This window comes from Saccharothrix obliqua (assembly GCF_019375475.1).
GTDB lineage: Bacteria > Actinomycetota > Actinomycetes > Mycobacteriales > Pseudonocardiaceae > Actinosynnema > Actinosynnema obliqua.
Genome location: NZ_JAHXGQ010000001.1, coordinates 564,973 through 622,643, shown reverse-complemented (window position 1 = coordinate 622,643; position 57,671 = coordinate 564,973). Strand labels below are relative to the sequence as shown.

General features: G+C 72.0%; 48 protein-coding genes and 1 tRNA gene (2 of these 49 only partly in view). 27 read left to right on the top strand and 22 right to left on the bottom strand.

Features of this window, described 5'->3' with window-relative positions:
- Positions 1–534, bottom strand: the 5' portion of a protein-coding gene (locus KZQ38_RS03125) for an SMI1/KNR4 family protein (RefSeq protein ID WP_219438149.1). Its footprint begins 33 nt before the window's first position; only the first 534 of its 567 coding nucleotides appear in the window; it begins with the start codon at positions 532–534; its stop codon lies beyond the left edge, outside the window.
- A 106-nt stretch (positions 535–640) separates the two neighbouring features.
- On the opposite strand from KZQ38_RS03125, the gene KZQ38_RS03120 reads away from it, so the two are divergent.
- The 5 genes from KZQ38_RS03120 (at position 641) to KZQ38_RS03100 (ending at position 4,615) form a co-directional block, all read left to right on the top strand.
- Positions 641–988 carry a hypothetical protein gene (locus KZQ38_RS03120; RefSeq protein WP_257900583.1) on the top strand — a complete coding sequence of 116 codons (348 nt, stop codon included), beginning with the start codon at positions 641–643 and terminating at the stop codon, positions 986–988.
- Position 989: 1 nt separating this feature from the next.
- Positions 990–2,159 carry a C40 family peptidase gene (locus KZQ38_RS03115; protein ID WP_219438145.1) on the top strand — a complete coding sequence of 390 codons (1,170 nt, stop codon included), beginning with the start codon at positions 990–992 and terminating at the stop codon, positions 2,157–2,159.
- 4 nt (positions 2,160–2,163) lie between these two features.
- On the top strand, positions 2,164–2,538 hold the full coding sequence (locus KZQ38_RS03110; protein WP_257900582.1) for a YbaB/EbfC family nucleoid-associated protein: 375 nt from the start codon (positions 2,164–2,166) through the stop codon (positions 2,536–2,538).
- The gene (locus KZQ38_RS36890) at positions 2,535–3,335 is read left to right on the top strand and encodes a YbaB/EbfC family nucleoid-associated protein (RefSeq protein ID WP_219438143.1); all 801 of its coding nucleotides are present in this window, start codon (positions 2,535–2,537) and stop codon (positions 3,333–3,335) included. Before KZQ38_RS03110 ends, KZQ38_RS36890 begins: the two co-directional genes overlap by 4 nt.
- 65 nt (positions 3,336–3,400) lie before the next feature.
- Positions 3,401–4,615 (top strand): SatS C-terminal domain-containing protein, encoded by a 1,215-nt coding sequence (locus KZQ38_RS03100; protein WP_219438141.1) that lies wholly within the window; start codon positions 3,401–3,403, stop codon positions 4,613–4,615.
- Between the two features lie 36 nt (positions 4,616–4,651).
- On the opposite strand, the gene KZQ38_RS03095 is transcribed toward KZQ38_RS03100, so the two are convergent.
- Positions 4,652–5,716 carry an adenosine deaminase gene (locus KZQ38_RS03095; protein ID WP_219438139.1) on the bottom strand — a complete coding sequence of 355 codons (1,065 nt, stop codon included), beginning with the start codon at positions 5,714–5,716 and terminating at the stop codon, positions 4,652–4,654.
- 398 nt (positions 5,717–6,114) lie between these two features.
- Here KZQ38_RS03095 and KZQ38_RS03090 point away from each other — a divergent pair, with 398 nt between their 5' ends.
- Together KZQ38_RS03090 and KZQ38_RS03085 are read left to right on the top strand one after the other, a co-directional pair.
- The gene (locus KZQ38_RS03090; protein WP_257900581.1) at positions 6,115–7,368 is read left to right on the top strand and encodes an apolipoprotein A1/A4/E family protein; all 1,254 of its coding nucleotides are present in this window, start codon (positions 6,115–6,117) and stop codon (positions 7,366–7,368) included.
- 234 nt (positions 7,369–7,602) lie between these two features.
- Entirely contained in the window at positions 7,603–8,568 is a 966-nt protein-coding gene (locus KZQ38_RS03085; RefSeq protein WP_219438135.1) for an alpha/beta fold hydrolase, read from the top strand.
- Positions 8,569–8,750: 182 nt separating this feature from the next.
- Here KZQ38_RS03085 and KZQ38_RS03080 read toward each other — a convergent pair whose 3' ends face one another.
- The 7 genes from KZQ38_RS03080 to KZQ38_RS03050 form a co-directional block, all read right to left on the bottom strand.
- The gene (locus KZQ38_RS03080; RefSeq protein WP_219438132.1) at positions 8,751–9,002 is read right to left on the bottom strand and encodes an Rv3235 family protein; all 252 of its coding nucleotides are present in this window, start codon (positions 9,000–9,002) and stop codon (positions 8,751–8,753) included.
- Positions 9,003–9,193: 191 nt separating this feature from the next.
- Positions 9,194–10,468 (bottom strand): thymidine phosphorylase, encoded by a 1,275-nt coding sequence (locus tag KZQ38_RS03075; RefSeq protein WP_219438130.1) that lies wholly within the window; start codon positions 10,466–10,468, stop codon positions 9,194–9,196.
- Positions 10,465–10,848, bottom strand: a complete 384-nt coding sequence (locus tag KZQ38_RS03070; protein ID WP_219438128.1) for a cytidine deaminase — start codon at positions 10,846–10,848, stop codon at positions 10,465–10,467. Before KZQ38_RS03070 ends, KZQ38_RS03075 begins: the two co-directional genes overlap by 4 nt.
- A complete protein-coding gene (locus KZQ38_RS03065; RefSeq protein WP_219439308.1) occupies positions 10,841–12,091 on the bottom strand; it encodes an ABC transporter permease in 1,251 nt (416 codons plus the stop codon). The genes KZQ38_RS03070 and KZQ38_RS03065 overlap by 8 nt, the downstream gene beginning before the upstream one ends.
- Positions 12,092–12,102: 11 nt before the next feature.
- On the bottom strand, positions 12,103–13,173 hold the full coding sequence (locus KZQ38_RS03060; protein ID WP_219438126.1) for an ABC transporter permease: 1,071 nt from the start codon (positions 13,171–13,173) through the stop codon (positions 12,103–12,105).
- The gene (locus KZQ38_RS03055) at positions 13,173–14,738 is read right to left on the bottom strand and encodes an ABC transporter ATP-binding protein (RefSeq protein WP_219438124.1); all 1,566 of its coding nucleotides are present in this window, start codon (positions 14,736–14,738) and stop codon (positions 13,173–13,175) included. The genes KZQ38_RS03060 and KZQ38_RS03055 overlap by 1 nt, the downstream gene beginning before the upstream one ends.
- 94 nt (positions 14,739–14,832) lie before the next feature.
- Positions 14,833–15,969, bottom strand: coding sequence for a BMP family lipoprotein (locus KZQ38_RS03050; RefSeq protein WP_219439306.1), 1,137 nt, complete (start codon positions 15,967–15,969; stop codon positions 14,833–14,835).
- Positions 15,970–16,290: 321 nt separating this feature from the next.
- Here KZQ38_RS03050 and KZQ38_RS03045 point away from each other — a divergent pair, with 321 nt between their 5' ends.
- The 8 genes from KZQ38_RS03045 to KZQ38_RS03010 all read left to right on the top strand — a co-directional run bounded on the left by KZQ38_RS03045 (position 16,291) and on the right by KZQ38_RS03010 (position 35,973).
- Positions 16,291–16,779 (top strand): YbaB/EbfC family nucleoid-associated protein, encoded by a 489-nt coding sequence (locus KZQ38_RS03045; protein ID WP_219438121.1) that lies wholly within the window; start codon positions 16,291–16,293, stop codon positions 16,777–16,779.
- Positions 16,780–16,796: 17 nt separating this feature from the next.
- The gene (locus tag KZQ38_RS03040; RefSeq protein ID WP_219438119.1) at positions 16,797–18,461 is read left to right on the top strand and encodes a WXG100 family type VII secretion target; all 1,665 of its coding nucleotides are present in this window, start codon (positions 16,797–16,799) and stop codon (positions 18,459–18,461) included.
- Between the two features lie 45 nt (positions 18,462–18,506).
- Complete coding sequence (locus KZQ38_RS03035) at positions 18,507–30,989, top strand: toxin glutamine deamidase domain-containing protein (RefSeq protein WP_219438117.1); 12,483 nt, start codon at positions 18,507–18,509, stop codon at positions 30,987–30,989.
- Between the two features lie 39 nt (positions 30,990–31,028).
- Positions 31,029–32,294: a toxin glutamine deamidase domain-containing protein gene (locus KZQ38_RS03030; RefSeq protein WP_308258211.1), complete on the top strand. Its 1,266-nt coding sequence runs from the start codon at positions 31,029–31,031 to the stop codon at positions 32,292–32,294.
- 288 nt (positions 32,295–32,582) lie between these two features.
- Complete coding sequence (gene sdhC / locus KZQ38_RS03025; protein WP_219438113.1) at positions 32,583–33,005, top strand: succinate dehydrogenase, cytochrome b556 subunit; 423 nt, start codon at positions 32,583–32,585, stop codon at positions 33,003–33,005.
- Position 33,006: 1 nt separating this feature from the next.
- On the top strand, positions 33,007–33,417 hold the full coding sequence (locus KZQ38_RS03020; RefSeq protein ID WP_219438111.1) for a succinate dehydrogenase hydrophobic membrane anchor subunit: 411 nt from the start codon (positions 33,007–33,009) through the stop codon (positions 33,415–33,417).
- Between the two features lie 22 nt (positions 33,418–33,439).
- Entirely contained in the window at positions 33,440–35,191 is a 1,752-nt protein-coding gene (gene sdhA, locus KZQ38_RS03015; protein WP_219438109.1) for a succinate dehydrogenase flavoprotein subunit, read from the top strand.
- Positions 35,191–35,973, top strand: a complete 783-nt coding sequence (locus KZQ38_RS03010; RefSeq protein ID WP_219438107.1) for a succinate dehydrogenase iron-sulfur subunit — start codon at positions 35,191–35,193, stop codon at positions 35,971–35,973. Before sdhA ends, KZQ38_RS03010 begins: the two co-directional genes overlap by 1 nt.
- 60 nt (positions 35,974–36,033) lie before the next feature.
- Here KZQ38_RS03010 and KZQ38_RS03005 read toward each other — a convergent pair whose 3' ends face one another.
- Complete coding sequence (locus tag KZQ38_RS03005; protein ID WP_219438105.1) at positions 36,034–37,302, bottom strand: D-alanyl-D-alanine carboxypeptidase family protein; 1,269 nt, start codon at positions 37,300–37,302, stop codon at positions 36,034–36,036.
- Between the two features lie 61 nt (positions 37,303–37,363).
- Between KZQ38_RS03005 and KZQ38_RS03000 the strand changes: the two genes are divergently transcribed.
- A complete protein-coding gene (locus KZQ38_RS03000; RefSeq protein WP_219438103.1) occupies positions 37,364–37,591 on the top strand; it encodes an SCO4848 family membrane protein in 228 nt (75 codons plus the stop codon).
- A gap of 27 nt (positions 37,592–37,618) precedes the next feature.
- A complete protein-coding gene (locus tag KZQ38_RS02995; RefSeq protein WP_219438101.1) occupies positions 37,619–37,966 on the top strand; it encodes a hypothetical protein in 348 nt (115 codons plus the stop codon).
- 4 nt (positions 37,967–37,970) lie between these two features.
- Here the strand turns inward: KZQ38_RS02995 and yhjD are convergent, their stop codons facing one another.
- From yhjD to KZQ38_RS02950, 9 genes are all read right to left on the bottom strand, one after another.
- The gene (gene yhjD, locus KZQ38_RS02990) at positions 37,971–38,969 is read right to left on the bottom strand and encodes an inner membrane protein YhjD (protein WP_219438099.1); all 999 of its coding nucleotides are present in this window, start codon (positions 38,967–38,969) and stop codon (positions 37,971–37,973) included.
- Positions 38,970–39,017: 48 nt separating this feature from the next.
- The gene (gene trpS, locus KZQ38_RS02985) at positions 39,018–39,995 is read right to left on the bottom strand and encodes a tryptophan--tRNA ligase (protein WP_372452213.1); all 978 of its coding nucleotides are present in this window, start codon (positions 39,993–39,995) and stop codon (positions 39,018–39,020) included.
- 407 nt (positions 39,996–40,402) lie between these two features.
- Positions 40,403–40,705 carry a hypothetical protein gene (locus KZQ38_RS02980; RefSeq protein ID WP_219438097.1) on the bottom strand — a complete coding sequence of 101 codons (303 nt, stop codon included), beginning with the start codon at positions 40,703–40,705 and terminating at the stop codon, positions 40,403–40,405.
- A gap of 161 nt (positions 40,706–40,866) precedes the next feature.
- Entirely contained in the window at positions 40,867–43,386 is a 2,520-nt protein-coding gene (locus tag KZQ38_RS02975; protein ID WP_219438095.1) for a bifunctional FO biosynthesis protein CofGH, read from the bottom strand.
- A gap of 226 nt (positions 43,387–43,612) precedes the next feature.
- Positions 43,613–44,416 carry an exodeoxyribonuclease III gene (locus KZQ38_RS02970; protein ID WP_219438093.1) on the bottom strand — a complete coding sequence of 268 codons (804 nt, stop codon included), beginning with the start codon at positions 44,414–44,416 and terminating at the stop codon, positions 43,613–43,615.
- Positions 44,417–44,427: 11 nt separating this feature from the next.
- Entirely contained in the window at positions 44,428–44,649 is a 222-nt protein-coding gene (locus tag KZQ38_RS02965) for a hypothetical protein (RefSeq protein WP_219438091.1), read from the bottom strand.
- A 7-nt stretch (positions 44,650–44,656) separates the two neighbouring features.
- On the bottom strand, positions 44,657–45,973 hold the full coding sequence (locus tag KZQ38_RS02960; RefSeq protein ID WP_219438089.1) for a cytochrome P450: 1,317 nt from the start codon (positions 45,971–45,973) through the stop codon (positions 44,657–44,659).
- An 80-nt stretch (positions 45,974–46,053) separates the two neighbouring features.
- The gene (locus tag KZQ38_RS02955; protein WP_219438087.1) at positions 46,054–46,368 is read right to left on the bottom strand and encodes an SH3 domain-containing protein; all 315 of its coding nucleotides are present in this window, start codon (positions 46,366–46,368) and stop codon (positions 46,054–46,056) included.
- 198 nt (positions 46,369–46,566) lie between these two features.
- Positions 46,567–47,787, bottom strand: a complete 1,221-nt coding sequence (locus tag KZQ38_RS02950) for an NADP-dependent isocitrate dehydrogenase (protein WP_219438085.1) — start codon at positions 47,785–47,787, stop codon at positions 46,567–46,569.
- Between the two features lie 139 nt (positions 47,788–47,926).
- Between KZQ38_RS02950 and KZQ38_RS02945 the strand changes: the two genes are divergently transcribed.
- Positions 47,927–48,733: a metal-dependent hydrolase gene (locus KZQ38_RS02945; protein ID WP_219438083.1), complete on the top strand. Its 807-nt coding sequence runs from the start codon at positions 47,927–47,929 to the stop codon at positions 48,731–48,733.
- Between the two features lie 96 nt (positions 48,734–48,829).
- Positions 48,830–49,306, top strand: coding sequence for a hypothetical protein (locus tag KZQ38_RS02940; protein ID WP_219438081.1), 477 nt, complete (start codon positions 48,830–48,832; stop codon positions 49,304–49,306).
- Here the strand turns inward: KZQ38_RS02940 and KZQ38_RS02935 are convergent.
- Both KZQ38_RS02935 and KZQ38_RS02930 read right to left on the bottom strand, forming a co-directional pair.
- Entirely contained in the window at positions 49,303–49,560 is a 258-nt protein-coding gene (locus KZQ38_RS02935; protein WP_219438079.1) for a metallothionein, read from the bottom strand. The genes KZQ38_RS02940 and KZQ38_RS02935 overlap by 4 nt on opposite strands.
- Before the next feature lie 40 nt (positions 49,561–49,600).
- Positions 49,601–49,674: transfer RNA gene (locus KZQ38_RS02930), tRNA-OTHER, on the bottom strand.
- Between the two features lie 83 nt (positions 49,675–49,757).
- On the opposite strand from KZQ38_RS02930, the gene KZQ38_RS02925 reads away from it, so the two are divergent.
- The 5 genes from KZQ38_RS02925 (at position 49,758) to KZQ38_RS02905 (ending at position 54,804) form a co-directional block, all read left to right on the top strand.
- Entirely contained in the window at positions 49,758–50,858 is a 1,101-nt protein-coding gene (locus tag KZQ38_RS02925) for a J domain-containing protein (protein WP_219438078.1), read from the top strand.
- 65 nt (positions 50,859–50,923) lie between these two features.
- On the top strand, positions 50,924–51,553 hold the full coding sequence (locus KZQ38_RS02920; RefSeq protein WP_219438077.1) for a TetR/AcrR family transcriptional regulator: 630 nt from the start codon (positions 50,924–50,926) through the stop codon (positions 51,551–51,553).
- A gap of 34 nt (positions 51,554–51,587) precedes the next feature.
- On the top strand, positions 51,588–52,697 hold the full coding sequence (locus KZQ38_RS02915; protein WP_219438075.1) for an FAD-dependent oxidoreductase: 1,110 nt from the start codon (positions 51,588–51,590) through the stop codon (positions 52,695–52,697).
- Positions 52,698–52,731: 34 nt separating this feature from the next.
- Positions 52,732–53,310 carry an HhH-GPD-type base excision DNA repair protein gene (locus KZQ38_RS02910; RefSeq protein ID WP_219438073.1) on the top strand — a complete coding sequence of 193 codons (579 nt, stop codon included), beginning with the start codon at positions 52,732–52,734 and terminating at the stop codon, positions 53,308–53,310.
- Positions 53,311–53,349: 39 nt separating this feature from the next.
- On the top strand, positions 53,350–54,804 hold the full coding sequence (locus tag KZQ38_RS02905) for a serine/threonine-protein kinase (protein ID WP_219438070.1): 1,455 nt from the start codon (positions 53,350–53,352) through the stop codon (positions 54,802–54,804).
- Here the strand turns inward: KZQ38_RS02905 and KZQ38_RS02900 are convergent.
- Positions 54,738–55,934 carry an MFS transporter gene (locus tag KZQ38_RS02900; protein WP_219438068.1) on the bottom strand — a complete coding sequence of 399 codons (1,197 nt, stop codon included), beginning with the start codon at positions 55,932–55,934 and terminating at the stop codon, positions 54,738–54,740. The two genes, KZQ38_RS02905 and KZQ38_RS02900, sit on opposite strands and share 67 nt — an antisense overlap.
- 79 nt (positions 55,935–56,013) lie before the next feature.
- Between KZQ38_RS02900 and KZQ38_RS02895 the strand changes: the two genes are divergently transcribed.
- The 3 genes in view from KZQ38_RS02895 to KZQ38_RS02885 are tightly spaced (at most 53 nt apart) and all read left to right on the top strand, a layout consistent with a single transcriptional unit that may run on beyond the window.
- Positions 56,014–56,325, top strand: a complete 312-nt coding sequence (locus KZQ38_RS02895) for an ArsR/SmtB family transcription factor (RefSeq protein WP_219438066.1) — start codon at positions 56,014–56,016, stop codon at positions 56,323–56,325.
- A gap of 53 nt (positions 56,326–56,378) precedes the next feature.
- Positions 56,379–57,155, top strand: a complete 777-nt coding sequence (locus KZQ38_RS02890) for an ABC transporter permease (protein WP_219438064.1) — start codon at positions 56,379–56,381, stop codon at positions 57,153–57,155.
- Positions 57,148–57,671, top strand: partial view of an ABC transporter permease gene (locus tag KZQ38_RS02885; protein WP_219438062.1) — the 5' portion only. Its footprint extends 274 nt past the window's final position; the window shows 524 of its 798 coding nt (coding positions 1–524); it begins with the start codon at positions 57,148–57,150; the stop codon falls past the right edge of the window. Before KZQ38_RS02890 ends, KZQ38_RS02885 begins: the two co-directional genes overlap by 8 nt.

Here is a 57,671-nt window from a genome sequence, read left to right as displayed (position 1 = left end):
GGTGATCAGCGGTTCGCAGTGGCCGATCCGGCTCAGGTGCTCCAGGGAGGTCGCCACCTGGTCGAGCATCTCGTCCAGGCCGGTCCACTCGGGCTTCAGCATCTCGCCGCGCTCGCGGTCCCACTCGACCACGCAGCCGGACAGCACACCGGGCCGCATGTCCACGGCGAGCGCGTCACCGCACCCGTCGAACGCTATGGGCAGCCAACGCGGGTGGAAGCCGACCGTGGGCGCGCCTGCCTCGGTGTCCAGGTCACGTGGCCAGAACTGCTCCTTGAGCTGCCACGACCGCAGCGCGTTGGTGGGGCCGAGGGGCGTGTAGAACGGCGGCAGCACCTCCGCGAACGCCAAGTCGGCGGTGCCGCCGCACACGGCCCACCAGGCACGCAGTTCGTCGGGCAGGTCGAGGCCGCTCGCGACCGCCAGCGCCTCCACCGCCGCGGCGGTCTCACCGGGGACGAACGCGGCAGCGGTCGAGGGGGCGTGGTAGTCGAGCCACGCCACGATCCGTTCCCAATGGCGCAGAACACCCACTCACCCATGATCGAGTGAAAAAGCTCCGGGCGGTACCGCCCATCAGGGGAGGATCTGCGTCAAAGCCCGCACGGGACGCCGTTCGATGGGGCAGTATCGCGACCGGATGGTGTATTCGAGGGGGGTTGTGGTGGAACGGGGTTTCGGCGTCGACCTCGCGGCGCTGGCGACGTACCGCGGCGCCGCGTCCGGGTTGGCCGGCGAGGTCGGCGCGATCGGCACGTCGACGTTGGCGGGCACCACGTCGCTCGCCGCGGGCAGCTTCGGCGCGATCGGCGACGAGGTGGGGCTGGGCGCGGCGTTCCAGCAGGCGGCGCGGGCGCAGGTGGACGGCGTGGCCGCCGCCGCGGAGGGGTTGGACGCGTTCGCGACGGCCGTGTCCGACACCGCCACCGCCTACCGCGAGCAGGAGGCGCGCAACAGCGCCGACTTCACCCGGGCGTACCAGGTCTGACGTGGACGTCGCGGGATTCCTGGCGGGCCTCGTGCGCCCGATGAAGGACGACTTGGCCAGGTTGGCGGGCGACACGGGCGGCGCGAGCCGGGCCGCGGACGCCTTCGGGCGGGCTTCGTCCGCGTTGTCGGAGGTCGACGGCAGGCACACCGGCGCGGCGAACGCCGCGCTCGGCACCTGGTACGGCGACCGCGCGAACGCGTTCCAGCAACGCGTCGCGAAGTTCTCCGGTGGTGTCGGGACGTTGACCCGCAACGCCACCGCCACGCAGCAGGCCGCGACCACGGCGGTGTCCGCCGTCGAGGGCGGCCGGAAGGCCGTGCAGGGACTCATCGACGAGTTCACCGGCTGGGCGGAGCCCCGGCTCGCGGCGGCCGTCGCGGCGGGGTTGTTCGGCGGTGCGGGCGCGACCCTCGCGGTGGCCGCCGAGGTGACCGCGAAGGCCCGCGACTACGAGGGCCGGTCGAAGCGGGAGCTGGACAAGGTGCGCACGGAGCTGACCGCCGTCGTGGCGCAGCTCCGGGGGTTGCCGAAACCGGATTTCGCCGGTCTGGGCGATCCGCTCGGCGCGGAGTCCGGCGGTGTCACGCGGACGGCCGGCGCGACCGACGGCGGCGGGCGCGACCCGTCGTCCCCCGGTGGTCCCTCGGGCTCCGGCGGTTCGGGCTCGGGTGGCGGTTCGGGCGGTGGCGGCGGTGGCTCGGGTGGTGGCGGCGGTGGCGGCGGCGGTGCGACCGGACCGCGGTTGCCGGTCGCGATCCCGCCGCAGCCGGGCACGGGTGTCGGCGTGAACCTGCCGGACGGGAGTTCCGCCGAAGCACCCAACGAGACCGCCGCGCGGGCCGTGCGCAACGCCCTGTCCGCGCTCGGCACCCCGTACGTGTGGGGCGGCGCGAACCCGCCGCAGGGCACCGACTGCTCCGGGCTCACCCAGTGGGCGTACAAGGGCGCCGGGTTCGACATCCCGCGGCCCGCGTCGTCGCAGGCGATGGGCGCGTCCGTGCCGCCGGACCAGTTGCTGCCCGGCGACCTGGTGGTGTGGGACGGGCACGTGGCGATGGTGATCGGCAACGGGCAGATGGTGGAGGCCGGTGACCCGGTGCAGGTGAACCCGGTGCGCACCAGCAACATCGGCATGGGTTTCATGGGTTTCTACCGACCGACGGGCTGAGGACGTGGACGAGACGGCACGCGCGGCCGACCGGGTCGCCGAAGTGGAGGCGCGGGTGTCCGCGCACATCGCGCGCACCGGGCCGGTGCTCGGGCGGGCGTCGTCCGCGGACGGCGCGGTGACCGTGGTGAGCGCGCCCGGCGCGCCACCGCGGGAGATCCGCATCTCCAAGGCCGCGCTGAACATGGGCGCGGACGCGCTGGGCGCCGAGATCGTGCGGGTCGCCGAACGCGCGGCGGCCGACGCGGCGGCCCGGATGCACCAGTCGCTCGCGCGGCTGGTGGACCCGGCGACCAGCCGCGCGCTGGACGACATCGGTTTCCCGGCGGGTGCGGTGGAGGACGACTTCGGCACCTCGTACCTGCGGGGACCGCGGTGAGCGCGCAGGAGGAGCGGATCGCGGCGGCGGACCGGCTGGCCGAGGTGCTGGCGCGGGTGACCGGGACGGCCACCCACCCGTCGGGGCTGGTGACCGTCACGGCGTCAGCGGTGGGTGCGTTGCGGTCGGTGCGGTTGCGGCCGGAGGCGTTGGGGCGCGGTGCGGAAGCGCTCGGGCAGGCCGTGGCGGAAACCGCGCGCCTCGCCACCGACGCGGCGGTGCAGACGAGCTACAACGAGCTGGCCAAGACCCTCGGCGACAGCATGGCCATGGCGATCGAGGACTTCGCCGGGCCCCCGCCGCTGCGCGCGCGGGTGGAGGACGGGGCGGGGAGCGGTGCTACCGGGCACGCGGGCGGCGGTTGGGGCGACGAGGCGGCGACCGGCCCGCGCGGCGGGGCGCGGCACGGCGAGGCGGGTCGCGGCGAGCCGCCCGGTGAAATGCGGCAGTGGGGCGGCGCTCGGCCCGCACCCTGGCGACCCGCTGCCGAACAGCCCGGCGCACCGGGCCGGTACGCGCCCGGCGGCGTGCCGCTCGGACCGGGCACTCCGGGACAGGGCGGCCCGTGGCAGGGCGCACCGTGGCAGGGCAACTCGGGGCAGGGCAACTCGGGGCAGGGCGGGCCGGGGCAGGGCGCACCGGGATACGGCGGTCCGCAGCCGGGTGGTTCCGGTCGCTCCGCCGGTGGTACCGCGGGTTCTCGGCGGGGTGGCGCGGGATCCCGCGCGGTTCCGCCCGGCGACGACGAGGACGACGACGACTTCTTCGCGGACCCTTTCCGTGGTCAACGGCGCTAGCCGGAGATCCACCCCGTACTCTTTCCCCCGCATCGCAAAGGGGCATGGCGTGACCGGGAGGTCGGATGGCACAGGACATCGTCCCGATCGAGCTGGGGCTCACCCAGGGTGATGTCGTCACCCTGTGGGCTCCGCGCTGGCGGGAAGAGGGCGAGGAGTGGGAGGCATTCCTCGGCCACGAGGAGGACCTGTACGCCTTCCCCGACGCCGCGCACCTGGCGGCGTTCGTGCGCAAGGCCGAGGAGCACGACCTGGTCGACCACCCGGCCTGGCACGTCGTGCCGGGTCTGTCGGTCGGCGAGCTGTCACCGGACGACAACCACCAGTTCGACCTGGTGGGCGTGCCGGAGCTGGTGGCCGAGGAGCCCGACACCTGGGTGATCGGCGAGCTGGCCGACGTGGTCTCGATCGTGCGCTCGCTGGCCGACGTGTGCGACCTGGAGAAGGTGCACGAGGTCCTGGACTCGGCGGAGGGCTTCGCGCTCCTGCCGCAGGGCACGCTGCCGTTCACCGGCCGCGAGGGCCAGGCGCTGTGGACCGAGATCGCCGAGGTCGTCGCCGAGAAGTGGGACGAGGTGCTGGACGCGATCGACGCCGTGGTCACCACGCCGGACGTCGACGAGGCCGCGCTGGAGGTCGCCCAGCAGGAGCTGGCGGCGTTCGAGGAGGCCAACGCGGAGACCGCCGAGGCCGATGACGACGACGTCGAGGACGAGGACGGCGACGAGCCGGTCGGCTTCTGGGGCGAGGTCGGCATCGACCCGATCAAGGTCATCACCGGGGCCGGCGAGTATTACACGCTGCGCTGCTACCTGGACGACCAGCCGGTGTTCCTCGGGCGCAAGGGCCGCATCGACGTGTTCGGCTCGCCGCGGGCGCTGTCGCGGTTCATCGTGGAGGCCGACGACAACGACCTGGCCGAGGTCTCGACGTGGGGCGAGCTGGTCGTGAAGGCGACCGGCGGCGACCTGGAGGTCGAGGTGGACCCGGACAACGTCTACGTGTTCACGGGTCTGGACGAGGACATCGCGGACGGGCCGGACGCCGTGGACCCGACGCAGCTCGACCTGGCGGTGGAGCTGCTGGAGGACGCCGGCGAGTGGGCGGGCGACGACGCGGTGAAGGTCGCGCTCAACCAGTCGGAGTCGCTGGGCTGGATGGTGTCGTACGTGCTCAAGCCGGACCCGACGCGGCTCGCGCCGAGCGCGCCGTACGACGCCGAGGTCACGGCTTGGCGGACGCTGGTGGCGGCGTTCGAGGACCGGCTCAAGGTCCACTGACCGGGAGGGCGGGGGCCGCGCGGCCCCCGCCCCGCCTCAGCCCCGCAGCGCCGCGTACGCGGGCTCGATGACGTCCTTGATCAGCGCGCGCCGCTCGTCCAGCGGGATGAACGCGGCCTTCGCGGCGTTCACGGTGAAGGTGCGCAGGTCGTCCCAGCCGAAGCCGAACTGGTTCACGACCACCTCGAACTCGCCGGACGCCGTGCAGTCGCTCATCAGGCGGTTGTCGGTGTTCACGGTGACCCGGAAACCCAGGTCCGCCAAGCGCTTGATGGGGTGCTCGGCGAGCGACGCCACGGCGCCGGTCTGCACGTTCGACGTCGGGCACATCTCCAGCGCGATGCGGCGGTCCCGCACGTACGCCGCGAGGTCGCCGACCACGTCGTCCTTGATGTCCTCGGTGAGCCGCACGCCGTGGCCGAGCCGCTCGGCGCCGCAGAACTGCACGGCCTGCCAGATCGACTCCGGGCCGTCCGCCTCGCCCGCGTGGATGGTGAAGTGCGCGTTCTGCTGCCGCAGGTACTCGAACGCGGACAGCTCGCGGGTCGCCGGGAAACCCAGCTCCGGCCCCGCGATGTCGAAGCCGACGACGCCCTGGTCGCGGTAGCGCACGACGAGGTCGGCGATCCGCTGCCAGCCGTCGTTCTGCCGCATCGCGCACAGCAGCGTGCGCACCCTGATCCGGCCGCCCGACGCCGCCTCGCCCTGGCGGAAGCCCTCCTGCACGGCCTCCACCGCCTGCTCCAGGCTCAGGCCGCGCTCGGTGAACAGCTCGGGTGCGTACCGGATCTCCGCGTACACCACGCCGTCCGCCGCGAGGTCCTGCGCGGCTTCGGACGCGACGCGCACCAGCGCCGCCTCGTCCTGCATGACGCCGCACGTGTGCGCGAAGCCCTCCAGGTAGCGGACCAGGGAACCGGAGTTTGCGTTGTCGCGGAACCAGTTGGCCAGCACCACCGGATCGGCGGTGGGCAGTCCCTGGTAGCCGCTTGCTTCGGCGAGTTCGATCACCGTCTGGGGGCGGAGTCCACCGTCGAGGTGGTCGTGCAGCAGCACCTTCGGCGCGCTGCGGATGGCCTCCGAGGAGAGCGGGGTTGGCATACGCCTCACCGTATACCGGCGACACCACCGGACCCGGCGAGACCGCCGATGATCATGGTCCGCTACGATCGCCGCGGAGCCCTCCGGTGTGGCGAGAACCACCCTGACGGATGGCGGATCGCCGTTGTCCATCCGTGATGCAGAACTTTCCGCTACCGCCAACCAATCCCCATCACTCGCACGGCGGATGGCCGCGGTGCGCGCTCGCGGACCCGCCGCCGGCTACCTTTCAGTAGGGACGGTTGGCGTAACCCGAATGGAGCAACCACAAGCGCGAGACAGGCGTTCCCCGCCGGGGGGTGGTACAGCCGGTGCGCCCGACGCGGTTAGGCTCCCGGGGGTCTCCCCTCCCCTGGACGAAGGCATTCGAAGCCGTGAACGAGAACAACAACTCCACGATGTCCTTCGATCGGATGCGCAACATGCTGACGCGCGCCGCGGAGATCCGTGAGAGCGAACAGCAGCAGATCTTCGATGCACTGGACGAGATCCACGCGCGGATGTCCCCGCTGGAGTCGCTGGGTTCCGTTCGCAAGCGCCTGTCCGAGCTGCCCGACCGGACCGAGGTCAGCGTGCTGGCCGAGCGGCTGGACGAGGCGCTGGCGCGCCTGGAGGCGCAGGACAACGCGGTCCAGGGCATCGGCCGCGCCGTGGACGGCCTGGTGGACAAGCTCGCCAAGCCGTTCGCCCAGCTGGACGGCCGCCTGGACGGCGTCGCCGGCCGGTTCGAGGGCGTCGCGGGCCGGATGGACGGGTTGGAGGACAAGCTCTCCCACATCCACAAGCGGCTGGACGACCTGGAACTGCACCTGGACAAGCAGGACGGCAAGGTCGACGCCGTGCCCGCCGCGGTGACCGCGCCGCTGCGCGAGCGCATCGAGGCGTTGGAGGCCGCGTTGCGCGGTCGCCTGGACGAGGTGGACGAGGGCGTGCACGAGCACCTCGACGGCACCCGCGAGGCGTTGCAGCGCAGCCAGTCCGACGCGGCGTCGGCGTTGCACGGGCGGCTGGACGAGACCCGCGAGGCGCTGGCCGGTTCCCTCGCCGACACGCGCGACAAGCTCACCGCGTCCGTGCAGGAGACCCGCGACGGCCTGGCCGGTTCGCTGCACGAGACCCGCGAAACGCTCGCCGCGTCGATCGCCGACACCCGCAGCACCGTCCACGGCAAGCTGGACGAGGCGCGCGAGGCGCTGCACGCGGCGCTGGACGAGACCCGCGAGCAGGTCGACGCCACCGACCGCCTGGAGGCGCTGGCGCAGCGCCTGGAGCAGGTCACGTCGCGCCTGGACACCATGACCACCCGCCTGGACACGGTGGAGGACGACTTCGCCGCCCGCCTCGGCGAGCTGTCCGGTGTGGTGGAGCGGGGCATCGCGAAGGTCGAGGGCACCGTGGCCGCGCGGCCGGACGCCGACTCGCTCGCGTCCATGGTGCGCAAGAGCAACCAGGAGTCGGAGCTGCGCATCGGCGGCCAGTTGGACGAGGCGATGGCGACGTTCGCGGAGCTGATCCTCGGCGGCGGCTCCCCCACCCCGCCCCCGCCGCCCACCGCCCTGCCCCGGCCGCAGCGCCGGACCCGGAAGAACGGCCCGAAGTCGGCCGACAACCGCAACGTGGACGACGACGACCTGACCGCCGAAGGCGCCTGACGCCCCGGTGACCCGAAGCCCCGGTTCCGCGGAACCGGGGCTTCGTCGTGCGACGGGGATCGCCGGGGTGCGTCCTCTCCGGTGAACGCCTGGAGTCGGGTGCGGACCGTTCGCTACGCTCCGGACGGCCGCCGCACCCGCCCGACTCGGTACGTGATCACCGATGCGCCAGTGGTCCGGCTCCTCGGCACGTCCTCCCACGTCGGCGGAACCGGTCACCCGAGATGAGGTCGCATGGGCAACGCCGAGTCCGACCCGAACCCCTCGCTCCCGATTTCCCGCCGGACCCTGTTGCAGGGAACCGGGCTCGCCCTCGGCGGCACGGCCCTGGTCAACGGGACCGCCGACGCGCACCCACCGGGCGTTCCGGTCCCGCGCCCCGGCAGCCCGGTGCGCCCGATCCCCGTGCCCGAGCAGGTTCCGGCCACCCAGGGCCTGTTCCAGGTGCCCGGGGCGCGGTTGTGGTACTGGGACACCGGCGGGCCCGGTGAGCCGGTAGTCCTGCTGCACGCCCTGAGCGGCAGTGGCGAGAGCTGGCCGTACCAGCAGTCGTACCTCGCCCGTGCGGGGTACCGGGTCATCGGCTACTCGCGTCGGGGGTACACCAACTCGCCGGTGCAGGACCCGGACGACCCGAGGACCGGCATCGAGGACCTGCACGACCTCGTGGAATTCCTGGGGATCAGGAAGTTCCACGTCGTCGGCGTCGCCGGTGGCGGCTGGTACGCGATGGACTACGCGCTCAACCACCCGGACCGGCTGCACAGCCTGGTGATCGGCGCGTGCGTGCTCCAGGTCCAGGAGCAGGACTACCAGGACATGGTGGGGCGGTTGCGGTCGCCCGAGGTCGACGCGCTGCCCATCCACTTCCGGGAGCTGGGCCCGTCCTACCGCGCGATCGACCCGGACGGCGTCGCCAGGTGGCTGGACATCCACCGCCGGGCCGGTTCCGACGGGATCGTCCAGCCCAGGGCGACCCCGCTGAGCTGGGCCGTGATCGAACGGCTCACCGTGCCCACCCTGCTGCTGTGGGGCGACGCCGACCCGCACACCTCACCGCCGGTGCAGCGCCTGCTGGCCGGGCACTTCCGCCGGGTGCGCACGGTGGTGGCCAACGAGTGCGGGCACAACGTCCACTGGGAACGGTCGGACGTGGTCAACCCCGTGCTGCTGAACTTCTTCCGGGCCAACCGGCACTGACCACCCGGGCCCGCTTGGCGATCCGGTCGAACCTGCCGGACGTGTGGTGGGAGCGCTCTCACGCCGGCTCCGAGGTCTACCGGCCGAGCCGGAGCAGCTCGGCAACCGGGAACCCGGACCGTCGAGAGGGGTCACCGCTCGGCAGCCCGGGGCACCACGCGGCAGCCAAGACCGCCGAACTCTCACGGCAGCAGCTCGAACACCGTGCACTGCCACCGCCCATCACGGCGCTCGACGCGGGCGACCACCGCGCGGATGCCGCCGGCCGTGGTCAGCACCCCGGCCAGCTCCGCGATCCCACCCGACACCGGGCACGCGCGCACCCTCGCCAGCCGCCCGGTCCGGCCGCCGGCCACGACCGACCGCGCCAGGACCGGCACGAGTTGGGCCCGGGGCCGGTGCCCGTCCACCACCTCCAGCACAGCGACCAACAACCGCGAGGCCACTCCGCGGAAGTACGACGCGCGAGCACCCAACACGCGCGCGGGGCAGAAGCACACGACAACAGACCAGCCCGACCCCGGCCCCGTACCCCGATCACCCGTCCGGCGTCAGAAGTCCAAGAACTCCGGGACCACCGTGGGCGGGTACTCCACGTCGTGCCCCGCGATACCGGGCCGCACGGTCAGCCCCGCACCGTGTCGATGACCAACGGCCGGCCGACGGGCGCGGTGTCGCCGACGGCGTAACCGCCACGCAACGCGGCCAACGCGCCCGGCACGGCGTCCGGCGTGTCGGTGCGCAGCTCCAGCAGGGGCTGCCCCTTCGCCACCCGGTCACCCGGCTTCGCCAGGCACAGCACGCCCGCACCCGCCTGCACCGGGTCCTCCTTGCGCGCCCGGCCCGCGCCGAGCCGCCACGCGGCCACGCCGACCGCGTACGCGTCCAACGACACCAGCACGCCGTCCTCGGGCGCCTCCACGACGTGCTTGTGCTTGCCGACCGGCAGCGGCGCGTCGGGGTCGCCGCCCTGGGCCCGGATCATCCGCGCCCACGTCTCGTACGCCGCGCCGGACGCCAGCACGGCGGCCGGGTCGACGCCGATCCCGGCGTGCGCCAACATCTCCGCCGCCAGCGCGAGGGTCAGCTCCACGACGTCCGCCGGACCCCCACCACGCAGCACGTCCACCGACTCGGCCACCTCGACCGCGTTGCCGACCGCCCGGCCCAGCGGCACGGACATGTCGGTCAGCAGCGCCGACACCCGCAACCCGTGCTCGACCCCGATCGACACCAGCGCCCGCGCCAGCTCACGCGCCCGCGCCTCGTCCTTCATGAACGCGCCGGAGCCGACCTTCACGTCCAGCACCAGGGCGTCCGCGCCCTCGGCGATCTTCTTCGACATGATCGAACTGGCGATCAGCGGCACGGACTCGACGGTGCCGGTCACGTCCCGCAACGCGTACAGCTTCCGGTCCGCGGGCGCCAGGCCCTCGGTCGCCGCGCACACCACCGCGCCGACGTCGCGCAGCTGCGCGGTCACCTCGGCCACCGACAGCCGCGCGCGCCAGCCGGGGATGGACTCCAGCTTGTCCAGCGTGCCGCCGGTGTGCCCGAGGCCGCGGCCGGAGAGCTGCGGCACGGCCGCGCCGCACGCCGCCACCAGCGGGGCCAGCGGCAGCGTGATCTTGTCGCCCACACCGCCCGTGGAGTGCTTGTCGACGGCGGGGCGGTCGACGTCCAGCTCCAGCTTCTCGCCGGACCGGACCATGGCACGCGTCCAGCGGGCCGTCTCGGCGTCGTCCATGCCGTTGAGGTAGATCGCCATGGCGAGCGCGGACATCTGCTCGTCGGCGACCAGGCCCCTGGTGTAGGCGTCGACCACCCAGTCGACCTGGGCGTCGGACAGCCGGTGGCCGTCGCGCTTGGCCCGGATCACGTCCACGGCGGTGTGGGTCACGGCAGGTCTCCCGGTCCGAAGGCGTCGGGCAGCACGCGGCTCATCGGCACCACGCCGGACGGCGTGTCGACCAGGCAGTCCGGACCACCCAGCTCGAACAACACCTGGCGGCACCGCCCGCACGGCATCAGCAGCTCGCCGCCGCCACCGCGGCACGCCACCGCGACGAACCGCCCGCCGCCGGTGAGCCGCAACTGCCCGGCCATGGCGCACTCGGCGCACAGCGCGACGCCGTACGAGGCGTTCTCGACGTTGCAGCCCACCACGATCCGGCCGTCGTCGCACACCGCCGCCGAGCCGACCTTCAGGCCGGAGTACGGGCAGTAGGCCGCCTGCGCGGCGTCCACCGCCCGTCCCCGCAGCTCATCCCAGTCAACCACGGCGGTACACCACGCCGTCCGCCGCCGGCATCCGCAACCGTTGCGACGCCACGGCGAGCACGATCAGCGTCACCAGGTGCGGCGCGTAGGTGGTCAGCTCGCTCGGCACCTCGTCCACGCTGTAGTACACCGCGTACAGGGCCACCGCGGCGACGATGCCGCCCGCCGCCGCGAACCAGCGCCGCCGCACGAGCTGCCAGACCACGATGACCGCCAGCAGCAGCACCGCGCCGTACACCAGCGCGAGGAACGTCTTGCCGCCGCTGCGCAACTGCAACCCGTCCGCGTAGCCGAACAGCGCCGCGCCGCCGAGCAGGCCGCCCGGCCGCCAGTTGCCGAAGATCATCGCCGCGAGGCCGATGAAGCCGCGGCCGTTGGTCTGGCCCTCCAGGTAACCGGGCTGGCCGGGGTTGAGCACCAGCGCCGCGCCGCCGATGCCGGCGAGCGCGCCGGACGCGATCACCGCGGCGTACTTGTGCCGGTACACGTTGACGCCCAGCGACTCGGCCGCGACCGGGTTCTCGCCGCACGACCGCAGCCGCAGGCCGAACCGGGTCCGCCAGAGCACCAGGTAGCTGCCGACGACCAGCGCGATGGCCAGCATGGTCAGCGGCGACACGCCGGTGACCAGGCCGCGCAGGATGCCCGCCACGTCCGACAGGCCGACGCGTTGCTGCGCCTCCAGGTCGCCCAGCCACTCGGACAGGCCGGGCGCCGAGTACGTGTCGAACTTCGGCACGGCGGGCGATTCCCGCGGGTTGTGCGACAGCGGGAAGAACACCAGCGTCGACAGGTACTTCGTCAGGCCCGCGCCGAGCAGGTTGATCGCGACACCGGACACGATGTGGTTCACGCCGAACGTCACCGTGGCGATGGCGTGCAGCAGGCCGCCCAGCGCGCCGAACACGGCGGCGGCCACCAGCGCCGCCCACGGGCCCCACTGGTAACCGGCCCACGCCGCGCCCCACGTGCCCATGATCATCATGCCTTCGAGGCCGATGTTCACCACGCCCGCGCGCTCCGCCCACAGGCCACCGAGACCGGCGAGCAGGATGGGCAGCGCCAGCCGCACGGCGGTCTGGATGGTGCCGGTGGAGGTCAGCTGCGGCACGCCGGTCAGGTACGAGGTGGTGGACAACAGCACCACCGCGCCCGCCACGCCGAGCACGCCGACCGCCCAGCCGGGCAGCCTGCGCGACTTGCGCGGCGGCGGCACGGTGGCCGGCGCCTCCGACGGGTTCATCAACGAAGTGCTCACGAGGCACCCACCGTTCCCAGCTGCTTGCCGACCCGGCGCTGCTCGGCGGCCAGCTCGAACCGGCGGACCACCTCGTAGGCGACGACGACGGACAGCACGATCGCGCCCTGCATGATCGTCACGATCTCCCTCGGCACGCCGACGTTGTCCAGCGCCAGCCCCGACTTGTCCAGGAACGCCCACAGCAGCGCGCCGAACGCGATGCCACCGGGGTGGTTGCGCCCGAGCAGGGCGATCGCGATGCCGGCGAAACCGAGGCCCGCCGGGAAGTTCAGGTTGTAGGTGTGGTCGCGGCCGAGGATCTCCGGCATCGACACCAGGCCCGCGATGCCGCCGGACAGCAGCATCGCCACCAGCACCATCTTCTTCGCGTTCACGCCGCCCGCGGCGGCGGCCGTGGCCGATTCGCCGGACGCCTTCAGCTCGAACCCGAACCGGGTGCGGTTCATCATCACCCAGTAGCCGACGCCGAGCAGCGCCGCCAGGAACACCAGGCCGAACACCGTGCCGGCGGAACCCAGCGGGATGCCCGGCACCCAGCCGGACTCCGGGATCTCCGGCGTGCGGATGTTGTTGCCCCGCAGCTCGCCGAACACGTCCTCGCGGATCAGGTACGCGGCCAGGCCCAGCGCCAGGCCGTTCATCATGATCGTGGAGATGACCTCGTTCACGCCCCGGGTCACCTTGAGGACCGCGGGGATCGCCGCCCACAGCGCGCCCACCAGCGCGGCGACCAGGATGACCACCAGCGCGTGCAGGCCGGGCGGCAGGGCCAGCGATCCGCCGACCACCGCGGCGACCACCGCGGCCACGCGGTACTGGCCCTCGACGCCGATGTTGAACAGGTTCATCTGGAAGCCGATGGCCACCGCGAGCGCCGCGATGTAGTACGTGCCGGTGCTGTTGATGATGTCGACCGCGGTCGTGCCCTGGCCGACCTGCGACACCATCACGCCGAACGCGTCGACCGGGTTCGCGCCGGACACCAGCAGCGCGATGCCGCACAGCAGTGCGGAGAACAGGATCGCCAGGACCGGCGGCAGCAGTTTGCCGCGCAGGATGCCCATTACTCGCCGCCTCCCAGTTCCGCGACGGCGGCGCTGGTCGAGCCCGCGCCCGTCATCGCGCTGCCCAGGTCCTCGGGGGTGACCGAAGCCGGGTCCGCGTCGGCCACCAGCCGACCGCGCAGCATGACCTTGATGGTGTCCGACAGGCCGATCAGCTCGTCCAGGTCCGCCGAGATCAGCAGCACCGCCAGGCCACGCGCCCGCGCGGCCTTGATCTCGTCCCAGATCAACGCCTGCGCGCCGACGTCGACACCACGCGTCGGGTGCGACGCGATCAGCAGGACCGGGTCGCCGGACAGCTCGCGGCCCACCACGAGCTTCTGCTGGTTGCCGCCGGACAACGCCGCGGCGGGCACGTCGATGCCGGGCGTGCGGACGTCGAAGTCGGCCACGATCCGCTCGGTGTCCCGCTTCGCGCCCGCCAGGTCCAGCCACGGGCCCTTGGCCACCGGTTCCCGGGTCTGGTGGCCGAGCACGCGGTTCGCCCACAGCGGCTGCGTGAGCAGCAGGCCCTGGCGGTGCCGGTCCTCCGGCACGTACCCGATGCCCGCCTCGCGCCGCGCCAGCGTGCCCAGCCGCGTCACGTCGCGGTCCGCGAGCAGCACGCGGCCGTGGTGCGCCCGGCGCATACCCATGATCGTCTCGACCAGCTCGGTCTGGCCGTTGCCCTCGACACCCGCGATGCCGACCACCTCGCCGGAGCGCACCACCAGGTCGATGCCGTCGAGGACCGGGCGCGTGCCCTCCTCGGCGACCAAGCCCAGGCCCTCCACCCGCAGCACCACCCGGTCGGTGACGGTCGACTCGCGGGTCTCCGGGCTGGGCAGCTCGCTGCCCACCATCATCTCCGCGAGCTGGCGGGAGCTGACCGCCTTCGGGTCGGCCGTGCCGACCGTCGTGCCGCGCCGGATCACCGTCACGGAGTCGGCGATGGCACGCACCTCGTCCAGCTTGTGCGAGATGAACAGGAACGTGAAGCCCTGCTGCTGCATGGCGCGCAGGGTGGCGAACAGCTCGTCCACCTCCTGCGGCACCAGCACCGCCGTGGGCTCGTCCAGGATCACCACCTTGGCGCCCCGGTAGAGCACCTTCAGGATCTCCACGCGCTGCCGGTCCGCGACGCCGAGGCGCTCGACGAGCACCGCGGGGTCCACCGTGAGGCCGGTGGACTTCGCGAGGTCCAGGATCACCTTTCGGGCCCGGCCGCCGATGCCGTGCAGCGCTTCCGCGCCCAGCACCACGTTCTCCTGCACGGTCAGGTTGTCGGCGAGCATGAAGTGCTGGTGCACCATGCCGATGCCGGCGCGGATCGCGTCCGCCGGGCTGCGGAACCGGACCGCCTTCCCGGCGACCTCGATCGTGCCCTCGTCGGGGTGCTGCATCCCGTAGAGGATCTTCATCAGGGTGGACTTGCCCGCGCCGTTCTCACCGCACAGCGCGTGCACCTCGCCGGTCCGCACGGTCAAATGGACGTCGCTGTTGGCGACCACGCCGGGGAACCGCTTGGTGATGCCCGAGAGGACGACGGCCGGTGGGCCGTCGGTGGCAGGGGTGCTAGTGCTCATGGGGACTCCGTCTGGACTTCCGGCTCGCGCCGGGTGAAACCACGCGCTGGGCCCCGCGAGCGCGACTCGCGAGGCCCAGCGCGGTGCGACCGGATCAGCTCGACGGCTTGTCCGTGACCTTGATCTTGCCCTCGATGATCTGGCTCTTGTAGCCGTCGAGGACCTGCTTCAGGTTGTCGTCGATCTTGTCGCCGGAGGTGGAGTAGCCGACGCCGTCCACCTTCAGGTCGAACACCTTCGGGAAGTTGGCCAGGTCGTTCTTGGCCACCGCCTTCACGAAGTCGTACACGGCCACGTCCACGCGCTTGAGCATGGAGGAGACGATGACGTCCTTGGAGTCCGCGACCGTCGTCTGGTGGTACTGGTCGGAGTCGACGCCGATGGCCTTCACGTTGGCCGACTTCGCGGCGGAGAACACGCCCTTCCCGGACGCGCCAGCGGCGTGGTAGAGCACGTCCGCGCCGGCCTCGATCTGGCCCTTCGCGGCCTCCTGGCCCTTGGTCGGCTCCTGGAACCCGGTGAAGTCACCGGCCGGGGTCAGGTACTTCTTCTCGATCTTGATCTCCGGCGCGGCGGCCTTGGCGCCCTGCTCGAAGCCCGCGTCGAACTTCTGGATCAGCGGGATCTTCACGCCGCCGACGAAGCCCACGTGGCAGCTCTTCGACTGGTACGCGGCGATCACGCCGGCCAGGAAGGAGCCCTCCTCCTCGGCGAACACCAGCGGCGTCACGTTCGCCGCGCCGTCCACCGCGCCGTCCACGATGGCGAACTTGACGTTCGGGAACTCCGGGGCCACGACCTTCAGCGACTCAGCGTACGCGAAGCCCACGCCGATGATCGGGTTGAAGCCCTCGCTCGCGAGCTGGCGCAGGCGGGTCTGCTTGGCGTCCTCCGCCTCGTTCGGCGCGGCCGTCAACTCCTTGACCTCGGCCACGCCGAAGTCGGCCTTGGCCTTGTCCAGGCCGGCGGCGGCCGAGTCGTTGAACGAGGCGTCGCCGCGCCCGCCGATGTCGTAGGCGAGGCCCACCTTGAGGGCGCTGCCGTCCACCTTCTCCCCCGCCGAGGAACTGCTGGTGCCCGCACCGGCGACCGGCGGCTTGTCCGCCAGCTTGCACCCGCCCGACGCGTTGTTGTTGGCGGAACCGGAGCTGGACCCACCGTTGTCCTTGGCACAGGCGGCCATCGACAGAACGCTGGTCAGCGCGATCGCGGCCACCGCGATGCCACGCATTCGACGACGCACGGCTCGTCTCCCTCCCTGCTCTTCCTCGAGCAGACAACCCCCGACAACCATGTCGGCTTCCGAGTGGCGAACCGTACCCCGTGGTAACGAGCACCGCGCACGCACCGGCTCGCACGTGACCTAATCGTTGGTGCATCCGATCGCGACCGCCACTCGACGTGACCCGCCGTGTTCGCTGAGTTGGCCCAACTCACCGTCCGAACTGGGGAAACAGCGGGGCCGGACGGGCCCGTTGGCGGGGCGTTGGGATCGCGTTGGCGGCTCGCGGTGGACTCCAGGCTGCACCGGTGTTTACCCGAGGAGGTTGTCGTGGACCCCCGCCAGTGGCTGGACGACTACGAGGCGCGGTTGGGCGACCTCAAGCAGAAGTCCGACGCCCTCCAGGAGAACTTCGCCGCCGCGAACGGCCGGGTCACCAGCCAGGACGGCGCGGTCACCGTCACCGTCGGCCCCAACGGCGGGCTGCTCGGCCTCGAACTCGGCCACCGCGCGTGCGACCTCGGCCCGGCCCGGCTGACGGCCCTCATCCTCACCACGGCGCGTGCCGCGCAGCAGCAGGCCGCCCGCAAGGTGATGGAGGCGTTCGAGCCGATGGGCCTGGACACCGAGGCCATGCGCATGGTCATGGACTCGATGCCGGCCGACCCGGACGCCGACGAGACCGACGACGAACCCGAACCGGAGCCGGAACCGGAGCGACCGCCCGCACGGCCGCAGCCGGTGGCGCAACCGCGGCCGGCCGCCCGCCCCGCACGCCGCGCCGACGACGAAGACGACGACGACAACCAGCCCTGGTGAGCTAGGAAGGCCGTGCCATGACCGCCCCCGACAAGCCGATCGACTCGCCTCCCGGGATGGAGATCACGGAGGACAACAAGTTCAAGGGCTCGCTGTTCATCGAGGCGTTCGACGGGCTCATCGACTCCATCGGCAAGGACGCCGAGTCCGAGACCGAGCGGGTGCTGGACATCACGTTCAACGCGATCGGCGCGGCCTCCTCGGTGGTGATGTTCGCCTCCGACCCGTTCGGCAGCATCCTCGGCGCGGGCATCGGGTGGCTGATCGAGCACATCACGTTCATCCGCGAGGGTTTCGACCAGCTCATGGGCGACCCCGAGGACATCCAGAAGAACGTCGACGCCACCACCAAGCAGGCCGTCGAGATGCGGGTCCTGGCCGAGGACCACAAGCAGGGCCTGGCGAAGTTCGAGGGGTGGACGGGTCAGGCGTCCGAGCGCTTCCAGGCCAGCATGGAGGCGATGGGCAAGGAACTCGACGACATGGCCGGCGCGATCGAGACCAAGGCCAAGATCGTCGCCATCTGCGGGATGCTGGTGCAGGTCCTCCGCGACATCGTGCGGGACATGATCGCCCAGTTCCTGGGCTCGCTGCTGGCGGGCGCCATCGCCGCCGCCGCGGCGGCGTTCTTCACCTTCGGCGCGTCGATCGTCGCGTTCATCAGCTTCGCCGTCGCCCGCGGCATCGCGCTGGCCACGAACGTCGCGGCCCGCATCGCGCGCCTGGTCGCCGCGCTCGCCCGGCAGATGACCCGGATCGACGACCTGAACGGGATCGTCAAGAAGATCGGCAAGGGCTGGGACCGGTTCGAGAACATCGCCGACGTCGGCGAGATCGGCTGGGAGGGCTACAAGGCCCAGGACGACGTCAACAAGAAGATCGACCAGGGCAAGAAGGACGACGACGCCCAGGACAAGATCGACGAGGTCAACAAGGAAGCCGAGGCGGCCAACAAGAAGTACGAGGACGCCAAGAAGGAGGAGCAGAAGCAGACGGACGAGCTGAAGTCCGCCAACGACAAGCTGAAGGACGCCTCGGACCGGGCGGCGGAGGCCAACAAGAAGGCCAACGCGGCGGCGGAGGAGGTCAACCGCGCGGCGGCGTCGGGTGACCAGGCGGCCTTCGACCAGGCGAAGGCGAAGTACGACGCGGCCAAGGCCGAGGCGGACGCGGCACGTGCCGACGCGGCGCGGGCGGCCGACGTCGCGGCGAAGGAAGCCCGGGACGTGGCGGACGCCGCGAAGAAGTCCAACGAGGCGCTCGACGCCACCAAGCCGACCGACGAGGCGGCGAAGAAGGCGTACGAGGAGTACAAGAACAGCCAGGGCGGCGGCCAGCAGGACCCGGCCCGCTCGGCGGCGGAGGCGGACCTGACCGCGAAGAACGACGCGGCGAAGCAGGCCAACGCCAAGTACGAGCAGGCCAACGCCGCGTTCACCGAGGCGAACGCGAAGGCCATGGAGGCCAACGCGAAGGCGTTCGCGTCCGGCAGCGAGGCGGACATCGCCGCCGCCGAGCGCGCCGCCAAGGAGGCCGAGGACGCGGCCAAGCGCGCCGAGGCCGCGGCGGCCGAGGCCAAGGCGTCCGGCGAGGCGGCCAAGAACTCGTACAACGACTACAAGTCCAAGTACGACAAGCCCAGCGGCGGCAGCACGAGCCCCAACCCCAAGGTCCAGGTCTAGTCGCAGGTCTGGTCGGACCCGCCCAGTCGTCCGGAGATACCGCTCATGGCTCCCAAGAACCCCGGTGGCTCGAACCCGTCGCCGACGCCGGGACCCACCCCCGGCCCGTCGCCCACGCCGCCGCCACCCCCGGTGGGCGGGCCGACGGGTGGTTCCGGGTTCGGCATGAACGTGACCTCGATGGAGAACCTCCAGTCGAAGGCGGGGGACTTCCAGTCGCGGTTGAGCGCCATCACCAACGGCCTGCGTGGTTTGCAGCTCGGGCCCAACGCGTTGGGGCCGATCGGGTTGTTCGCGGTGCCGGCGTTGAACGAGTCGAACAACAACTCGGTGGCGCAGGCGGAGCGGGCGACGCAGACGTTCGGCAACGTCCGGGACGGTTTGAAGGCGACGCAGGAAACGCACGTCCAGACAGACAACAACAGCCGCAAGGAGTTCAACAAGTTCAACCCGGACTCGGGTGCGCAGCGCCCGCCCGGCCAGCCGGGCGGTGGACCGTCCGGCGGGCCGAAGTCCGGTGGGCCGAACGTGAGCAAGACGGACGGGCCCAAGGGCGGCGGCGGTCCCAACGTGCCGGGTGGCGGGAAGGGGCCGGGCGGTCCCTCGGTGAACCCGGCGAAGGGGCCGCGCGGTGGTGCCGGGACCGGGCCGTCCGGCGGCCCGAAGGGTCCGGGTGGGCCGGCCGTCGGTCCGGTGACCGGCCCGCGTGGTGGTGCCGGTGGGCCGGGCGGGAAGGGTCCGGGCGGTGCGGGCGGTCCTTCGGTCGGTCCGGTGACCGGGCCGCGTGGTGGTGCCGGTGGCGGGCCGTCCGGCCTGAAGGGTTCCGGTGGACCGGCCGTCGGGCCGATCACCGGTCCTCAGGGCGGTACCGGTGGCGGGCCGTCCGGTTTGAAGGGTTCCGGCGGGCCGGCGGTGAACCCGGTGACCGGGCCGCAGGGCGGTGCCGGCGCGACGCCGCCCGGTGGTGCGAAGGCGGGTGGCGGTCCCGGGGTCGGTGCGATCCCCGGTGTCGGCGGCGGTGTGCCCGGTGGTGCTTCGCCCGGCGGTGCTTCGCCCGGTGGCAAGGGCGGCGGCGTTCCCGGTGGCGGTGTGCCCGGCGGCGGTGTTCCCGGTGGCCAGACCAACCTGCCTCCGGGTGGGAAGACGGCGGCGGGTGCACTGCCCGCCACCGCCCCGCCCGTCGGGGCGGTGACCCCGGACGCGAAGGGCGGCTCCACGCCGCTCGCGGGAGGCGCGCCGCCCATGGGTGGTGCGCCGGGTGCGCCGGGTGGTGCGGGCGCGTCCGAGCGGTCGAGCAAGTACAGCGGTGGCCCGGCGAAGGGCGTGTTCGACACGCCCAAGGCCCCCATGGGCGACGGCACCATCAACAAGGCCCCGGCCAACACCTCCAGCACCCCACCGCCCGCGCCCAAGGCGACCATCTCCGCGCCGAGCCCCACCGGTGCGAGCCCGAGCGGTGCGAGCCCGAGCGGGACCGGCCCCAAGGCGACCGCTCCCAGCCCCTTGCCCACCGGCCCGACCACGGGTGCCACCCCACCCGGTTCCACCCCGGGCGGCCCGACCCCCGGTGCCGACCCGAAGCCGAGCACCGCCCCGCCGAACACGTCCGGCGTGCCGGGAGCGGTACCTCCCCCGATGGGCGCGAACCCCGCCGCGGGAAGCCCCAACACGGACCGGTCGAGCAAGTACCCCGCGGGTGGCGGCCCGGCCAAGGGTGTGTTCGAGACGCCGAAGAACCCGGCCCCGAGCACGATCGACAAGGCTCCGGCCACATCGCCCTCCACCCCACCGCCCGCCCCCAAGCCGACCCCGGTCAGCGGTCCGAACACCCCGTCGCCGCAGCCCAATTCGACCCAGCCGAACCCGGTCCAGCCCAACCCGACCCAGCCGAACCCCACTCAGCCCAACCCCACTCAGCCCAACCCCACCACGCCGCGCGCCGACACCCCCCGCGCCGACACCCCACCGCCCAACCCGACTCGCCCCGCGCCGCCCGCCCCCACGCCGGTGTCGCCGCAGGTCAACGCCCCGAACCCGACCAATCCCGGCCCGACCAACCCGCGGCCCGACGCTCCGCCCACCGCCACCCCCAACCCGGCGTCGCCGAAGCCGGATACGGCGGTCAACCCGCCGAACCCGAACCCGACCAACCCGCGCCCCGACGCACCGCCGGTCAACACCTCCAACCCGCGGCCTGACGCTCCGCCCACCAACGCGCCCAACCCGCGGCCCGACGCCCCGTCCACCACCACCCCCAACCCGGCGTCGCCGAAGCCGGATACGGCGGTCAACTCGCCGAATCCGAACCCGAACCCCACTCCCAACCCGGGCAACCCGCCCTCGGCCAATCCGCCGAAGGGACCCGAGGCGGACAAGCCCGAACCGTCGACTCGCGGGCCGGAGGCGGCGCCGGACGTCAAGCCCGGTCCCGTCCCCGTCGCGACGCTGGTCACGCCGGTCGGCCCGGTGCCGCTGCGCCCGGACGTCGCCGCCCGCTACCGCCCGGCACCGCTCGACCCCAACGCGCCGAACCGGGCCGGCGGGTCGAGTCGGGCCGGTGGGGACAGCCGGGCCAACACCGGGACCTTCAAGGCGAAGTGGAAGGACTCGGTCCGCAAGCTGTCGGACGTCTTCAAGATCGAGCCGAAGGCGACGCCGCCCGCCAACCGGCCACCGGTCGACGCCCCGCCCCGGCCGATGCCGGAACCCGCACCGCAGGACCTCGCCAGGGACGCCGCCAAGAACCCGGACACCGCGCGTGACTACGTCAACCGGGCGCTGGACGACAACAACCCGGCCAAGGCACGCATCCTCATCAACCGCATCACCGACCCGAACCTCAAGCAGGAGCTGCAAACCCGGTACGACGAGCACGCCGCCACCCGACCGGACGCCGAGGCCAAGGTCGAGGTGCCCAAGCAGATCCACTTCATGTGGTTCGGCAAGACGCCCGGCAAGGGCGAGGTCGACGGCATGGTGGAGTGGGCGAACCAGGCGAAGGACGCCAACCCGCCGTGGCAGGTCACGCTCTGGACCGACGACTCCTCGGTCAAGTGGGACAAGAAGACCGTCGCCAAGCTGACCGACGCGGGCGTCACGATCGACACCAGCACGCCCGACCTGGTCGACAAGCTGTCGCAGCAGGTCGAGGAACGCACGAACCCCAAGAACAACCACTCGCTCAAGGACATCTACGACCTGTCGTCCACCAAGGACGCCAAGGCGTACAACCTGATCTCGGACATCTCGCGTTACGCCGTCCTCGCCGACAAGGGCGGCATCTACGTGGACGCCGACATGCGGCCCGGGAACGTTTCCCTGAACCAGGTCGGCGACATGCGGATGCACCGCACCGACCTGCCGGTGCTCCCGCCACGCATCCGCGACGCCAACAGCGTCATCAAGGTGCTCAACGAGGCCAAGAAAGACGACCCGTCGATCGACGTCCCGAAGAACCCCGCCGCGGTGAAGCCGGAGCACATCCGGAAAGCGGCCGACATCCAGTACCAGAACGGGTCGCTCAACAACGGTTTCATCGTCACGCCGCCCAACTCCGACTTCATGCACACGCTGGCGGACGCGATCCCGAAGAAGTTCGCGTCGCTCCAGCAGATCAACGCCGACCCCAAGAAGTTGAAGGAGCAGGCGCCGGACGTCTCGGGGCCGAACGCGCTCTGGGGCGGCACGCTCAAGCCGGACCCGGTGATCGTGAAGTTCGCGACCGACCAGCTCGGACTGGGGCGACCGACCCCGTTCGGCACGGACGTGGACGTGCGGCAGACCGAGCTGCCGCTGCTGATGGACCCGGACCTGAAGGACAAGTTCGCCGGCGTGCTGTGGGTGACGCCGGAAAGCTCCAACCAGCTCGACTCGACGAAGAAGTTCTTCAGCTTCCGCGGCGCGCCCCCGACCGGACCCAACCCGAACCGCGGCCCGGCTGATCCCGCACCCAACGCGACCGGCCCGAACCCCGACGCGAACCCGAAATCGGCCGGACCCGCCCCCGACACGGCCAACCCGAGCGTGCCGACGCCGCCGCCGCTCCCGCCGGTGCACAAGGACGCCCCGCCCACCGTGCGCAGCGGTGGCGCGCCGCCGCCGTTGAGCCCGCCCGACCCGGACTCGCGCAAGGGCAAGGACGTCCTCAACGACGAGTCCTGGCGGCACGACCCGGCGAAGAAGGCCGACTGGTTCGACCCGAAGTCGCCCGCCGACCTGGACACCTGGGGCAAGCGCCGGGCGGACGCGCACGTCGCCACCGTCAACACGCAGGTCGCGGACGTCACCTCGGACAGCACGCCGTCGAACGTCCGGTCCTACCAGGGCCTGATCAACTACGACCTGCGCCGGATCGAGGTCGCGCCCGGCCGGTTCGTCCAGAACTACACGGTCAAGGTCAACCTGGTAGCGGGCCCGAACGTCGACCCCGCGGTGCTCGACACCGTCCGCGCGAACGCCCGCAACGGTGTCGACTCGCTGCTCAACCAGGGGCACCGCCTGCCGAGCGGCGACCAGTTCCACGTCACGCTGGAGTTCCCCGACAACCCGGCCGACGCCCACACCACCATCGAGGTCGGCGACACCGACACCGACCAGGTGCACTGGAACCCCAGCGCGAGCCCCGAGGTGCTGGCCCACGAGACCTTGCACTACCTGGGCGTCCCGGACGAGTACCGCGACCCCACCCGGGTCCTCCTCAAGCACGACGACAACTCCGGCGTCCACCAGGACGACGGCGGCATGATGGGCTCGGACGTCCACGGCGACGGCCCCGGTCTGCGGCCACGCCACCTGTGGCTGGTGGAGCGCACCGCGAACAGCCAGGTGACCGTCCCGGACACCCGCCTGGCCAACCCGGACACCACACCGGACCACTCCGCACCGACACCGCCGACCGACCGCGACGTGGACGGGCCGGGCACGCGGCCGGCGCCGAAGTTCAAGGTGCCCAAGCTGTTCGGCACCAACACGACCAACACGCCGGACGTCGAGGCGCACCCGATGCAGGACCTCGGGTCCAGCTCGACGAACACAAACACGAACACCAACACGAACACCAACGCCAACACCAACACCGCACCCGCCGTGCCGGAGATCCAGGTCATCGGTCCCGAGGGGACGACGAACGGCGACCAGGGCGGCAACGGGAACAACAACACCGGGCAGGCACCGCCGAAGGTGCTGCCGACCAAGAACCTCCCGGACTTCTTCCAGTCCGGCCAGGCGCTCGGCGCGATCGCCGTCACGGACGTCAAGAACGCGCCGGACGTGGTGAAGGCCGTCCAGGAGCTGGTGCCCAACCCGTCGAAGGTCCAACCCGTCGGCCTCGACGGCATCGCGACCGCGTTGGAGAACAACTTCGAGACGTTCCTCGGCGACGGCCGCAAGTTCCAGGTCAAGGTCGGCAACAAGTGGTTCGAGGCGAACGTCCGGGCCCACCTGGAACCGAACACCGCCGACCCCACGTCCGCCGCGCGCCCCAACACGAAGGTCGACTTCACCGCCAACAGCGGCACGTCGGCGAACACCACGAGCACCATCGCCACCAGCGACGAGATCGGGTTGAGCGCCACCGCGGGCGCGGGCGTCGGGCCGTACGGCACGCTGGGCGGCAAGGTCGCCCTCGCCCGCCCCACCCAGTCGACCAGCGTGCAGGCGGCCACCCTCGACCAACGCGCGATCCGCTCGGGCACGACGAGTTCGACCGTCGCGCCGCTGCCGGTGACCTACCACGTCACGGTCACCGACGCGAACGGCGCGGACGTCAACAAAGGCGACCCGAAGCAGGTCAACGGCGAGGTCACGCTCCAGATCCCGGACGAGCTGGTCGGGCTGCGCGAACCGGCCGCGCCGCAGAAGAAGGTGGTCGAGAACGGCGAACTCGACGGCAGGATCGAGCACGTCGCCCCGGAGGCGATCACCGACCTCGACTCGAAGGCCGCGTTCGACAACGTGGCCAAGGTGCTGCACCGCTCGGTGACCAAGATCGACGCGCCGGGCCGGGCCGCGCTCCAGGAGTTCCTGAGCCCCACCACGATCCGCGACAACTTCGGCGCGATGCTGGAGGGCTGGGTCACCTCGCCGGACCTGGTGAGCCCGAACGGCGGCCACGCGGGCGCGGTGCAGATGCGGGCCAAGATGACCGAGATCGAACTGGTCGGCACGCACGACAAGGCGCAACTGCGCCTGCACGACATCGCGACCGGCGGCACGGGCGTCACCGCGAACACCAAGAGCGGGTTCGACGTCAACGCCGCGTTCGGCGGCGGCGTGCAGCAGTCCGGGAAGCTGGGCGGCACGGCCGGGTTGACCGGCGGTGTGTCGTCCAAGATCACCAGCAGCACCAACGCGGGCACCAACACCGGCAACCGCTCCGGCATCCAGGTGAAGACCGACACCGGCCTCTACAAGGTGAAGGCGCTGCTGGAGGTCCGCACGCCGCACGGCAAGGCGGACCCGGTCGAGGTCACCGCGTACATGCGGGTCGGTATGCCGGAGGCCGCCGCGGCGAACCTGCCGGGCAGCAACCCGGACGCCTTCGTCCGGCCCGACACCGCGAACACCAAGTACGAGCCGCCCTACCTGGACGCGGAGCTGGCGGCGGGCAACATCAAGGTCGGCGAGTTCACCGGCGCGGCGAACGTGCAGACCGAGGTGGAGGCCGCGCTCAAGAAGCTGCCCGGCTTCGCGGACTTCCTGCCCAAGTGGACGGACCCGGACGGCAAGCCGCAGCACTACTTCAAGAACTTCAACGACATGGTCGGCCAACTGGAGAACCAGCGGAAGCTGGACGCGGAGCTGTCGCCGACCGCGTTGAAGGCCAAGATGGACAGCCTGCTCGGGCCCGGCGTGCAGGTGCAGCTCAAGCGGCAGGGCCTGGCCACCAACGACTTCGTCCAGGTCACCGTCAAGGCCAAGTTGTCCAAGCCGCAGCACCTCGGCGAGGTGGCCGGCCACAACGTGCGCAACTGGGCGGGCGCGGGACCGCGGCTGGACAGCTCGGTCACCACGCAGAAGGGCTGGAACGCGGGCGTGGAGGCCAAGGTCTCCATCCCGACCAAACCCGGCTCCTCCAGCCTCACCCCCACCCCGACCGCCGCCGTCAAGTACAACGACTCCACGTCGGTGCGGACCGCGGCGGGCCCGGCGGTGAACAGCTCCGGCCTGAACGTCGGCGCGACGAACGCCCAGGTGTTCCAGCACGACATCACGTTCGAGGTGGAGATCAAGGAGTTCAGCCGCAACCGGGCGTGGGTGAAGCGGGTGACGCCCGGTTCGCCGTTCCTCCAGGTGCCGAACCCGCAGACGGTCGCGAAGACCGGCGGCACCGGCAAGGTCACCACGATCCCCGAGATCAAGGGCGAGGTGCACCTCTGGGCGTCGGACAGCTCGACGTTCAACACCAAGCCGGGCCCCGACATCAAGCCGGGCCCGCCCCGGATCTCGCCCGCCAACGACCTGGGCGACATCAAGACGCTGCTCACCACCGCGCCCGTCAAGCCCGCGCCGGAGATCCTGCACGTGGAGGCGGTGGCGAACACCGACGCCGTGAAGCAGGCGGTCGTCCAGGCGCTCGACTCGGCGGCGGGCATGGACACGTCGCTGACGGCGGAGGGCTCGCACGCCCGCAACCAGATCGACAAGATGTTCAGCCCCGAGTCGGTGAAGGCCAACCTGACCCGGCTGGTCGAGACCGGTGTGCAGGAGGGCGGCCTCAAGTACGGCAGGCGGGTCACCGACCGGATCGGCGCGGTCGCCGTCAAGTTCGAGCTGGGCGACGCCAAGTTCGTGTCGTTCTCCGACACCACCGGCACGGAGAGCACCACCAGCGGTGGTTTCAAGGCGGCCGGCAGCAAGGTCGAGAACTCGTCGTGGGACGCCACGCTGGGCATGAACCTGCCCGCGAAGCCGGCGTCGAACGCGACGGGACAGGGTGCGGTCGGCGTCATCGGCAAGGTGAGCTTCCTGGGCAAGTCCACCACGACGGGCTCCGAGGTCGCGGGCAACGTGGACCGCGTCAAGGTCACGCCCGCCACCGGCCGCACCGTGCTGGTGCAGGTGGACGCGAAGGTGTCGGTGGTCGGCGAGAGCCGCACCGCCAACACCGTCCACAAGAGCACGCCGAACACCGCGGGCCGCACGGTGGACCTGCCGGGCGCGGTCTACCTGCGGGTCACCGAGGACGTGGCGCGGCAGATGGGCGCGCTGCCGGAGACCGGCGTGCACAAGCCGCAGCCGGTGCGGCCCGGTGACGTGGCCCCGCCGAAGACGCTCGACCCGAACCGGCCGGGCTCGCTCGGCCTCGGCATGGTCGAGAAGATGCCGACGGACCTGTCGACGCTCGTCACGGACCTGACGGCGGAACTCAACCGGATCGACCCCAAGCTGCTGCCGAAGTCCGTGCTGGACGACTCGATGAACAACCTCCAGCGCCTGGTGGACCTGACGTCGCCGACGAGCGTGAAGGCGCTGATGGACAGCGCGCTGGACGGCGGCGTGCCGCTGGTCGTGCACAAGCCGGGCACGTTCGGCAAGGACTCGTACCAGGTCACGCTGACCGCGGAGATCGCGAACAACCCGACGTTCACCGGTGTCGCGCACGACGGCGTGGACGTCGAGCACATCATCGCGGGCAGCACCAGGGAAGTCGACGGCCAGGGGCGCGGCAGCGGCTGGGGCGCGGGTCTCAAGCTGCCCGGCACGGCCCTGCCGGGTGGGGGCAACCCGAACGTGCCCGGTTCGGTGGGCGCGTCGGTCGCGGTCAACGTGGGCCACTCGACCACCACGTCCGTCACCGAGGGCACGGCCGCGCAGGTCGGCCACAAGCGGGTCGGCACCGGTCCGGTCGCGAAGTTCGACGTGCCCGTGCGGTTCAAGCTGGAGGTGCACCAGGGCGACAAGCTGATCGCGCGGGCGGGCGGCGACACGCCGAGCACCGTGGGCATCCGCCTGCACGCCGACAACCTGAAGATCGCGGCGCCCGCGCCGGCCCCGAACACGACGGCCGCCCCCGCGCCGTCGCCGATCCAGCCGAAGGACAAGTCCGAGGCCGGGAAGGTCGACCAGTGGCGGGCGGGCGGCAAGCCGCCGGTGACCCTGCCGCCCGGCGCGTCCGTGGAGAACCTGCGCGGCGTGCGGGACCTGCGCGAGGCGGCGCTCACGGCGTTGACCCGGGCCGAGGCCGACCCGAAGCTCACCGGCCGGGGCACCGACTCCCGCAACGCGTTGCTGGCGGCGCTCAGCTCGGAGACCCTCCAGTCGCACCTGCCGCGGATGCTCTCCGGCGCGATGGACGTGCCGGGCCTGCACGAGGCCGCGTTGACGTTCAGCCAACACGCGGACGTCAAGGTCTACGCGAAGCTGGTCGACCCGAAGCTGGCCGGCCTGAGCGACGGCGTGAAGCTGGAGAACCCGCGGACCACCGTGTCCACGACGTCCAGCGACGCCAAGAAGTCCGAGTCGAACGACGTGGTCGTGGGCCTGGGCGCGGGCGGGTTGACGTCCAAGAGCCCCGAGGTCACGTTCAGCACCAGCGGCCTGGAGTTCAAGCACGCGGGCGAGGTGTCGGACACGTCCAGCGGCGGCACGACCCACAACCAGATCAACGACCTCAAGCGCGAGGGCCGGACCAGCCTGGTGGAGTTCGGCGTCGAGTACCGGATCGTCGCGGACCTCGGTAACGGCAAGGTCGGCGTGGTCGACCTGGTCCTGCCGGAGGGCGCGCAGGTGCGGATGCCCGCCGCGGACGCGGAAACCGTGCTCGGCAAGAAGTTCGACGGCCTGGGCGGCGCGCAGCAGAACGTGAAGGACACCGCCGCGACGTGGCGGACGGCCGAAGCGGCGCTGGAGACGGCACGCCTGGACGCGGAGCAGCGCGTCGGCCCGATCGCCGACAACGCCGCCGCGGCCGCGAAGGCGCTGGCGGCGGCGCAGGGCGCCCTGGGCGACGCGCGTGCCGAGGTCGCGCCCCACCAGGCCCGGATCACCGACCTGACGACGAAGGTCGGGGCCGAGCAGGCGAAGGTCGACGCGGCGCAGGGCGTGCTGGACGCGCGTGCCGCCGACGTGCAGACCGCGCGGCAGGGCGTGGCCGACGCGCAGGCCGCCGTCGACACCGCGACCGGGGACGTGCGGGACGCGAACACCGCGTTGGACGACCTGGACCAGCAGGTCGACCAGGCGGCGCGGGACGTCGCCGACGCCGAGGGCGGCCTGGCGAACGCGGAGCGCGCGCTCGCCGACCACCGCGCCGACCGTCCCGCGCCGGAACCGGGTGTGGTCGACCCGGTGGAGACGACGCTCGAACTGGACGTGGCCGACGCCAGGGCGACCCTGGACGCGCGGCGCGGCACGCTCGAGAACCTGCGTGGCCAGGTGCCGGGCGCGCAGCAGGACCTGCGTGACCGCCAGGCCGCGCAGACCGACGCCCAGCAACGGCTGCGGAACGCGAACACCGCGCTGGGCGAGGCGAACGCCCGCCTGGACACCGCCCGGACCGGGCTCGACACCGCCCGCGCCGACCTGGCGAAGGCCGACCGGGACCTGGCCGACGCCCGCACCGCCGCCGAACCGGCCCGAGCCCGGCTCGACCAGGCGCAGCAGGCGCACGACACGGCCGCCAACGCCAAGGCCACGGTGGACCAGCAGCTCGCCGAGGCACGCGACGTGGCGAACGACGCCCTGGACGACCTGCGCCGCACCGCCGACCAACGCCTCCAGGACTGGTGGCGCGCCAAGCAGGAGATCGACCGGCGGATCACGGACCTCAACAACACGCCGCCCCCCGCGCCGAACGCCGGACCCCCGCCGAACAACCCGCAGAACAACCCGCCGAACGCTGCGTCGAGCACCACGCAGGCGAGCAGCTCGCGCAGCGTCCCGTTGCCGAACGTGGTGAGCGCCCGGCCCGCGCCGCCCACCGGTGGCACCACGGCCACCAGCGGGTTGTTCACGCCGGCCGCGTCGAACGGCGGGCCGTCGACGGCGCTGTTCGGCAGCGCGTCGACGGCGGCGTTCGGCGCGCCACCCGACGGCACCGGCACCACCTCCACCAGCAGCACGCCCACCACCGCACCGCCGACCACCACGCCACCGCCGGCCGCCCCGCCGACGACGACGACAACGACGACCGCACCACCGGCTGCCCCGCCACAACCCTCGCCGGCGCAGCGGAAAGCGTTGCGGGACAAGGCCGCCGCCGACTTCGCGGCGAAGCAGGCGGCCGAGCGGACCGCCGAGCGCAACGGCCTCGCCGCGCGGCAGCAGACCGCCAAGGCGCAGGCGCTCGACGCGGTGACGGCCCGGCACAAGGCCGAGTACGACGCGGAGAGCAAGGCCCTGGCCCAGCGGCTGACCGCCGAGCAGGCGCAGGTCTCGGCGAACCTCGACGCCAAGCAGCAGAACGACCGGGCGCAGGCCGCGAACGCGTTCGCGGAGCGGATGCGCGTCGAGCGGGAGCGGGCGGCGCAGCAGCTCGCCCAGCAGCAGCAGGCCGAGCGGCAGCGGGTGGTCGCCGAGGTCACCCAGCGGCAGGAGCAGCAGCGGCAGCTCGCCGAGGCGCAGATCCGGCAGCAGCTCGCCGCCGCGCCCGGCACGTTCGACCCGAACGAGGTGTGGCAGCGGTTCCTCACCGGGCAGGAGACCGAGCGGCAGCAGGCGGAGCGGGACCTGCTGGCCCGGCAGCACCAGGAGGACCAGGACACCGGGCAGCGGTTCCAGACCTGGGCGGCCGACCAGCAGAAGATCGCCGAGCAGGAGTTCGACGACCGGGCCCGCGCCGAGCGGCAGCAGGTGGAGCAGCAGCTCAAGGCCAAGCAGGACCAGGAGCGGCAGCAGGCCGAGCAGAACCTGACCAACCGGCAGGCGCAGGAGCGGGCGCGGGAGGAGCAGCGGATCGACACCGCGCAGGCCGCCGAGCGCACCGCGTTCGAGCAGTGGCTCGCCGCCCGGCAGGACGCCGACCACCAGGTCGAACTCCAGCGGTGGCTGCCCCCGGGCACCACCCACTACCAGGCGTTCGCCGACGACGCCGCGGCCGGGCAGTGGGCCGACACCACCTACCCCGGCCTGGCCACGATCAACCAGGCGAACTTCCGGGCGGGCGTGCCGGGTCACGACGTGAACTGCACGCACTGCGTGATCGCGACGCACGAGACGCTGCACGGTCAGAGCGTGGTGGCCAACCCGCGGCCCGCGCCCGCGCCGGGCGCGTTGCTGGAGAACCACTTCAACGCGAAGTTCCAGCCCGCGGCCAACTACTACGAGGTGGCGGACCACCTGGCCGCGCAGCCGGGCAGGCACGTCAGCGTCGGCATCACCCGCGCCGACGGCACCGGGCACGTGTTCAACGCCTGGAACGACAACGGGAAGATCACGTTCTACGACGGCCAGGCGCACCGCCCGGCCCGGCTGGAGCGGGACCCGGCGAGCATCCAGTTCATCCCGCTGCCGGACCTGCCGCGCCCCGCGCCACCACCGACCACCACGACACCGCCGACGAGCGCTCCCCCGGCGCAACCGGTGCCGTAGCCTCGCCCGACGCAGGAGAAGACGACCGATGAGGTGCGTGTGACGCAACCACGGGGCACTGCCGAACAGTGGCTCGACCGGGTCTACGGCGGCGCGGTGGAGCCGACCAGGTTCGCGCTGCTGGAAACGCCGCGGGTGGCCGTGTTCGGCTGCCGGTTCCGCGAGGGCGGGCAGCCGATGCTGGCGGGCGCGGTGGCCGTGCCGGTGAACGGCGACGCACCGTACCCGCTGCCCAACGACCGGCCGTTCGGCGACCTGGGCATCGGCGACGAGGACGCGGGCGACTGGCGCGCGCCCGCCGAGCGCGACTGGGCGTGGCGGGTCAACGCCCGCAACTGCGTCGTCGCGGTGGACGCGACCGTGGGCCGCGCACCGGCGTCCGCGCTGGCGTGGCGGCCGGGCGACGAGCACCCCCGGTGGTGGGACCGGCTGCGTGCCGACCACTTCGCCGACGCCGAGGTCGCGTCCTGCGCCGACTGGGGTCAGGTGGTGGCGGCGATCCGCGACGGCGGCCCCGACACCAGGGGCGTGGTGTGGGTGCGGCGCGAGCTGGTGGGCGTCGAGGTCACCGGTCACCTGCTGTACGCGCACCACGACCGCGGCGAGGTCGCCGTGCTGGACGGCATGACCGGCGGTCCGGCCGACCTGGAGACCGCCACCGTCGGCGGCCTGGTGGTGGCCCGCTTCCACCGCGCCCGCCCCGCACCGGAACCCGACGTCGAGGACCTGGCCGCGGCCGTCCGCAAGGCCGAGCGCCACCTCGCCGACGCCTACCGGGACGAGGTGGTCCTGGTCGACCCGTCGCCGGCGGACGAGTTGGCGCGCGGCTGGCTGTTCGCCTGCACCACGCGTGCCCACCTGGCCTCCGGCGACCCGCGCGACCAGATGCTGGACGCGGCCCTGGTGGTGCCCAAGGCCGCCCACGCCGCGCCGTTCGCGCTGCCCAACGCCGACCCGTGGCCGTGGTTGGAGCGCTGGAACGCGGGCGAGCACACCACCCCGCCGCCCGCGCCGGGTCCGGCGGCCTGGTTCGGCCCGACCGTGGACCGGCTGGGCGAGGTCGAGGGCGCCAGCACCCACACCGCCTGGGCGGGCGTGCTGGACGAGTTCGCCCACACCCCGGTGGGTGCGAAGGCACTCGTCTGGATCCGCCGCCGCGACCGCCGTGGCCGCGAGACGGTGGGCCACGTGCTCAACGCGCGACGCGCGGAGGGCGGGCTGGAGCTGGCCGACGGCACCCGCCGGGAGCCGCCGCCGCTCACCGACGAGGGCGTCCTGGCCCTCCACGTCATCCGCTACCGCTAACCCCATGAGGTGAATTGATCCAGCGCCGGCCACCCGCCGCCTGCTCGGTGGCGAACGCACCGCTCAACGGTGGACGGGCCTTTCGACCGCCGCGGAACGGGGTGCGGCCCACCGGGTTCCGGGCGGCCCCGCCACGCCGCCGGTGGCAGCGCATTTGACCACTGTTCTGTCGCTCACAGAGAGCGGCGGCCGTTGGGTCGTCCGGAGGACGCGGGTCTAGCATCCGAGGGTCAAGGTCCCCTTACCACGGGGAGACCAGTCCACCACTGACGCTGGAGGCCGTTGCGCATGGCCGGCACCACCGCAACAGAGCGGTCGGGCACCTCCAAGGGAGGCGGCACGCTCTACCGTGGCGATCTGGGCATGTGGTCCTGGGTCGCCCACCGCATCACCGGTGTGTTGACGTTCTTCTTCTTGTTCGCGCACGTCCTGGACACCGCGCTGGTGCGCGTGTCGCCGGACGCGTACGACAAGGTCATCGAGACCTACAAGAACCCGATCGTCAACCTGTTCGAGGTCGGGCTCGTCGGCGCGGTGCTGTACCACGCGCTCAACGGCGTCCGGGTGATGCTCGTGGACTTCTGGGCCAAGGGCCCGAAGTACCAGCGGCAGATGCTGTGGGCGATCCTCGCCGTCTGGGTCCTCGTGATGATCCCGGGCGTGTACTTCATGATGGAGCGCACCGTGTCCGAGATGTTCGGGGGTCAGTGAGATGAGCGAGCTGACCCTGGACAAGCCGCGTTCCCCGCGCCGCCCGGCGGCGCGCCGCAGCAACGGTGAGCTTTACAGCTGGCTGTTCATGCGCATCTCCGGCGTGGCGCTGCTGGTGCTGGTGCTGGGCCACCTGTTCATCATGAACATCCTCGACGGTGGCGTGCACCGCATCAACTTCGGTTTCGTGGCGGGCCGCTGGGCGTCGCCGTTCTGGCAGTTCTGGGACCTGGCGATGTTGTGGCTGGCGCAGATCCACGGCGGTAACGGCCTGCGCACGGTCATCAACGACTACGCCCGCAAGGACGCCACCCGGTTCTGGCTCAAGGTGCTGCTCTACGTGTCCATGGTGCTGATCATCGCCCTCGGCACGTACGTGATCTTCACCTTCGACCCGAACATCACCGACTGATCGCCGCGGGGAGTACCTCGACATGCAGTTCCACAAGTACGACGTCGTGATCATCGGCGCGGGCGGCGCCGGGATGCGCGCGGCGATCGAAGCCGGCCAGCGCGCGCGCACGGCGGTGCTCACCAAGCTCTACCCCACGCGGTCCCACACCGGCGCGGCGCAGGGCGGCATGTGCGCCGCGCTCGCGAACGTGGAGGAGGACAACTGGGAGTGGCACACCTTCGACACGATCAAGGGCGGTGACTACCTGGTCGACCAGGACGCCGCCGAGATCATGGCGAAGGAGGCCATCGACGCGGTCCTCGACCTGGAGAAGATGGGCCTGCCGTTCAACCGCACGCCCGAGGGCAAGATCGACCAGCGGCGGTTCGGCGGTCACACCCGCAACCACGGCGAGGCGGCGGTGCGCCGGGCCTGCTACGCGGCGGACCGCACCGGCCACATGATCCTCCAGACGCTGTACCAGAACTGCGTCAAGCACGGGATCGAGTTCTTCAACGAGTTCTACGTGCTCGACATCTGCCTGACCGAGACCGAGGACGGTCCGGTGTGCACGGGCGCGGTGGCCTACGAGCTGGCCACCGGCGAGATCCACGTGTTCCAGGCGAAGTCGGTGGTGTTCGCGACCGGTGGTTTCGGCAAGGTCTTCAAGACCACCTCGAACGCGCACACGCTGACCGGTGACGGCATGGGCATCGTGTTCCGCAAGGGCCTGCCGCTGGAGGACATGGAGTTCTACCAGTTCCACCCGACCGGTCTCGCGGGTCTGGGCATCCTCCTGACCGAGGGTGCGCGCGGCGAGGGCGCGATCCTGCGCAACGCGTCGGGCGAGCGGTTCATGGAGCGTTACGCGCCGACCATCAAGGACCTCGCGCCACGCGACATCGTGGCGCGCTCGATGGCCCTGGAAGTCCTCGAAGGACGCGGCGCCGGCCCGAACAAGGACTACGTGCTGCTGGACTGCACGCACCTGGGCGCCGAGGTGCTGGAGACGAAGCTCCCGGACATCACCGAGTTCGCCCGCACCTACCTCGCGGTGGACCCGGTGAAGGAGCCGGTGCCGGTGTACCCGACGGCGCACTACGCGATGGGCGGCATCCCGACGAACGTGCACGGCGAGGTGCTGCGGGACAACGACCACGTGGTGCCGGGCCTGTACGCGGCGGGCGAGTGCGCGTGCGTCTCGGTGCACGGCGCGAACCGCCTGGGCACGAACTCCCTGTTGGACATCAACGTGTTCGGCCGCCGCGCGGGCATCGCCGCCGCCGAGTACGCCAACGCCCACGAGCACGTGGAGCTGCCGGAGACCCCGGCGAAGGCGGTCGAGGAGCAGCTCGCGCTGGTGCTCTCCGAGCACGGCCACGAGCGGGTGGCGGACATCCGCACCGAACTCCAGGCCACGATGGACGCGAACGCGTCGGTGTACCGCACGGAGGACACGCTCAAGCAGGCGCTGCACGACGTGCAGGCCCTGAAGGAGCGTTACCAGCGGATCACCGTGCAGGACAAGGGGAAGCGGTTCAACACCGATCTCCTGGAGGCCGTGGAGCTGGGCTTCCTGCTGGAGCTGGCGGAGGTTCTGGTCGTGGGCGCGCTGGCGCGCAAGGAGTCCCGCGGCGGGCACGCCCGCGAGGACTACCCGAACCGCGACGACACGAACTTCATGCGCCACAGCATGTACTACAAGGAGGGTGAGGGCATGGCGGCGGACATCCGCCTGGACTACAAGCCCGTGACGTTCACCCGGTACCAGCCGATGGAGCGCAAGTACTGATGACCGCTACCGCTGAAGTGTCCACCGGCTCCCGCGGCGCGCAGCCCCCGGTGCCGGACGGCGCGATCACCCTGACCCTGAAGGTCCGCCGGTTCAACCCGGAGGTCGACGACGAGCCGCGTTGGGACTCGTTCGAGATCCCGGCCCTGCCGACCGACCGCGTGCTGAACCTGCTGCACTACGTGAAGTGGTACCTGGACGGGACGCTCACGTTCCGCCGGTCGTGCGCGCACGGCATCTGCGGCTCGGACGCGATGCGCATCAACGGCGTCAACCGCCTGGCCTGCAAGGTGCTGGTGAAGGACCTGCTGGCGGGCGGCGGCAAGCAGACCACGATCACCATCGAGCCCATCAAGGGCCTGCCGGTGCACAAGGACCTGCTGGTCGACATGGAGCCGTTCTTCGAGGCGTTCCGCGCGGTCAAGCCGTACCTGATCACCTACGGCAACGAGCCGACGCGCGAGCGCGTCCAGTCGGTCGCCGACCGCGAGCGCTTCGACGACACCACGAAGTGCATCCTGTGCGCCTGCTGCACGACGTCGTGCCCGGTGTACTGGACCGAGGGCTCCTACTTCGGCCCGGCGGCGATCGTGAACGCCCACCGCTTCATCTTCGACTCGCGTGACGAGGGCGCGGAGGAGCGGCTGGACATCCTGAACGACATCGACGGCGTGTGGCGCTGCCGGACGACGTTCAACTGCACGGACGCGTGCCCGCGTGGCATCCAGGTCACGAAGGCCATCCAGGAGGTCAAGCGCGCGCTGCTGTTCAAGCGCGTCTGACGTAGCAACGCGGAAGGGGCGGGAGCCGGTCGGCTCCCGCCCCTTCCGCGTTGCTACAGGTCAGTTCCGCTGCTGCGCGGCGGCCCGCGCGGCACGGGCGGCCTTCGCCCGGCGGTTGCGCAGGTACAGGAAGAACGCCAGCACGAGACCGAGGCCGGCGGCACCCGTGATGGGTCCGCCGACGTTGCCGAAAGCCTTCTCCATCGCGGAGTTCCCGCTGTCGCGTGCCGCGACCTGGCCGACGTCGGCGCTGGTGGGCGTGGGCTCGGCGGTCCTCTTCTTGGCCTGCGGCGCGCCGTCCACGAGGCGGCCGACGGGGTCGCCGGCGGGCAGCTCGAACCCGTAGTCGAGCAGTTGCGCGGCCTGGTCGACCATGCGGACCGGCGCCTGCTGACCACGCAGCAGCACCACGACCAGGCGGCGGCCGTTGCGCTCGGCGCCGCCGACGTAGGTGTTCTGGGCGTCGTCGGTGAAACCGGACCGACCGCCGAGCGAGCCCTCGTAGGTGGACAGCATCTCGTTGTCGTTGACCACCGGCACCGTGCCGGTGCCGCTGGGCGCGGGGAAGTCGATGCGCTTGGTGACGATGGCCTTGGCGAAGTCCGGGTACTTCATCGCGGCGCGGAAGATCAACGCCACGTCGTAGGCGGACGTGCTGGTGCCGGGCGCGTCCAGGCCGGACGGCGTGATGGCGCGGGTGTCCAGCGCGCCGAGTTCGGCGGCCAGCGCGTTCATCTTGCGGATGGCGCTGGGCAGACCGCCGAGGCGGCGCGCCAGGGCGTGCGCCACGTCGTTGCCCGACTTCATCAGCAGCGCCTGGAGCAGCTGCTCCACCGTGTACTCCGCGCCGACCCGCAGGCCGATGCACGAGCACTCCTGGTCGGTGTCCTCGGCGTTGGCGGCGACCATGGCGCCCGGCGGGAGTTCCTTCGCGACGACCATGGCGAGCAGCACCTTCATCACCGACGCGGGCCGCTGGCGGCCGTGCGGGTTGTAGCCCGCCAGCACCTCGCCCGAGTCCATGTCGGCGAGCAGCCAGCCCTGCGCGGTGATGTTGTCCGGCAGCTTCTGGGCGTTCGCGGGCAGCACCAGCCCGCACTCGCCGAGCCGTTCTCCACCGATCGGGTTGTCCGGCACCGGTAGCGGTGACGGTGGTTTCGCCCCGGGGGGCACCTGTTCGGAGGTGTCCACCGCGGGCGGTGGTGACACCCTGTTGTCACACGAGGCGGGCTGCGCGTGCGCGGCCGAGGCGCCGAACACTGCGGTCGCCATCAGCAGGATGGCGGCCAGCGCCAGGGCGGCGGGTCGTCGGAACGCGGTGGAACGCACCTGCCCAGGCTATCCACCCCGGTTGAGTGATGTGCACCCGCCACGTCCGATACTGGCATCCGTGAAGCTCTCCCGTGCCATGTCCGCGTTCCTGACGGCCTTCGGGGTGTGGTCCTGGGTGATCTGGCCGACCTTCCTCCGCAACATCTGGAAGGACCCCCGTTCGTGGGACGCCGGACCGACCGCGTTCTTCACCGTGCACTTGGCGCTCGTCGTCGCGTCCCTCACCTTCGGGACGATCATCGGCGTGCTGGGCGTCCGCGGTTTGCTCGCAAGCCGCCGCAAGTAACCACCACACCCCTTTGGAGGCTCCGCCGTGGAGTTCGTGCGCCTGCTGCTGGTGTTCCTGCACCTGCTCGGCATGGGAATGCTCGTCGCCATGTTCTTCGTCCAGAACCGGGTGGCGAAGGAGGGCCCGCTCAACAAGGGCTGGCTGCACGGTTCGGCGCTGCAACTGCTGACCGGCGTGGCGCTGGTCGGGCTCGCACCGCTCACCGACAAGGACTACAACCACATCAAGATCGGTGTGAAGCTGCTGGTCGTGGTGCTCATCGCGGCCCTGGTCGCGGTGAACCTGAACAAGCAGAAGGTCGCGTCGTGGCTCACGCCCGCCCTGGCCGGGCTGGTGGTGCTGAACGTCGGCGTGGCCGTGTTCTGGACCTGAGCCGTCACCTGCGCCGGAACAGCGCGCCCAGCAGCACGCCCACGCCGACCAGACCGGCGGCGGTGCGGGGGCTGGGCGCGCGGCGCACCTGCACGACCGGCCGGATCACGGCGGGCGGCGGCGGCAGCGGCGGGTCCTTGAGCACGTTCTCCCGCGCGGTCGCCGTCCAGGCCGTGATGAACAGCAGGAACTGCGCCACCAGGTTCGCGAACACCAGCACACCGATGATCGGGCCGAACGCCGCGCCGGCGGGCGACGACGTCACCATCGACAGGTAGATCGTCCCGACCTGCTTGAGCAGCTCGAAGCCGACGGCGGCGGCGGCCGCGCCGCGGATCGCGCTGCGCCAGCCGACGGGTTTGCGCGGCAGCTTCGCCAGCACCCACAGGAACACCAGCCAGTTCGCCGCCAGCGCCAGCACGATGGTGCCCGCCTTGAGCATGGCCTCCGCCCACCACACGCCGTCCAGGCCGACGAACTCCAGCACCAGGTGGGCGAACCCGCTGCCCGCCGCGGTCAGGCCGAACGACACCACCAGCGCCACGCCGAGGCTGATCAACGCCACCAGGTCCTTCAGGGCCGTCTTGAGGAACGGCAGGTCCTCCTTGGCGTGGCCCCACTGGGCGGTCAGCGCGTCCCGCAGGTTGCTCATCCAGCCCAGGCCCGAGTAGGCCGCGCCGAGCAGGCCGAACACGCCGACCGTGCCCTTGGACGTGATGGCCTGGTTGACGACGTTGTTGATGGTCTCGCCGAGCGAACCGGGCACCGCCTCCGCGATGCCGCCCTTCAGCTCGTCCAGCAGACCGGGTTGCGACGACAGCACGAAACCGGCGACCGCGAACCCGATCATCAGCATCGGGACCAGCGACAACACGCTGAAGTACGTGACGGCCGCCGCGTAGTGCGCGCCGTACGACTCGCTGTAGCGCTGTGCGGCGCGGAGCAGGTGGTCGAGCCACGGGTGCTCACGGCGCAGCCTGTCGAGCTTGGACTCTTCCGCCACGGTAGAACGTTAAGCCGCCGGTTGATCACCCGCATCCCGAACGGGCGATCACCCCGCGAGGAAACCGATCCGGTCGTAGGCGCGCGCGAGCGTCCGCGACGCCACCTCCCGCGCCCGCTCCGCGCCACGCGCCAGCACCTTGTCCAGCTCGGGCAGGTCGGACAGGTACTCGCGGACCCGCGCCTGCACCGGCGTCGCGAACTCGGTGAAGACCTCGCCGAGGTCCTTCTTCAGGTCGCCGTAGCCCTTGCCCTCGTAAGCCGCGACCAGGTCGTCGACCGTGCGACCGGTGAGCGCGGAGTAGATGACCAGCAGGTTGCTCACGCCGGCCTTGTGCTCCGGGTCGTAGGTGATCTCGCGGCCGGTGTCGGTCACCGCCGAGCGGATCTTCTTCGCGCCGCGCTTCGGGTCGTCCAGCAGCTCGACCACGCCGGTCGGCACCGACTTGCTCATCTTCGACGTCGGGTCCTGGAGGTCGTAGATCTTGGCGGTGTCCTTGACGATGTACGCCTCGGGCAGCCGGAACGTCTTGCCGTAACGCGCGTTGAACCGCTGCGCGAGGTCGCGGGTCAGCTCCAGGTGCTGCCGCTGGTCCTCGCCGACCGGCACGTGGTGCGCCTGGTACAGCAGGATGTCCGCCGCCTGGAGGATCGGGTAGGTGAACAGGCCCACCCCGACCTGGGTCTCCTGGCGGGCCGACTTGTCCTTGAACTGCGTCATCCGGCTCGCCTCGCCGAAACCGGTGATGCACTGGAGGACCCAGGCGAGCTGGGCGTGCTCCGGGACGTGGCTCTGCACGAACAGCGTGGCGTGGTCGGGGTCGATGCCGAGCGCGAGCAGCTGGGCCACCGAGACGCGGGTGTTCTGGCGCAACGTCTTCGGGTCCTGCTCGACGGTGATCGCGTGCAGGTCGACGACGCAGTAGAAGGCGTCGTGGGTCTCCTGGAGCGCCACCCACTGGCGCAGCGCGCCGAGGTAGTTGCCGAGGTGGAACGAGCCGGCCGTCGGCTGGATGCCGGACAGCACCCGGGGACGGCTCGGGGGCGCGTTCACTGCGGTGTTCTCGGGAGCGACGTTCTCAACAGCCACCCCCAGATCCTCCCAGGTCGGCCGGCGGCGGTGGGAGCGGGTGGGGGATCTCCGCGCGGGGCCGCCGCTTTCCGGGCGAACCGGGCGCGGGTCGCGTCGGGTGGGGTCCGGCGGCGACCCGATCGGGCTCGGGTCCCGCGTGGTGCTGGTGAAGCCCGGGTCCGGCTCGGGCAGGGCGTTCGGCAGGCTCGCGGCTCGGCGCGGGTGGAGCGCGGGCACCGGGGGCGGGCTCTTGCGGCGGGCTGCTCGGGCGGATCGCGCACGGGTTCCGCGGCGCCGTCGCGGCCACCCGCAGGCGGGCTGATCACGGCCCAACGCGGGTTTCGCGGCGTCGTGCGGTGGTATCAGGCGCGGGTGGGGGCCGGCTGGGTCGTGGTCGGCGGCGCGGGGAGGGTGACCGCGGGCTGGGCCGCGGCCGCCGGGGTCTCCGGCTCGCTCTTCGCCCGCACGACCGCGGCGCGGCGGCGGCGGACCAGGCCGGCCACCAGGCCGACCACGCCGACCGCCACGGCGGCGACGCCGACCGGCGTGTTGACCGACGACGCGCCGAGGGCGGCCGTGCTGGTGCCCGCCATGGCGACACCCGCCGTGACCAGGGGCGACACCACGCCCACGACCACACCCAGTGCTGCACTGCGACCGCGCACTGCCGCGCCTCCTCACCACCACCGCGTCACCGCTGCGGGTGAACCCTGTTGACGGATGGCCGCGAACCTACCGAAGCTGTTGGGCTCCGGGGTGGAGATCGGGCTGAAACGCGACCGGCGGCAGACTAGCCGCGACCGCTCCCCCACCGCTCCCCGGGGGGCTACCTCACCACGTCGATTCGGCCATACGTCGTAGTGCGCTGCCGGGCCGGCCGACCGGCGAGGGCGGCCGTGTCGTGCAGTTGCCGGACGGTCCGCGCCGACCCGTGCTCCGAGCCCGCCATGCGGCTGATGGTCTCCTCCATCAGCGTCCCGCCGAGGTCGTTGGCACCGCCCCGCAGCACCTCGGCGGTGCCCTCGTCGCCGAGCTTCACCCACGAGCACTGGACGTGGTCGATCCGCCCGTGCAACGCGAGCCGGGCGAACGCGTGCACGGCCCGGTTGTCCCGCCTGGTCGGTCCGGGCCGGGCGACGCCCGCCAGGTAGATGGGCGCGTTGCGGTGCACGAACGGCAGCCCGACGAACTCGGTCAGCCCGCCGGTGCGGTCCTGGAGCGCGGCCAGCGCGCGGAAGTGCCCGAGCCAGTGGCCGGGGTGGTCGACGTGGCCGTACATCATCGTGGACGACGACCGGATGCCCACCTCGTGCGCCGTGGCCACCACCTCCAGCCACGTGGCGGCGGGCAGCTTGCCCTTGGTGAGCACCCAGCGGACGTCGTCGTCGAGGATCTCGGCGGCCGTGCCGGGGATGGTGTCGAGCCCGGCCTCCTTCAGGTCGGTCAGCCACTCGCGGACGCTCACGCCCGCCTTGGCCGCCGCGCTGACGATCTCCATCGGGCTGAACGCGTGGACGTGCATCCCGGGCACGCGTGCCTTGATGGCCCGGACCACGTCCGCGTAGTAGGTCACCGGCAGCTTCGGGTCGATGCCGCCCTGCATGCAGACCTCGGTGGCGCCCGCGTCCCACGCCTCCCGCGCCCGGTCGGCGACCTCGTCGATGCCGAGCCGGAACGCGTCGGCGTCCCGCTCCCGCTGCGCGAACGCGCAGAACCGGCAGCCGACGTAGCAGACGTTGGAGAAGTTGATGTTCCGGTTCACCACGTAGGTGACGTCGTCGCCCACGACGTCGCGGCGCAGGTCGTCGGCGAGGCGGGCCATCGTCTCCAGCGCCTCGCCGTCGGCGGTCAGCAGCGCCATCGCGGCCCCGGTGTCGTCCAGCAGCCGCGCCGGGTCGTCGGCGGCCAGCCGGAGGGCGCGTGCGGTGTCCTCGGGCAGCCGCGGCACGGCCTTGGGCACGGTCAGGGACGACCAGTCGCCGTAGACGGAGTCGAAGTCGCCGCGCCGGTCGCCGGTGCGGCCCTCGGTGTCGATGGCGGTGTGCAGGTCGGCGCGGCCGTAGGTGTCGAGGCCGCCGTCGGGTTCCTGCCACTCGCGGCCGACGACCGGCGCGTCCGGCTCGGCCAGGCCGTCCTCGCGGGCCAGCGCGCGGACGTGCTCGGTGAGCCGCGCGTCGATCCACTGGCCGGGCGTGGAGCGCACGTACCGCGGGTAGACGGCAAGGCGCTCCCGCAACGCGTAACCCGCCGCGGCGGTGTGCTCGGCGAGCACGTCGACCTGCGGCCACGGCCGTTCCGGGTTGACGTGGTCGGGGGTCACCGGCGACACGCCGCCCCAGTCGTCGACGCCCGCGCGCAGCATCAGGCTGAACTCGTCGCCGACCAGGTTCGGCGGCGCCTGCACGCTGGTGGACGACGGCATCACCAGCCGGGCCACGGCGATCGTCGCGGCCAGCTCGTGCAGGTCCGCGTCGGGCATACCGCGCATCGCGGTGTCCGGCTTGGCCCGGAAGTTCTGGATGATCACTTCCTGGACGTGCCCGTACTGGCGCGCGATGCCGCGCATGGCGAGCAGCGACTCGGCGCGCTCGGTGACGGTCTCGCCGATGCCGATCAGCACGCCCGTGGTGAACGGGACGTTCACCCGGCCCGCGTCGGTGAGCACCCGCAGCCGGACCGCGGGCTCCTTGTCGGGGCTCCCGTAGTGCGGGCCGCCCTTCTCGCTCCACAGCCGCTCGGCGGTGGTCTCCAGCATCATGCCCATGCTGGCGGCGACCGGCCGCAGCCGCTGCAACTCCTCCCAGCTCAGCACACCGGGGTTGAGGTGCGGGAGCAGCCCGGTCTCCTCCAGCACGGCGATCGCGCTGGCCCGCACGTAGTCCAGGGTGGACGAGTAGCCGCGCGCCTCCAGCCACTCGCGGGCCTGCGGCCACCGCTCCTCCGGCCGGTCCCCCAGCGTGAACAACGCTTCCTTGCAGCCCTGCGCGGCGGCCCGGCGCGCGATCTCCAGCACCTCGTCGCGCTCCAGGAACGCGGCGGGCAGCTTGTGCGGCACGGTCGCGAACGTGCAGTAGTGGCAGCGGTCGCGGCACAGGCGGGTCAGCGGGATGAAGGCGTTGCGGCTGTACGTGACGACACCCGGACGGCCCTCGGCGAGCAGGTGCGCGTCACGCACCCGGCCCGCCGCGTCCAGCAGGGCGTCCAAGTCGTCGCCGCGGGCGTGCAGCAGCACGGACGCCTCGGTCACGTCCAGCACGGCACCGTCGGCGGCCCGGCGCAGCGCACGACGCATCGCCGCCGCGCTCGGGTGGGACTCGGGCGGGGTGATCGAGATGTCCACGGCCACCTCAACGACACTAGGCGGCCAAAATTCCACTCCCGCGCCAGGAGTGAGATGAGGCACTATCAGGTGCGGGGGTGCTCCCTCATGGGGTTTCGCGCGGCCTCGATCAGGCCGTCACCCGGGCCGGCCCGGTGTCGCGATCCGCCACACGGCACAACTCCTCGCCCCTCGGGCCGCTTGGCCGCGATGACCTCGAGCACGGACGCAGCTTCCGGTCACGACCCCGGTTTCAGGTCCCCGGCCGGTCGAAGGTCACGGTGACCGGCGCGTGGTCGGACCACCGCTCGGCGTAAGTGGCCGCCCGCTCGACCACCGCGCTGGTCGCCGCGGCGGCCAGGCCCTCCGTCGCCACGACGTAATCGATCCGCCAACCGGAGTCGTTGTCGAACGCCCGGCCCCGGTACGACCACCACGTGTACGGCCCCGCGACGTCCGGGTGCCGGGCGCGCACCACGTCCACGTACCCGGACTCGAACACGCTCGACAGCCACTCCCGCTCGTACGGCAGGAAGCCCGACGACTTCAGGTTCGCCTTCCACGCCTTGAGGTCCGCCTCGCGGTGCGCGATGTTCCAGTCACCGCACACCACGACCTCCCGCCCGTCGGCCGCCGCCTTCTCGCGCAGCTCGACCAGGTACGGCAGGAACCCGGCCATGAACCGGTCCTTCTCGTCCTGCCGCGGCGTGCCCACGTCACCGCTCGGCACGTACACGCTGGCCACCACGACGTCGGCCAGCTCGACCTCCACGTACCGCCCGGACCGCTCGAACTCGGGCACCCCGAAACCGGTCCGCACGGCCACCGGCTCCTCCCGCGTCAGCACGGCCACGCCGTTGCGCCCCTTGACCTCGGCGTGCGCGTGCGCCACGTGCCACCCCTCGGGCGACCGCGCCGCGACCGGCAGCTGGTCGGGCTCGGCCCGCACCTCCTGGAGGCACACGACGTCGGCCGAGGTGGCCGCCAGCCACTCCAGGTAGCCCTTCTTGGCAGCGGCGCGGAGGCCGTTCACGTTGACGGTCGACACGGTGAGCACGGCCGGTCAGCCTAATCGCGCGGGGCGGGCGCCCAGCCGTCCGGGTAACGCGCGCCGCAGCCCGTGCAGGTCGCCACGAGCCCGAGCTGCCACACCAACGGGCTGCTGCCGCCGGGTGACGGGACCCCGCGCAGCTCGTGCCCGCCCATCTCGGAGCGCAACCCCGGCCACTCGGGCGTGCACGCGCACACCGTCACCGAACCACGCCGCGAGGACCGCCACCTCAGGAACACCCACCCATCACACCACCGCCGGCACCCGGCGCGCGTACCGGACCCGGCACGGCGAGTCCGGCCACTTGGTGCGCATACCCGGCACCGGGCGCGGCCCGGGGTCGAGCAGCTCGAAGTCGTACCGCGCCAGCAGCCGGGCGAGCACCACCTTCATCTCCAGGTACGCGAAGTGCACGCCGGTGCAGCGGTGCAGGCCGCCGCCGAAACCGATCAGCGACTGGCGCTCCCGCCTGCCCTCCCGCCCCTCCTCGTACCGGTCCGGCCAGTAGTCGTCGGGCCGCGCGTGCTCCGCGGGGTGCCGGTGCGTCACGGACGGCGCGGCGAGCACCATCGTGCCCGCCGGCACGACGTGACCCCCGATCTCGAACGCCTCCTCCGCCTGGCGGGCGAGGACGTGCGCCACGGGGTGCAGGCGTTCCGTCTCGTGCAGGCAGTCGTCCAGGTGCGCCAACCGCCGCACGCCCGCCAGGTCGAGGTCGCCGGTCTCGGCGCGGACCCGCTCGACGTGCTCCGGGTGGCCGAGCAGGTCGACCAGCGCCCACGCGATGTGCCCGGTGGTGGTCTCGTGCCCCGCCCACGTGAACAGCAGGATCATGTTGACCAGCACGTGGTCCGGCACGGGCGTGCCGTCCCGGTACGCGGCCCCGGCGAGGGTCTGGAGGAAGTCCGGCGGCGACACCGGGTGCTCGCGGCGCTCCCGGAGCATCCCGCCGAGCGCGGCGCGCAGCCGGTCGCGCGCCCGGTTGCTGCGCACCACGGACGGCAGCGGCAGCCACGGTGGCGCGGCGGGGTTCATGCCGCCGGAGAAGCGGCGGAACTCGGCGAAGAAGTCGCGGTCCATGCGCGCGCCGAAGTCCGGCCCGAGGAAGCAGCGCGCCGCGATCCGCATGACCAGCGGACCCAGCTCGGCGGTGAGGTCGAACTCGCCCGCGTCGCCCAACCGCTCCTCGAACGCCGCGGTCTCGGCGAGCATGGTGCTCACGTACCCGTCGAGGTGCACGCCCTGGAAGCGCGGCACCACGATCTCGCGCTGCCGCTGGTACTCCGCCATGTCCGCGAAGAAGTAGAACTCACGCGAGAACATGCGCTCGAAGAACGGGTACGCGGTGCGGATCGACAGCTTGTGGTCCGTCTCGCGGAAGAAGAACCGGCTGTGCTCGGCGCCGAGCAGGACGACGACCCGCCGGCCCGGCAGGCGCAGCGAGAACACGTCCCCGACCTCCCGCCGGCCGCGGGAGATCAGCTCGACCGGGGTGCGGATGAACTCGACCAGGTGGCCCAGCGCGGGCAGCGCGCCGGAGACCTGCGGAGGCAATCGGCTCATCGCCCCAACGTGGCACCGCGTCCCGCCGACGGGAACCGCCCGCCGAGCGACCCCCGCCGCGCGCGAGAGCTAATCCCCGGTCACCCGCAGTTGCTGCCGGAGGTGGGCTTCACGAAGTCGTTGTTCACCCAGCGGCCGTCGGACAGCAACCGGAACCCGTTCTCCACGGTCCGCTCCGCCTTGACCACGGAGTCCCGCGGCACGGTCGACACGATGGGCTGGGTGTCCGCGGGCCCCGACCGGACGTTGAGGATGTCGGCCACCACGGTCATCTCGCACCCGGCGGGCGCGGCGGCGTCCGACCCCATCGGCTTGCCGCCGTTGGCCACCCACATCACCCCGGCCGCGCCCAGCACGCCGATGACGATCAGCGCGCGCGTAGGGATACCGAACATCGTCCCGCCTCCCGATCGCACTCCCTGAACTGCACATATAGCGCGCGGGTGGACCGGGCGGCACGTCCGCGGACCGATTCCACCCGCCAGGGGAACCGAACGGGTTACCCGGCAGCCGGCGGCTACGCGGGCCGGGAACGCCGCAGGGGACCGCCCGTGAGCGGTCCCCTGCGCCGGTGGTGCGTGCGTGCGGTCGGCTCAGCCGGCCATCCGCTTCTGGAGGTTCTCGTCCAGCGTCCCGAGGAAGTCCTCGGTGGTCAGCCACTCCTGGTCGGGACCGACCAGCAGCGCCAGGTCCTTGGTCATCCGACCGCTCTCGACGGTCTCGATGATGACCTTCTCCAGGGTCTCGGCGAAGCCGGTGACCTCGGGGGTGCCGTCGAGCTTGCCGCGGTGCTTGAGGCCGCCGGTCCACGCGTAGATCGAGGCGATCGGGTTGGTGGAGGTCGGCTTGCCCGCCTGGTGCTGGCGGAAGTGGCGGGTCACGGTGCCGTGCGCCGCCTCGGCCTCGACGGTCTTGCCGTCCGGCGTCATCAGCACGGAGGTCATCAGGCCCAGCGAGCCGAAGCCCTGCGCCACCGTGTCGGACTGGACGTCGCCGTCGTAGTTCTTGCAGGCCCAGACGTAGCCGCCCTCCCACTTGAGCGCCGCGGCGACCATGTCGTCGATCAGGCGGTGCTCGTAGGTGAGGCCGGCGGCGTCGAACTGCGCCTTGAACTCGGTGTCGAACACGTGCTGGAAGATGTCCTTGAAGGCGCCGTCGTACGCCTTGAGGATCGTGTTCTTCGTCGACATGTACACCGGGTAGTTGCGCTGCAACCCGTACGCGAAGGACGCGCGCGCGAAGTCCTCGATGGACTTGTTGAAGTTGTACATGCCGAGCGCCACGCCGCCGTCGGGGCCGTAGTTGGCCACGACGTGCTGGATCGGCTCGGAGCCGTCCTCCGGCGTGAAGGTGATGGTCAGCTCACCCGCGCCGGGCACCTTGAAGTTGGTGGCCTTGTACTGGTCGCCGTGGGCGTGGCGGCCGATGATGATCGGCTTCGTCCAGCCCGGCACCAGCCGCGGGATGTTGGAGATGATGATCGGCTCGCGGAACACCACGCCGCCGAGGATGTTGCGGATCGTGCCGTTCGGCGAGACCCACATCTTCTTCAGGCCGAACTCCTCCACCCGCGCCTCGTCCGGCGTGATGGTGGCGCACTTGACGCCCACGCCGTGCTGCTTGATGGCGTGCGCGGCGTCGATCGTCACCTGGTCGTCGGTCGCGTCCCGGTGCTCGATGCCCAGGTCGTAATACGCGAGGTTGACGTCCAGGTACGGGTGGATCAGCTTGTCCTTGATGAACTGCCAGATGATCCTGGTCATCTCGTCGCCGTCGAGTTCGACGACGGTCCCCTGAACCTTGATCTTGCCCATACTCAGGGCGCTCCTCTCGCTACAGTGCAAGCAAGACAAGCGTACTGCTATGTCCGGCCGGCAGTGCGCCCACCCGGCTTGAATGGGAACGGGGTCACAATGCCTTAGCCTCCACTGACGATCTTGGGGAGGGGGCGCCATGTCGACCGGACCGACGCACGCCATGAGCGGGTTGCTGGCCTGGGCCGCGGTGACCGCGCTGGCGGAGGATCACCCGATCGGTCAGCTCACGCCGCAGAGCTGGGCGGTCGGCGCGGTGCTGGCCACGGGCGCGGCGCTGCTGCCGGACCTGGACCACCCGTCGTCCACCATCTCGCGCACCTTCGGGCCGGTCAGCCAGGGCGCGTCGGCGTTGATCAACACCATCAGCGGTTTCCTCTACCGCACGACCCGCACGCGCCGGGACTCCAAGCGCGACGGCGGCCACCGGGGCTTCACCCACACGCTGGTGTTCGCGTTGATCTCGGCCGTCATCACCACCGCCATCGTGCAGCAGTCCCAGAAGTGGGCGTTGCCCGCGTTGATGTTCGTGTTCGCGGGCCTGGCCGTGCGGGGGATCATGAACGACTGGTCGCCCAAGAAGGACGCGTTGCTCATCACCGTCGTGTCCGGTGTGGTCACCGTGGCGTGCGTGGCGTGGACGTCGCAGACGGCGGCCAGTGCGGCGGCGTGCGGCATCGCGGTCGGCGTGGGGTGCGTGGCGCACTTCCTGGGTGACGCGATCACCGAGCAGGGGTGCCCGATCCTGTGGCCGATCCCGTTGGGCGGCAAGACGTGGTTCCCCGTCGCGCCGCCGAAGGTCATGCGGATGCAGACCGGCGGGACCGTCGAGATGGCGATCGTCGGACCGCTGATCACGATCCTGTCCGTCTGGCTGTCGGCCGCGGCGCTCCAGCGGACCGGCGCGCTGCCGTTCCTGGGCGGGTTCGACCTGCTGCCCATCTAGATTTCGGGAACCCGCCATTCGCAGGCTACCCGGACCTCACCCGATCGGACTAGCCTCGCCGGGAACCGCGACCCGTGCGGCCGGAGGGACCTCGCGATGACAACCTGGCTCGGGCTCGACGCGGGGCACGCAGACCCGCGTGCCGCGGACAGCACGGCGCTGGCCCTGCACGAGTCCCTGTTGTTCCACGCCCAGGTGGTGTGCGTGCACGCGGTGGACGACCACCACGCCATGTCGTTCCGGCTGGCCGAGGACCCGTCGGAGAACGTCGTGGCCACGCTGGTCGAACGCGGCTACGGCGTGGCCGTGCACCACGCGGCCCGGCAACGGCTCGCCGGACCCGACGACCTCACCGCCGGCGCGCTCAGGGCAGCGCTCGCGCACCGCGATCGCGTGGAGGGCAGGGCGTTGCGGTTCCCCGGGCAGCGCGCGCTGCGCGGCCGGTACGGCGTGTCCGACATCCTCGCGTTCAGCGCGATCGAGGAGGTCCTGCCGCACGGCGTGCAGAGCGTCGACGCGCGTGGCGACCTGCAACCGCGGTTCCACAACGGGAAGCTCGTGCTCAACGTCTAGCCGGGGTGGGCGCCGACCGTGTCGCGGATCTGGCCGCCCAGGTGCTCCGCGCTGCGCGCGCAGTGGGCGCAGCAGAAGAACCGGCCCTCGACCTCGACGCCGTGGCCCAGGATCCGGCAGTCGCAGTGCTCGCAGCGGGGCGCCAGGCGCTGGATCGCGCACTCGAAGCTGTCGAAGGTGTGCACGTTGCCGCCGACCGTGCGCACCTCGAACGCCATCCAGTAGTCGTTGCCGCAGACATCGCAAGTGGCCATGCGCGCAGCGTGCGACCGAACCCCGCGCCCTGCAACTCGGCGGACCAGGCCGGATTCGAACCGGCGTACTCCCGCCCCGCGGGGTGGGCGCGTCAACCACTGCGCTACAGGTCCAGGGGCACAACCCTATCCACCACCACGCCCCGGAAGACAGTGCCGAACAGAGGCGTCCGGCCGGCCCCGCTAAGGTCTGCCGGGTGCGCGGGGTCGACTACTACGAACTCCTCGGGGTGGGCCGCGACGCGTCCACGGCGGAGATCAAGTCCGCATACCGGTCGTTGGCGAAGGTGATGCACCCGGACGCGGGCGGTTCGTCGGTGACGTTCCGGATGCTCCAGGAGGCTTACGACACGCTCCGCGACCCGACGCGGCGCCGTGACTACGACCGCGGGTGGTCGTTCACCCGTCCGCACAGCCGGGCCACGTCGACCCGCCCGCCCCGCGCCGGCCGGGCCGGGCGGCCCCGGGACTTCGGCGACGACCCGGACTTCGTGCCCCCGAAGCCGGACCTCGGCGACGTGCCGTGGTGGCCGCTCGTGGACGTCGGTCAGCGCGTGCGCTACGTGCCCGTGGCGGGCCCCGGCCACGCGCCTGCTTTGGCCGCTGTGTGCGGGTGGTTCTTCCTGCTGCTGCCCGTGCTGGTGGTGGACTTCTCGCCGTTGACGCTGACCCTGTGGCTGGTCGTCGTGGCCGCCGCGGCGGTCGTGGCGTTCCGCCTGGTGCGGCGTTACCTGAGGGCCGTGCGGGAGGACCGGCGGTTCGCCGCCGAGGTGGACGCGCGCGTCGTGCACGGGACGGTCGACGACCGGGTGTGCGAGGGGCTGACCGCCGACCTGATGTCGCGTTACCTGACGAGGTTGCCCGGCGCCCGCCTGTTCCACGGCCTGGCGTGGCCGGAGTCGGTGTTCGCCGACGTGGACCACGCCGTGCTGTGCGGGCGGCGGCTGGTGCTGGTCGAGTCGAAGTCGTGGCTGCCCGGCCACTACGCGGCCGAGGAGGACGGCACCCTGTGGCGCAACGGCCACCCGTTCCGGGGAGGCGCCACCCGCCTGCCGCGCAGCCTGGCGCTGTACCGGAAACTGCTGCCGTGGCTCGACATCCGGGCCGCGCTGGTGATCTACCCGAGCCGCGCGGGTGACGTCACGGCGGACCCCGCGGCCGACACCGTCGTGCCGCCGATGACGCCGGCCCAGTTCGTCGAGGAGGTGGGCGACTGGCTGGCCGAGGACCCGGCCACCGTCGACCGCGAGGCGTACCGCCTGCTGCTGCGTCACGTCGTGCCGGTGACCCGGGCCTGAGCCACCGGAACGTTGGGTCCGACAAAACTTTGGCGGAACCAAAAGTTTTCCGCTACGGTGGGGTCATGGCGCGAGAAGGCGGGCTGCGGGAGCGGAAGAAGGCGTTGACGCGTCAGCACATCGCCGATGCCGCCGCGCGGTTGTTCGCCATCCGCGGCTTCGACGAGGTCTCGATCGCCGACGTCGCCTACGCCGCCGAGGTGTCCGACCAGACCGTCTACAACTACTTCCCGACCAAGCTGGACCTCGTGCTCGACCGCGCGGACGAGATGCGGGAGAAGTACGTGCGAGCCATCACGGAACGGCCGGACGGCACCACCCCGGCCGAAGCCCTGCGTGTCGTGGCGCGGGAGGACGTCGAACGGATACGGCAGGTCGGCGCGGACGAGGCGCGTGGTGCGTTCCCGGCGTTGTGCGCGGGCAGCCCGACCATCCGGCGTGCCGCCCTGGAGATGCGTGACCGGGACACCGACGCGGTCGCCACCGCGATCGCCGAGACCTGCCCCGCCGTGCACCCCGCGGTGGCCCGTGCGCACGCCGCCGCGCTTGTGTCGGTGTTCCAGCTGATAGTCGACCGCAGCGGTCAAGGCGTCCTGGACGGGACGTCGCCCGAGGTCGTGGCGGACGAGCTGGCGGCCGTGGTCGAGATCGTCTTCGACGACGCCGACCGGCACTTCCGGCACGCGCACTCCTAGCCCGCGCCTCCGAAAACGAACCGGAGGATCCACCATGTCCACAGCCACACCCCCGCCGGTGACGATCATCGGCGCGGGCCTGGGCGGCCTCGTGCTGGCCCGCGTCCTGCACGTCCACGGCATCCCGGCCGAGGTCCACGAGGCGGAACCCTCGCCGACCGCCCGCGACCAAGGCGGGATGCTCGACATCCACGACTACAACGGCCAACTCGCCCTCCGCGCCGCCGGTCTCGTGGACGGTTTCCGCGCCCTCGTGCTGGAGGGCCGCCAGGCCATGCGCGTTCTCGACCCCGATGGGACCGTCGTGTTCGAGCAGCCCGACGACGGCACCGGCGGACGTCCCGAGGTGCAGCGCGCCGACCTGCGGCGGCTGCTGCTGGAATCGCTGCCCGCCGACACCGTCCGCTGGGGCCGCAAGGCGACCGGCGCCCGTGCCCTCGGTGCCGGCCGGCACGAGGTGACCTTCGCGGACGGCACCACCACCGTGACGCGCCTGCTCGTCGGCGCGGACGGCGCGTGGTCACGCGTCCGGCCACTGCTGTCCGCCGCGACGCCCGAGTACACCGGCACGTCGTTCGTGGAGACCTACCTGTTCGACGCCGACACCCGGCACCCGGCCGCCGCGGCGGCGGTCGGCGGCGGCTCGTTGATCGCCGCCGGACCGGGCGGCGAGATCCACGCCCACCGGGAGAGCGGCGACACCCTGCACACGTACGTGGTGCTCCCCCGGCCGCGGGAGTGGTTCGACTTCACCGACCCCGCCGAGGCGACGGCGCGGGTCGCGCGCGAGTTCGCCGGTTGGGCGCCCGAACTCACCGCGCTGATCACGGACGGCGACACGCCACCCGTGGTGCGCCCGCACCACGCCCTGCCGACCGGCCTGCGGTGGGACCGCGTGCCCGGGGTGACCCTGGTCGGCGACGCCGCTCACCTGATGGCCCCGAACGGCGAAGGCGCGAACCTGGCCATGCTGGACGGCGCCGAACTCGGGCAGGCGCTCGCCACTCGTGACGTCGAGACCGCGCTCGCCGAGTACGAACAGGCGATGACCGCCCGCAGCGCGGCCGTCGCCGCCGAGGCGGAGGCCGTGAAAGGCATGACCTTCCAGGACATGCTCGACCACTTCACCGGCCTGGCGTCCTGACGCGGGCCGGGCGCGGCCGTGCGATGCTTCCGCCATGAGCCCGAAGCTGTGCCTCGCGCAGGACGTCGAAGCCGACGAACTGCTGTCCAGGAGCCCGCTCGCCCTGTTGTTCGGGATGCTGCTCGACCAGCAGATCCCGATGGAGAAGGCGTTCAAGGGGCCGCGGGACATCGCTCAGCGGATGGGTGGGTTGGACGTGCACCGGGTCGCCGAGGCGAGCGAGGAGGACTTCGCCGCCGTCATGTCCGAGGTGCCCGCCATCCACCGGTTCCCGGGGTCGATGGGCAAGCGGTTGCAGACGTTGGCGCGGTACCTGATCGAGCACTACGACGGCGATCCCGAGGCGATCTGGACGCGGGGTGAACCGGACGGCAGGACCGTCCTCAAGCGGCTCAAGGAGTTGCCCGGGTACGGGGACCAGAAGGCGCGGATCTTCCTCGCGCTGCTCGGCAAGCAGCTCGGGGTTCAGCCTGAGGGGTGGCGTGATGCCGCCGGGGCGTACGGCGACGAGGGGTCACGGCGCAGCGTGGCCGACGTCGTGGACGAGAAGACGTTGGGCGAGGTCCGCGACTTCAAGAAGGCGGCCAAGGCCGCCGCCAAGAGCGCCGGGTAGCCGCGCTTCGGTGTCGGTGGGCCGGGTTACAGTCCCCGCGTGCAGCTGCCTGGGTTGGCCGACCTGACACCACTGGGGCAGGGCGGGTTCGCCACCGTCTACCGAGCCCGTCAGGTCCAGTTGGGGCGGGATGTCGCGGTGAAGATCGACAACCGCGTCCTGCAGACCGAGCGGGACCGGCGGAGGTTCTTGCGGGAGGCCCAGGCTGCCGCCCGGTTGTCCGGGCACCCGCACGTCGTGTCCGTGCACGACGCCGCCTTCACGCCGCAGGGCACGCCCTACCTCGTCATGGAGCTGTGCACGGGCGGGTCGCTGGCCGAGCTGATCCGGCGGGACGGGCCGCTGCCCGCGGCGCGGGTGCGGGAGATCGGGGTCCGGCTCGCGGACGCCCTCGCGGTCGCCCACGCCGAAGGGGTGCTGCACCGCGACATCAAGCCCGGCAACATCCTGCTCGACCGGTACGGCACGGCCAAGCTCGCCGACTTCGGGCTCGCCGCCCTGCTGGACGCGGAGGGCGGCTCGACCGTCACGCGGGACGCGTTGAGCCCCGGCTACGCGCCGCCCGAGGCGTTCGCGATGGCCCAACCGACGCCCGCCGCCGACGTCTACTCCCTGGCCGCCACGCTGTACGACCTCCTGGCCGGCAAGCCGCCCCGACCCGTGCCCTGGCCGATCGACTCGTTCGACCACCTCGGCGAGGTGCTGCGCTCGCCCGTGCCGGTCGTCCCGGGCGTGCCGCCGGACCTGCACGAGACGCTGGTCCGGGCGCTCAACCCGGACACCGCCTACCGGACGCGTTCCGCCGCCCAGCTCCGGGACGAGCTGGCGGGCGCCCCCGCACCCGATCGCGGACCCGTGCCGCTGTTCCCCCTGGCCGAACAGGGCACCACCGGGCCACCGCACCCGTACCAGCCGGTCCCGGTGTCCGGGACGCTCGGCCGGCCCAAGCGCAAGCCGTGGGCGGTGGTGGTCGGAGCCGCCGTGCTGGCCGTCGCGGTGGCGGTCGGGACCTGGACGTGGATCAACGGCAACGCGGGCGCCCGAGGCGGGGCGTCGCAGAACAGCGCCGCCCGGGACGCGGGGCGGCAACCGGACAACACCGCCGACACCGCGCCGCCCCGGCTGAAAGCCTGCGCCACGGGGTTCTGCGTCGACGAGCCGACCTGCTACCACGGCATCACGTCGATCGGCGGCCGGGCGTCGGCGGCCCGGCGGGCCGGGGACTGCGCCACCCCGCACTACTGGGAGGCGTTCGCCGGCGGGTGGCTGTCGGGCTCGATCCCGCAGGTCGACAGCGACGAGCTGCTCCAGGCCCCCGAGGTGAAGGACGTCTGCACGGCCGAGGCGATGAAGGCCAACACCCGCCCCACCGTGGACACCTCGACCTGGGAGATCACCGCCGTGGCGTTCGCGGACGGTGATCGGAACTACTTCCACTGCTTCGCCAGGGACTCCACGGGCGGCGAGGTGACGACCAGCGCCTTCGGCCCCTGACCGGGCCGCAGGAACAGCAGCAGCACCAGCGCGACCACGGCCAGCAACGACGCGATGGGCGCGAGCGGCAGGAGGCCGACCCAGCTGATGACCACGCCGCCGACCACGCCGGACAACCCGATGCCCAGGTAGATGGCGGACGCGTTGAGCGACAGCAGCAGACCGCTGTTGGCGGGCGCCAGCTCGATCAGCCACGACTGGATCGGCGGGTTGGTCGACCAGGCCAGCGCGCCCCACAGGAACAACGCGGTCGCCGCGCCCACGACGGTGGTCGCGACCAGCGGCAGGGTGGCCATGACGACCGTGAAGCAGCTGAAGACGACCAGCAGCAGGCGTCGCGTGTCGTAGCGGTCCGAGAGGCGGCCACCGGCCCAGTTGCCGACCGCGCAGCCGACGCCGTAGGCGACCAGCAGCACGCTGATCACCACCCCCTCCACGTGGGTGGTCTCGCCGAGCAGCGGCGCGATGTAGTTGAACACCGAGAACACCGCCAGGCAGGTCAGGACGGTCAACGCCAGCGCGGACACCACGCGCCGGTCGGCGGCGGGCGCGAAGCGCTCGCGCAGGCTCACCGCGGGCGGCGCGTCGACGCGCGGCAGGCCGAGCCGCACGGCCACCGCGGCCAGCGCGGTGACGGCGGCGATGAGCCCGAACACGCCCCGGTAGCCGAGGGGTTCGCCGAGCAGGTTCCCCGCCGGCACGCCGAACACCAGCGAGAACGTCAGGCCGCCGAACACCAGGGCGACGGCGCGGCCCCGGTGGTCGGGCGGGCTGAGGACGGTGGCGACCAGGACCGCGCCCGGCGTGTAGACGGCCGCGCCGAGGGCGCTCACCACGCGGGCGACGACCAGCAGCGGGTAGTCGGGCGCGAGGGCGGCGAGCAGGTTGCCGGCGGCGGACACCGCGAGCGCCACGACGAGGAGCCTGCGCCGCTCCCACCGGCCGGCCAGGGCGGCGAACAACGGTGACGCCACGGCGTAGGCGATGGCGAACGCGGTGAGCAACTGGCCTGCGACGGCGTGCGAAACGTCCAGCTCCCGGCTCACGGCGGGCAGGACGCCGGAGACGATGTACCCGCTGGTGCCGACGGCGAACGCCCCGGCCGTGAGCAGGTAGGTGCGGGCAGACATGTGTCGGTTCCCTAGGTCGAGTGACAGTTTGATCAAAACCGTACTACGAGGATCTTCGAACTTCGATGCCTCTCGTAGGATGGGCGTCATGCACACCCTCCCCCACCCGGAACGCGACGAGATACGCATCGCGGCCGTGCTGCACGCGCTCGCGGACCCGGTGCGGCTGCGCATCGTGCGCGAGCTGGCCCGCGCCGACGGCGTCTCGTGCGGGTCGATGGGCCTGGGCGTCAGCCCGTCCACGCTGACCCACCACGTGCGCACCCTGCGCGAGGCGGGCGTGGTGCGCGTCCAGCCGCGCGGCACGTCGCGGATCAGCAGCCTGCGCCGGGAGGACCTGGACGCCCTCTACCCGGGCCTGCTGGACGGCGTGCTGGCCGCACCGCGATAACCGGGGAACACCGACCGGAAAACCGGTTGCGCTCATTCCTAGGGTAGTGAGACGTGCGCTCTTACGCGCAGCTCGCGCTCGCCGGATTCCGCCGTTACTCCACCTATCGACAAGCGATGTTCGCCGGCCTGGCCGCGAACGTCATGTTCGGCCTGCTCCGGACCTCCGTGCTGCTCGCGGTGGTCGGCGCGGCGCCGAAGGAGGGCTACGACGTGCCCTCCGCCGTGGCCTACGTCTGGCTCGGGCAGGGCATCCTGGCGTTCGTCGTGCTCTGGGGCGACACGACGCTCGCCCAGCGCGTCCGCAGCGGCGACGTCGTGGTCGACCTGTACCGGCCGTGGCACCTCCAGGCGGCGCTGCTCGCCGAGGACGTCGGCCGCGCCGGTTACTCGGTCCTCGTCCGGTTCCTGCCGCCGGTCGCGATCGGTGGGCTGCTATTCCCCTTCCGGGGAGCCGGTCCCGGCACCTGGGCGTTGTTCGCGCTGAGCGCCGTGCTCGGGCTGCTGGTGAGCTTCGGCATCCGGTTCCTGTTGAACACCACCGCTTTCTGGCTGCTGGACAACCGCGGCGTGCTCGGCCTGTACGCGGTCGCCTCGACCCTCCTGTGCGGTCTGGCGCTGCCCATCCCGTTCTTCCCGGGGTGGGCGCGGGACCTGTTGTGGGCCACGCCGTTCCCCGCCCTCGTCCAGGGCCCGATCGACGTCTACCTGGAGCACGGTCCGCAGTGGACGGTGCTGCTGCACCAGGCGTGCTGGGCCGCGGTGCTGCTGACCGCGGGCCACTTCGTGCTCCGGCGTGCCGTGCGCAAGGTCGTGGTGCAGGGTGGGTGAGCCGGTCTACCGGCGGCTGGTCGGCGCGCGGCTGCGCGGCCAGACCGCGTACCGGGTGTCGTTCGCGCTGGACTGCCTCGCGCAGGCCATCGCGCAGGGCGTCGAACTCGCGGTGATCTCCGTGTTGTTCCGGCAGGTCGACGCGCTGGGCGGGTTCTCCGTGTCCGAGGTCGTCCTGATGTACGCCATCGCGTCCATCTCGTTCGGCATCGCGGACATGGCGGCGGGTCAGCTCAACGAGCTGCCGGACTACATCCGCACCGGCAAGTTCGACGTGCTCTTGTTGCGCCCCTTGGGAACGCTGCCCCAGATCATGGTGTCCGACGTCCGCCTGCACCGGGCCGGGAAGATCCTCACCGGCCTCCTCGCACTGGCGTACGCGTTGGCGCGCAACGACATCGCGTGGTCCCCGTGGACGGTGCTGCTGGTCGTCGTCGCGCCGCTCGCGGGCGCGGTGATCTTCTCGTCGGTGTGGGTCGTGGCGAGCGCGGTGTGCTTCTGGTTGGTCGAGGGGCA

What these genes read in the sequence shown, in the direction of transcription:
- KZQ38_RS03120 (WP_257900583.1), top strand. Translation starts at nt 641, where the DNA reads ATGGTGTATTCGAGGGGGGTTGTGGTGGAACGGGGTTTCGGCGTCGAC.
- KZQ38_RS03100 (WP_219438141.1), top strand. Translation starts at nt 3,401, where the DNA reads ATGGCACAGGACATCGTCCCGATCGAGCTGGGGCTCACCCAGGGTGAT.
- KZQ38_RS03095 (WP_219438139.1), bottom strand. Translation starts at nt 5,716, where the DNA reads ATGCCAACCCCGCTCTCCTCGGAGGCCATCCGCAGCGCGCCGAAGGTG.
- KZQ38_RS03090 (WP_257900581.1), top strand. Translation starts at nt 6,115, where the DNA reads ATGTCCTTCGATCGGATGCGCAACATGCTGACGCGCGCCGCGGAGATC.
- KZQ38_RS03085 (WP_219438135.1), top strand. Translation starts at nt 7,603, where the DNA reads ATGGGCAACGCCGAGTCCGACCCGAACCCCTCGCTCCCGATTTCCCGC.
- KZQ38_RS03065 (WP_219439308.1), bottom strand. Translation starts at nt 12,091, where the DNA reads ATGAACCCGTCGGAGGCGCCGGCCACCGTGCCGCCGCCGCGCAAGTCG.
- KZQ38_RS03060 (WP_219438126.1), bottom strand. Translation starts at nt 13,173, where the DNA reads ATGGGCATCCTGCGCGGCAAACTGCTGCCGCCGGTCCTGGCGATCCTG.
- KZQ38_RS03055 (WP_219438124.1), bottom strand. Translation starts at nt 14,738, where the DNA reads ATGAGCACTAGCACCCCTGCCACCGACGGCCCACCGGCCGTCGTCCTC.
- KZQ38_RS03050 (WP_219439306.1), bottom strand. Translation starts at nt 15,969, where the DNA reads ATGCGTGGCATCGCGGTGGCCGCGATCGCGCTGACCAGCGTTCTGTCG.
- KZQ38_RS03040 (WP_219438119.1), top strand. Translation starts at nt 16,797, where the DNA reads ATGACCGCCCCCGACAAGCCGATCGACTCGCCTCCCGGGATGGAGATC.
- KZQ38_RS03035 (WP_219438117.1), top strand. Translation starts at nt 18,507, where the DNA reads ATGGCTCCCAAGAACCCCGGTGGCTCGAACCCGTCGCCGACGCCGGGA.
- sdhC (WP_219438113.1), top strand. Translation starts at nt 32,583, where the DNA reads ATGGCCGGCACCACCGCAACAGAGCGGTCGGGCACCTCCAAGGGAGGC.
- KZQ38_RS03020 (WP_219438111.1), top strand. Translation starts at nt 33,007, where the DNA reads ATGAGCGAGCTGACCCTGGACAAGCCGCGTTCCCCGCGCCGCCCGGCG.
- sdhA (WP_219438109.1), top strand. Translation starts at nt 33,440, where the DNA reads ATGCAGTTCCACAAGTACGACGTCGTGATCATCGGCGCGGGCGGCGCC.
- KZQ38_RS03010 (WP_219438107.1), top strand. Translation starts at nt 35,191, where the DNA reads ATGACCGCTACCGCTGAAGTGTCCACCGGCTCCCGCGGCGCGCAGCCC.
- KZQ38_RS02960 (WP_219438089.1), bottom strand. Translation starts at nt 45,973, where the DNA reads ATGAGCCGATTGCCTCCGCAGGTCTCCGGCGCGCTGCCCGCGCTGGGC.
- KZQ38_RS02955 (WP_219438087.1), bottom strand. Translation starts at nt 46,368, where the DNA reads ATGTTCGGTATCCCTACGCGCGCGCTGATCGTCATCGGCGTGCTGGGC.
- KZQ38_RS02950 (WP_219438085.1), bottom strand. Translation starts at nt 47,787, where the DNA reads ATGGGCAAGATCAAGGTTCAGGGGACCGTCGTCGAACTCGACGGCGAC.
- KZQ38_RS02945 (WP_219438083.1), top strand. Translation starts at nt 47,927, where the DNA reads ATGTCGACCGGACCGACGCACGCCATGAGCGGGTTGCTGGCCTGGGCC.
- KZQ38_RS02940 (WP_219438081.1), top strand. Translation starts at nt 48,830, where the DNA reads ATGACAACCTGGCTCGGGCTCGACGCGGGGCACGCAGACCCGCGTGCC.
- KZQ38_RS02935 (WP_219438079.1), bottom strand. Translation starts at nt 49,560, where the DNA reads ATGGCCACTTGCGATGTCTGCGGCAACGACTACTGGATGGCGTTCGAG.
- KZQ38_RS02920 (WP_219438077.1), top strand. Translation starts at nt 50,924, where the DNA reads ATGGCGCGAGAAGGCGGGCTGCGGGAGCGGAAGAAGGCGTTGACGCGT.
- KZQ38_RS02915 (WP_219438075.1), top strand. Translation starts at nt 51,588, where the DNA reads ATGTCCACAGCCACACCCCCGCCGGTGACGATCATCGGCGCGGGCCTG.
- KZQ38_RS02910 (WP_219438073.1), top strand. Translation starts at nt 52,732, where the DNA reads ATGAGCCCGAAGCTGTGCCTCGCGCAGGACGTCGAAGCCGACGAACTG.
- KZQ38_RS02900 (WP_219438068.1), bottom strand. Translation starts at nt 55,934, where the DNA reads ATGTCTGCCCGCACCTACCTGCTCACGGCCGGGGCGTTCGCCGTCGGC.
- KZQ38_RS02895 (WP_219438066.1), top strand. Translation starts at nt 56,014, where the DNA reads ATGGGCGTCATGCACACCCTCCCCCACCCGGAACGCGACGAGATACGC.